This window comes from Microcoleus sp. Pol8_D6, from assembly GCF_036700965.1.
Lineage (GTDB): Bacteria > Cyanobacteriota > Cyanobacteriia > Cyanobacteriales > Microcoleaceae > Microcoleus.
This window is the reverse complement of record NZ_JAUBPW010000001.1, coordinates 1-57,671: the sequence shown is the minus strand read 5'-3', so window position 1 is coordinate 57,671 and position 57,671 is coordinate 1. Positions and strand designations below refer to the sequence as shown.

Sequence of the window (57,671 nt, the reverse complement as noted above, 5' to 3'; positions counted from 1 at the left end):
AATTAACTTGGTAGATTTGAGCCGGCTGTCGGGTTTTTTGACGGATGTCAGCAGCAGCACGGTGGTAGGGGGAATCACCGGCAGCGTCCGTTCAAATTGCGCTAACAGTTCTGGAGAACACTGCTGCGTTACAGTCGTATTTGCCAGCCAGACAAAACGGCTGCCGGTACCGAAGGGGGGCGTTAAGGCTCGATCGAGCCCTTCGACCACAGCTCCGACGGAATCGGCAATAATCTTGTCATAGTTAAAACTAGCCCAGTTGGGGTCGAGGACTGTTTGGCGCAAAGTTGTCACAGCCTGCGCGATCGCAAAGTCGTCTTCCCCCCAAAACAGGTAAATTTGCATGATTTAACGCTCAGTAGCCCAAAAAATCAAAGTTGCAGGTTCCGCAAGTCCAACATATCCTGAATAGGGCTGTTGGAAGCCCGCACCATAATATAAAATTTGGTGTGGGAGTTTGTCACCGCGAGGAAATCAAGATTGGATGATACTTATCAAGCTTACGTAAATCGGGTGGCGCGAATGACGCTGCTGGACTCCTACAAGTCCCAGGTGGAACACATTCAGGAATCTCCAAAATTTAAGCCCGATGAAGCAGGCCGGAGATCTCCTGTACCTTTTCCAGGTTATTCAGTGATTACGCCGCCTGCGGGGGAAGATGCAGAAAATGCTGCATTTTATAGTAATTTGCAGTCGAGCCAGCAACGGCTATTGCAGGAAATAGGGGAGGGTGCGCTCGTGGCACTGCCTCCTGATAGCTTCCATCTAACCGTAGCCGATTTAATTTGGAACAGCGCTTTTCGAGATGCCTCTGATAAAAATCCAGAATTTGAGGAGCAACTGCGCTCGCGCATGGCCGATGGTTTTGCCGCCTGCAAACCCTTGGCGGGCGGCGCTCCCATTCGCTGGATAGTGCTGGGGTTGATGGTGATGACTAGGGCTGTGGGTGTTTGTTTGGCACCGACGGACGAAAACTCTTACAAACAAATTCTGGAGTTTCGCCGATCGATCTATCAAAATCCCGATTTAATGGCTTTGGGAATTGAACAGCAATATCATTTTACGGCCCACATTACTCTGGCTTATTTTGGGGACACCGGGCCGAACCTTGACCGCGATCGCTTGTGCGCTTTGCTGTCAGAGTTGAACGAGCAATGGCTGGACACGCCGCAAGAACAGTCCGTACACCGAGTGGAACTGCGGAAGTTTGACGACATGACCACCTATCTCCGACAACCGGAATGGCCTGTTTTTGAGTTTTAACGAAGGAAGAGGGAAGAGGGAAGAAGGAAGAAGGAAGAGGGAAGAAGGAAGAGGGAAGAAGGAAGATTTTTTCCCATCTCCCACTCTCCCCATCTCCCACTCTCTCGCCCCCTCTCCCCCTCTCCCCTGTGACAACAGTCAGGATATTGCCTATTAAATGCTTTAATTATTTTTGTTTGACAGTAAAGTCAAGGAAAAAATTTATGAAAAACCAGGAAAAATCAGTAATTCTGGTTTTTTACTTTTTGCTTAAAAAGTGAGAGTACACGTTGTTGGTATAGGTTTAGATGGAGCTGCTGGGCTGAGCGAATCGGCGCGGCAGGTTGTAGAAATGGCTGCTCTGCTAATAGGGAGCGAGATCCATTTGAACTATTTTCCCCAGCACGACGGAGAGCGCTGGGCGTTGGAAGATTTGACCGAAGCAATTCTGGAAATTCGGCGCTGGTCGGCGACTGAACCCGAATTAGAACCCTGTGCGGGGACGGTGGAACCTCGTGATCAGCCGATCGTAATTTTAGTGGCGGGAGACCCCCTGTTCTACGGCTGGGGAAAGTTGTTAATTGCCCAATTGCCACCCGAAAAATTAACTTTTCACCCCCATGTCAGTTCTGTGCAGTTGGCTTTTAATCGCTTGAGAATCCCTTGGCAAGATGCTCATTGTGTAGCCTCTCAAGGACGCTATTTTGAGGAGCTGACGGCGAAGCTGAAGCTCGGTGTGGAGAAGATTGCGGTGCTGGCGGACGAAGCTCACACTCCTGCTGTACTGGCAAGTTTGGTGAAAGCTCTAGATTTGCCGACACGCTATAAGTTTTGGGTTTGCGAAAATTTGGGGGCGGCCGAGGAACGGGTAAGCTCCAAGTCTCTGGAAGCTTTGCTGAGAGAGTCTTTTGCACCGCTGAGCGTGGTTGTGATGCTGCGGGAACCTCCGCCGAGGGCAGAACCTTTGGATTTGGAAAAGTTGCCTTTGTTGGGAATACCGGATGCAGCTTTTATCGGTTGTGGCGACAAGCCTGGTTTGACGGTTGAACGGGAAGTGCGGGTGTTGGTGCTGGGACAATTGGCTTTGCAACCGGGACAAGTTGTCTGGGATGTGGGTGCTGGTAATGGTTCTGTGTCGATCGAAATTGCTCGTTTATTCCCGCAATCTGAGGTTTACGCGATCGAACAAACGGTTTCTGGTACTTCTGCGATCGAGTTCAACTATGGCCGTTTTGGGCTGCAAAATGTGTTTTCGATTAACGGAACCGCCCCGGAAATCTTGCACCGCTTGCGTCCTCCGCACCGGATTTTTATTGGCGGTAGTGGCGGAGGGTTGACTAAAATTTTGGGCGTTTGCGCGCTGCGGCTGCTCCCTGGAGGCTCGATCGTGTTGGCTTTGGATGCTTTTGAGGATATTGCTACTGTTTTGAGCTGGATGGGCGATCGGGTGCGCCGGGAACCGCACTGGAGTTACCGAATCGTGCAAGTGCAGTTATCGCGTTCTGTGGCTGAGGGAAATTCAACTCGTTTTGATGCGTTGCGCCCAGTTTCGATTGTGACGATCGATCGACACTTGAATTAATGTCGGAATTTTTACCGCTGATTTAAGCTGATTAGCGCGGATTAACGCTGATTTGAGTCAGTCCGAGTAAGGTTGCGGTTGCTAGTAGCAATAAAATGCCGGCTGCACCTGCTAGGGGTTTTGCTGCTATTCCTGTAATCCATTCTGGTACGCTAGAAGTAGGTTTAATTGCACCTTCTGTATCTACGGTAGTTATACCCCAAATCCAAGCTGCGTGAATGCCGATCGCCAATCCTAAACTCCCATTGTCGGCGATGCGGGCTAATGTTAAAACCATCCCCATCAGCCACAATCCGGGCAGTTGCGGTAGAGTTTCTTTGGCGGCCCAAATTAGGTGGGCGAGCGCGAAAATGAAACTGGCGATCGCCGCTGCTATTAGCACTGAGTAATCTTGCTGGAGGATTGTTTGCAAGCAGCCGCGAAAGATTAACTCTTCTGTGGCGCTAATCCACACTCCTAATAACAGAGTCAGCAGACTAGCAGGGTTAAAAATTAAAGCCCAAGGATTAAATTTTTTTTCGCCTGTTTCGCTGGATATTTCCCTGGTTTGTAGCTCGATCCAGCCTGCGCTTAATTGCAGACCGAATAAAATTACTAAGCTGATTATTCCTAATCCTAATCCCCGCATTAATGATATCAAAACTGCGGGTTGCCAATCCCAACCCCAGTTAACAAAAGATGTGTTTTCGATCCAACTTGTCGCCCATAAAATGAAGGGGACAATCACGTAGAGGGAAGCTAGTAAAGGTAGTTTTTTGTTTCCCAGGGGTTGGGGTGGATGCCATTTAAGGGCGATCGCCAGCACAATCGCTGCAGGAAGCCACACAACAATCCAAGTTGAGAAAAACAAGATTATTTTGACAATTGCTGGTATTGACGGCGACAGCAGTCGCAGGTTGTTTATGCTATTCCACATTTAAGGGGTGGCGATCGGTACGCCTCTAATCAGTTAAAAACTTGACATTACTGGACAAATGGCAATAAATGTAACCATCAAAATGGTGAATGGGTGTGGCAGGGTTTTCAACGAATACTCTGCAAGCATACCTTTTCCACAGTCAAATCAAAAGCACCCGATTTCCTGACGGTAACTTTCGACACTGGGAGTTGGATGGGTGTAAGTGTCCCCACAGAGCCAGCATCAAGCCAGTGAGTGCTCAGAACCTAAATGCAGAATATAATCGAGCATAATATATAAGTGAGCTGTTTGATGACACTAGATTTACACAGATTCTTTAAAGCATCCAATCCCAGCCGGACTCTCGATATCAGCCAACCTGAAGATCGACAGTATTACATCGATTTTTCAGCAGTGCGAGGGAGCAATCTGATCAAAGAACTGGGTCGTACTATAATCTTCTCCCAAGATGAGCCAACTTGTCAGTTATTCACCGGACATATCGGTTGCGGGAAATCCACTGAATTATCGCGACTAAAAGCAGAGTTAGAACAAAAAAGTTTCCACGTAGTTTATTTTGAGTCTTCTCAAGACTTCGATATGGGAGATGTGGATATCAGCGATATCTTACTGGCGATCGCCCGTCAAGTGAGCCAGAGTTTGGAGGCCGCTCAAATCCAACTCCAACCAACCCGTTTCCAGAATTTACTCCAAGGAGCTGCCAACCTTTTAAACTCAGAAATCACCGGAATCAAAGCTAAAGTTCCTGTCGTGGGCGATATAGGCATAAATGCAGAACCAGGAAAGTTTTCCCTAGCAGTAGGAATAGGAGAAATAACCACAAAAGCCAAGGATAGTAAAGATATTCGCTCTCTGTTAAGACAACACTTGGAGCCGCGAGTCAATAATATCTTAGAAGCCATTAATCAGGAACTAATTGAACCAGCCCAAAAGCAGCTAAAGCAGCAAGGCAAAGCCGGAATGGTCGTGATTGTTGACAATCTAGACCGGATTGATAGCAAGCCAAGGTCATCAGGAAGAACTCAACCTGAGTACCTTTTTGTAGACCGAGGAGAACAACTGAACAAACTCAAGTGCCACGTTGTCTACACCGTCCCCTTAGTTCTAGCTTTCTCCAATGACAAAGAAAATTTGACTAATCGCTTTGGCTCAGATCCTCAACTGTTGCCGATGGTGCGAGTGCATGAACGAGATGGCAGTCAATGCTCAGAAGGCATTGCTTTGCTCCGAAAAATGATTCTAGCAAGAGCTTTCCCTAATGTAGATTCAGAGCAACGCATCAGCTTAATCTCAGAAGTGTTTGACGCATCAGAAACGTTAGATTACCTCTGTCAAGTCAGCGGCGGTCATGTGCGGAACTTGTTAGTGCTGCTTAATAGCTGTATGAAAAAAGACGACCCGCCTTTTTCGCGCGATTTGGTAGAGCGAGTCATTAGCCAGCGACGCAGTGAACTGAGTAAAGCAATCACGCCCCACGAATGGGAATTGCTACGGCTGGTAGCGCAACAAAAAACTGTCAGAGGTGAGGAAGAATATCAAACTTTACTGCGGAGTTTGTTTGTCTTTGAGTATCGCGATGCAGATGAAAGTTGGTTTGATATCAACCCTATTTTAGCAGATGCAAAGGAGTTGCAATTATGAATGATTCGTCACCCGAATTAATACAGATTAATCAAGAGTCTTTGAAAACCCTGATCCGGGGAATTACTTGCTTTCAAGAAGAGTTTTCCTTAATTTTAGCGGTTTGCAACTACAGAACATTGCGGGAACAAATTGTGCAACAGTTGCGGGAACAATGTCCGGTTCAGATGCGGGAATTGGTGCTAGAAAAGTCCGTTCAAACTCTCTACACCCGGATTACAGAAGAACTGGGTACAGAACAACCTAATGCACTAATGATAGTTGGTCTGGAGTCAGTGCGCGAACTAGACCCGGTTTTGACGGCGACTAATCAGATTCGAGAGGAGTTTCGCAACTTTAATTTTCCTGTAGTGGTGTGGGTGACAGACGCGATCCTGTGCAAGCTGATTCGGTTGATTCCAGATTTCCACAGTTGGGCAACCACAGTGGACTTTCAAATGACCGTGGACGAGTTGATTCAATTCATTCGGCAAACTGTTGATGAGGTGTTTGCTAAGGTTTTAAATTCTCGCGAGAACGTATTTTTAGATAATGCTGCACTAGATATTGAAAATGGTTCTCCGCGTTGTGCTGAACTCAAGTCAGCTCGTGAAGAATTGCAAAGTCGAGAGATAATGTTAGATCCCGAGTTGGAAGCTGGTTTGGAATTTATCTTGGGTCGAGTTGCGGATAATTCCGATGTTACATCTCGCCACCATTACGAGCAGAGTTTGGCTTTGTGGCAGCAAACAGGCGATTGCGCTCGTTGTGGACTTTTACTATTTTATATTGGACTTTGGTGGCGTAATTATGCAGCACGACATCGCGTGGAGTATCAGCAAGCTGCTGAGCGCGCCAGAGACTATTTTCAGCAGTCAATAGAGGCTTTTGAACAAGCCGATCGCTCCGACTTAGCGGCTAAATTTATCAATTTCTTGGCAGAGGTGCTGCATCGGCTGAAGCATTGGCGCGAACTAGAGCTCGTGGCGCAAAAAGCCTTAGTTCTCCATCAAACCCATTACGACCAATTCCGACAAGCTCGAATTCATGGCTTTCTCGCTGAAGTGGCATTGTCTAAATCCTTGTGGATTGAGGCAAAACAGGCGGCCGGGCAGGCTCTGTTTCTACTAAATGATGCTACAGAGACTATATCAAATCCATCACCGGAACAAAGTGTTTTATTGGATTCAGAACTTTCTTTTCATCAGGGTTTGTATTTGTTTTCCCTAGCGAAAGCACAACAGCAACTCGGTCAGCTATCAGAGGCGATCGCCACTTTAGAAGCTGCAAGAAGTCAAACCAAACCTCAATACGACCCAGAGCTTTACATCCAGATTTTGACAAGTTTGCGAGAAAACTATTTCCAACAAGGACAATACCTCAATGCCTTTCGGATTAAACAAGAGCGACAGGCGATCGAAAGTCAGTTTGGTTTTCGAGCTTTTATCGGTGCAGGGAGGTTGCAGCCAAAACAACAGATTGCCAACCCAGCCTTACCCTCTTCTGAATCGCAAGACGAAGTTGCCCAGGAAATCGCCTCTTCGGGACGGTTGCACAGTGTCGAACGCTTGCTGGAACGAATCGAGCGAGATGACTGCAAACTGACGATCATCCACGGGGAATCAGGGGTTGGCAAAAGTTCAATTGAACAGGCTGGACTAATCCCTGCTTTAAAACAAAAGCCGATAAATGCCCGCAGTGTTCTGCCAGTTTTACAGCAGGTTTATGCAGATTGGGCTGATGAACTGGCTAAGTGTTTGAAAAAGGAACTGGTCAGTATTCAAAAAGGATTTTCTTTAACCCTTTTTAGTGTCGAAGAAAGAGAAGATCGCGAATCTGATTTTGGGCTTAACTCTCCTACCTTGAGTTTAACAGACTCTCTGCTTGCTCAATTACGGAAAAATGCGGATCATAATCTGTTAACCATTCTGATTTTTGACCAATTTGAAGAATTTTTCTTTATTTGTAAAGACAGCGTACAAAGAAAAAAGTTTTATGATTTTTTACGCGCTTGTTTGGAGATTCCTTACGTCAAAGTAATTCTTTCCCTTCGAGAAGATTACCTGCATTATTTATTAGAGTGTACGCGCTTCACTAGATTTGATGTAATTCATGATAATATTTTGGATAAAAATATTATTTTTTACTTAGGTAACTTTAAGCCCGATGAGGCAAAGTTAGTTATTCAAAGTTTAACTGAAAGAACTCAGTTTGAGTTAGAACCTGCTTTGATTGATGAACTTGTCAAAGATTTAGCAGGACAAGTTAACGAGGTGCGTCCAGTCGAACTGCAAATTGTGGGCGCACAATTACAATCTGAGAATATTACGACTTTAGCTCAATATCGACAAAAAGGGCCCAAAGCAGCACTGGTAGCGAGATTTTTAGAAGAAGTTATTAAAGACTGCGGTTCAGAAAATAAGCAGCTTGCTGAACTTGTTTTGTGGCTGCTAACAGATGAAAATAGCACTCGTCCCCTCAGAACTCGTGATGATTTAAAAAAAGGTTTAGAAGACTTACTAACAGAGATCAGTCACTTGGAGTTAGTTCTAGAAATTTTTGTTAAGTCTGGGTTGGTATTGCTGTTACCTAGTTTTCCCGACAATCGCTATCAATTGGTTCACGATTATCTAGCTGATTTCGTGCGCCGCCAAAAGAATAATGAACTGATTGAAGAATTGGAAAAAGAAAGAGCGCAAAGAAAGCGCAGTGAAGCTGAGTTAAATCGGGTGCTGAAACGCCAATTAAAACTGGCAATGGCTGGCGGGGCTATCATGGCAGTTCTCGCAGTTCTCGCAGGTGTATTTGGAGTTGAGGCGAAAATCGGTCAAACTAATGCTGAACTCAAGCAAATTAGTGCTAATTCCGAATCTTTATTGGCTTCAGATAAAGAGTTAGAGGCGCTGGTAGAAGGTTTAAAAGCTGGAAAGAAGCTCAAACACGGATGGAGAATAGAACCGAATACTAGGAATCAAGTGGTGTCGAGATTGCAGGAGGTTGTTTATAGCGTAAAAGAGCGCAACCGATTGGAGGGTCATACCGATACTATCACAGATATTAGTTTTAGCCCTGATGGCAAATTTATTGCTTCTAGTAGTAAAGATAAAACGGTGAAACTTTGGAACCGCGACGGTAGCGAGAAAAAACCTGCTTTACAAGGAAAATATAGGAATGAATTCACTAGCGTTGCCTTTAGCCCAGATAGTCAAATCATAGCTGCTGGAAACAAGGATAATAAAATCTACTTGTGGCGTCTTAATGGCACATTAATTACAACTTTAGAAGGACATCGCGACTGGGTGACAAATATTCGATTTAGTCCTGACGGTAAGACAATTGTTTCTGCTAGCCGGGACAATAGTGTAAGACTTTGGAAAATTGATGGCACTCCAATTAAAACGCTGCCAGGGCATAATTCTACTGTTAACATCGTGCGTTTTAGCCCGGACGGTCAAAGGATTGCTTCAGCTAGTGAGGATGGTACTATCAAACTGTGGAGTTTAGAGGGCAAGCCACTTCAATCTATAAATAGTCCTGGCGTTCTTGACTTGGGATTCAGTCCAGATAGCAAAACTCTGAGTGTAGCTAGTAGGGACAATACCCTGAAAATTTGGAAAATTGATGAGCGTATTTTACTGACAACATTTAATAGAGCAGATTTTTGGAGTCCTGTTTTGGCTTATTTCAGTTCTGATGGTAAGTGGCTGGCTGCTGTTAACAAATGGAATATAGCGACTCTTTTGAAAATAGAAGGTAGTAAAATTGAAGAGTTGACAGATTTAAGCCTTCCCACTTCGACAATTGGCAGCTTCAGTCCTAACGCTAAAACTATTGCCGTAGCTAGTAATGACAATGTAGTGAAACTGGTGAGTCTTGATTCTGAGACTGTTGAGAGCCATGAAAAGCGAATGAATAAAAGCAATATTGTAGGGGTTAGCCCTGACAATTTCCCTGTGTCTATTGATGATAACCAGTTGAATTTTTGGAACAGCGAGGGAACTGTAAAAAAATCCATAGAACTTGCCGATCGCATGGAAAACGCAAGTTTCAGTTTTGACGGTAAGGTAATTGCTTTAATGGGTACTCAGGCGACGGCAAAAGTCTGGAACAGTACAGAAACATTACTGAATACCTTAGAGCTGAATTCCTCATTTCCCGATGTCAGTCCTGATGGTAAGCTCATGGTTACTGTAGAGCGAAATAATACAGTCAAGTTGTGGAGATCGGATGGCAAGCTAATTAGAAGTCTGCAAGGTCAAAAAGCACGCATTACGAAGGTAATTTTTAGTCCAGACAGTCGGCTGATTGCTACTGCCAGCCAAGACAATATAGTAAAGCTGTGGAACCAAGATGGCAAGTTCATAGGCACTTTGCAAGGCCATACAAAGAAGATTTCAGAAGTTATTTTTAGTCCAGACAGTCAGCTTATTGCTACTGTCAGTTGGGATAACACAGTGAAGCTGTGGAATCGCGACGGTTTACTGATTCAAACAATTGAAAAGTCGAGTGGCAGATTAAATCGAAGGAATCCTTCCGATAACAGTCAAGTAAGATTCAGCCCCGACAGTCAGATGTTATTTGTCCCTAGCAATTACAATGACGTGCAACTTTGGGGTCGCAATGGAAAAGTGATTCAAACCCTCAAGGGACATAATGGGCTAGTTTATAGCGCGATTTTCAGCCCCAACAGTCAAATTATTGCTACCACGAGTTTCGATCGCAATGTGAAACTTTGGAGGCGGAATGGGGCTTTGATTACCACTTTACCGGAAGACTTCTATAACGTTAATGTCAGTTTTAGCCTTGACAATCAATTGCTTGTATCAGTTGATTCTAGTAGTGTCAAACTTTGGGGTAGTGACGGTAAAAAAATCGCGCCTCTCGCAGAGAATAGCGATGATTCCCCTAAAATTAGTTTCAGTCCTGACAGCACAATTATTATATTGAGATCTGAGGATAACGTCAAACTTTACAACAGAGAAGGTGGGGTAATTAAAACTATTAAAAATGACGGCGGTGACGTTCCTAAAATTAGTGTTAGTCAAGATGGAAGACGAATTGCCTCTGTTGAAAGGAATAATGTAGTAAACCTTTGGAGTAGTAATGGTAAGCTTATTCAATCCCTGACGGGACATCACAGTAAAATTACTTTAGTCAGTTTTAGCCCGGATAGTAAGATGCTTGCCACTGCGGACAAAGATAATACCGTAAAGCTTTGGCAGAGCGACGGTACACTCGTTCTAACTCTTAAGGGACACGGGAACCGGGTTGAAAGTGTGCACTTTGGAGCGGATGGCAAGACATTTGCTGTTTCCGGTGTAGAAGATGTGGTGCAACTCTGGAACAGCGATTACAAAAAGATAGTTGCCACATTAAAAGGACACGGCGATCGCATCAATAGTGTCAGTTTTAGTCCTACCAGTCAGCTAGTTGCCTCTGCCAGCGATGATAAAACAGTGAGACTGTGGGATTTTGATGGTAATGCACTGCATATTTTAGACAAGCATACAGATAAAGTGAATCGCGTCCGTTTTAGTCCAAACGGTAAGATACTTGCATCTGCCAGTGATGACAAAACCGTAAAACTTTGGAACTTAAAAGGTGGATTGATTAAAACTCTTGAAAAACATAAAAGTCGTGTTCGGGATGTAATTTTCAATCCGAATAGTTCAAAGATCGCCTCAGCTAGCGATGACAGCACTGTTATCCTCTGGGATTATCAAAGTGGCAAGCTTGAGCATCGCCTATCAGGACACAGTGCGTCTGTTAAAAGTCTTAGTTTCAGCCCAAACGGTGAGATGCTTGCCTCGGCTGATGATAGTGGTGCAGTTAAAATTTGGAGCCGTGATGGGATAATGCTAAAAAGCTTTAAACAGGATAGTTTTGCTGGTGATAACATCAGCTTCAACTCTGATGGGCAGCAGATTTTTGCCTGGATTCGGGACAAAGAGAATTACTATTACGGTAAACCCTTGCTTTGGAGTATGAATCTCGATGATCTTTTAGGTATCGGTTGTCAGAAAGCACGGGATTATCTGAATAATAACCCGAATTTACAGAACGATCGCTCTCTTTGCGACTAGCTCTGAAATGGATAGTCAATAATTTCGGTATACTGAATTAAGTGTGTCCTGTCACGCGCGCGTGAATAAGACCCTCAAACCGTCGAAAATTCGTTGCGGGCGATTGTTAAATCTTCTTCTTTTAACAGGTGATATCATGTGCGGTTGATGCGTCCTTATATGGGGGGCGGCTCGATCGAGCTGTGGGCTTTAAAATTAAGAATACTCGTGAATCCGCCCCTATACAACTTGACCTTATACAAGAATAAATCAAGATGTTTAAGTATATAACTAATGACTACCGATCAAGCTTGCGCTGAATTTGCCTCAGAGACTGGTACATTTCGGGCAAGCGGTTGTAGACGGCTGCGGCTTTGAGAAATAGTTTGTGGGGAATTGCTGGAACGCCCGTCACGATCGCACCTGCGGGCACGTCGCTGTGAATTCCGGCTTTAGCAGTGGCGATCGCCCCATCTCCGATTTTAGCTTGATTGGCAATTCCCACTTGACCTGCCAAAATTACATTGTTGCCAATTTTTACCCCGCCAGCCATGCCAACGTGAGCGGCAAACGCGCAATTTTTCCCTACTTGACAGCCGTGACCTACCTGTACTAAATTGTCGATTTTTGTATTCTGGCCGATGCGGGTTTCTCCGACAGCGGGCCTGTCGATCGTGCTGTTGCAGCCAACCTCAACGCCCTCTTCTAATACAGTGCAGCCAGACTGCTCCATTTTCACCCATCCTGTGGCTGTCGGCACGAACCCAAAACCTTCGCTGCCGATCGCCGCACCGCTGTGAATCACGCAATTTGCCCCGATGCGAGTACGTTCGTGAATGACACAATTAGCGTGTAAAACAGTGCCTTCACCTATTTCCGCATCTGGATAAATTACGACATTTGGATGAATGCAAACGTTGCTGCCAATTTTGACTTTTGCTTGAATAACGGCGTGGGGGCCGATATAGACATTTTCACCAATTTCTGCTGAGGGGTGAACGACGGCTGAGGGATGAATTTCGGATGCTGGGCGAAACGGTTGATAGAAAATGGCGATCGTTTCAGCAAACAGCAATCGCGGATCGGCTGCGGCAATCCAAGCAATGTTGCGATCGTCACATTGAGCTTGGAGACTTTTATCTAAGGGTAAAATTAAAGCCGAAGCATTTGTAGTGGCTGTATGAGCGGCAAATTTAGCACCTTCTATATAACTGATTGTGCCCGATGCAGCTTCATCAACAGGGGCCGCGCCTGTAATTTCTGGATCGGTAGCAACCGAGGCTGTGAGGGTGCGACTGGTGGCTAAGTTAAGTTTTTGTACTATTTCGCTAAACTTCATCTATAAAAATTTGTTGTTAGCACAGATGGATCATAGTTAAAATTACCAGCTTTCGAGCACGATCTGAGCAGTTGGCATTTAAAAAACAAAAACCCCGATTTCTTGAAAAAGTCGGGGTTGTAGCGCTAGATTATTTTTGGCAATTATTTTACAGAAACTGCATCTACGTCAACGGTGCTGCCTTGGGCTTCAGAATAATGGGCACCGGTGGCTTCGGATGCTGAGGCTGTCTCTGTTTGGCGGGATTTAAAGTAGTCGATCGCCATTTGCGAAACTTCGGAAATCAGCAAGACAGCAATTGCCACATCGTCAATTTGTCCGATGACGGGGAGAAAGTCTGGGGCAATGTCGATCGGGCTTACCAAATATGCCAGCGTTCCCAGAATAATCCACCAGCGGTATTTGGGGTTGCGGAGGGTGTCGCGGTACCAGTTGTAAACAGATTGTATAGAAAAGTTCATGGGGTTGTCCTCTACTTATATTTTTAATCTTGACAAATTCTCGCTCGAAATGCTTGTGGAGATATCCCCCCTAGGGTTGGCAAGAGACTTCTACCTGGGAGTATAGGGAATTGGGGAGGGAAAAGTTGTCAAGCTGTGTTGAAAGGGCGGGGACTCTTGGCAACGCCCCTACGGAAACCTGACAGAGGAAAGCCGATAGAATTAATATGTGTTTATCTGCTGTTTTAAATAATATTCATATCTCTCACTCACGAATTTTGAAAGATCCATTTTTGGTCGCCGATCGCAATTTCGCAGCCATTTGGCAGCCAAAAAGGCTCGTTAGCCGCCAGCCTCTGCCCCCCTACAAAAGTGCCGTTGGAACTACCGCTATCGACAAGCTGATACCGCTGTTTGCCAATTTCGTCGGTGGCCCGGCGGATTTGAGCGTGGTAGCGCGAACTTTGCGGATCTTGTAATACTAAAGTGTTGGTTGGTTCGCGTCCAATTGTAAAGGGATTGGCTGTTATGGCGATCGCCTCTCCAGAAAGTTTGTAGATTAAATATGGGGTTGTTTTGCGATCGCTGCTTGCGAGTACCGTTGGTGCAAGTTGGGGAGGATTTCTCCCAGGAGGGAGGCTGTTTTGAGCAAGTTGTTGTGTTAGTTGTTGTAAATCGCGATCGAACCCCGCTGCTGTGTCTGAAGCTGGAAGACTCGCAGGAGAATTACCTGAAATTAAGTTTAACTGCTGTACGGGAGATTGAGGAACAATCGGACGGCCTGCTTCGGCAATTCTCATTTGCAGGGCGGCGGCATTTTCTGCTTCTTGTCGGGCACTCATTCCCTCAACTTGGCGAATAACTCCGTTGGTTTCGGGAAAGCTGACATCGCCAATTCGCACATCTTCTAAGTTAAAGCCTAGAGTATAAAAATCTTGGACGCGATCGAGCAAATTTTGGCGCAGCAACAGCCGTCCTTGACTGATAAGCTGTTGTAGGGGTATTTGCCCGATCGCTAATCCCATACAATCCTTAACTGCACTTGCTAAAGCACCTATAGGATCGGACAATTCCAAAGCTACTCGTTTCGGATCTATAACTTGATAAATAACAGTCAGGGTGGCATCAATTAAAAATCGATCCTTAGACAAAAAATCTCCGTGCGACTGCACCTCCAAATTGCGGAGTTTGGTGTCTACGAGGACAATTTGAGACTGTTCCAGCAGGGGAAGGGCAAAGCTGAAATGCCGCCCGGATTTCAGGGTACGCACGGCGCGGCCGTTTTTGACCAACACACCCGTGTAACCCGCCCCTATAAAGTCCATGCTAAAGCCGGCCCAGCGTTCGGGTGTGACGGTTTGAATCAGGGGAGAAGCGTTGTTCATGGGAGGGAGTTGAGGGAGATTCGATTCTATTTTTAGGGTAACAAATTGCTGGGGGTGAGCGATCGGGCTGTGTGCCGGTTCCGCAACCTCTATTCTATACTTCTAGACACCCCGTGATTCAGCTCGGACTGGATCGAGTTTGCATCTAGTTGGTGGTGAGGGCGATGGAAATACTGTCCGTAGGGTGCGTCCGATCCTTCAAACCTTTTGAAATCGAAAGAATTAATGTCTGACGCACCCTACAATTTGCTGTAACTGTGACTATTTGTGGTAAAATTAAAGAAATTAAAAATTACCAATTAATAGCCTTTACCTAAAATGTCTAAGGAATCAATCATCACAGAACATATCGAAATCACGCCTGGGGTGCTTGGTGGTAAACCGTGCATTGCCGGTCATCGAATTGCTGTAGCACACATCGCCGAAATGTATCTCAAAATGGGGATTTCTATCGAAGAAATCGCGGGCAAGTATGATTTGCCACTGGCCTCGGTTCATGCAGCAATGACCTATTATTATGATCGTAGAGAAGAAATCGATCGTCGCACGGCTGAAAGTCGAGCTATTGTGGAAAAATTAAAGCGCAACAGTCCACCATCTCGGTTACAAGAAAAATTGAGGGCAATTAGAGGTGAGTGAGCAAATTCGTTTTCATTTAGACGAACATATTGACTCTAACATTATGCGCGGTTTGCGTCGTTACGGGATAGATGTGACGACAACAGTTGATGCGGGGTTTCGTACTAAAAGCGATGAGTCACACCTGGCATTTATTCGCGAACAGCAGCGCGTGATAGTAACTCACGATGACGATTTTTTAATTATGGCAAGCGATACCACAGATTATCCGGGGATTGTCTATTGTCCTCCTAATTCTCGTTCTGTGGGCGAGATTATCCGTAGTTTGATTTTAATTTATGAAGTCTATGCACCTGAAGAAATGATCGGAAGGATTGAATATATTTGACATGATTGTAAGGCGATCGCAATGCAGGGAAAATCAGGGCAATCGCACTTTAAGATTGAGGAGGGGAGAGGGGCGATCGCATCTCGATTTGCTCACTGCTTGTTAACCCCAGCCTAGCTCGTACTTCTACTGCTGAAAAGGTTTTTGTTTGTTGTCCGCGCTCGTTGAGAAATGCCATCAACTCTTAATTCTAGCGAGTTAGTTCAATTTCTTGATCAAAGTTATTAATTTCAGTGCGCTTCGCTTTAGTTTTCATTAACTTCTATGCCTTCCAAATTGTCAACTATTTTAGCAATCAGTGGACGATAAATGGTGTTATCTAAGTGTCCCTTGTACCACTCCTTATAATCTCCACTATTATATAAATGTTCTTCAATCAGTCGAGCCTCTTCCAGTAGTATCCACAAGTTATGAGTAGCTCGATTACAAAAACCTTCCATACCACCTATTTTCAGTCCATTTAATTGATACTGACGACAAGCTGGACAGAGACATTCCTCTAGTTTTTTTTCTTCTTCTTGACTGACTGGACGACCCCTCCAGTTACCTAAAGGAGCCACAATTCGCTCTCCGGTTCCAGGCAATTGTATCATCCCCCGTGCCGCCCGACTGCGCCAACCGCTTGAGTCTACTGAGTTAATCTTCAATAAAGCGGCTAAATGTATAGTTGCTGTGCCACCAATGCCAAAAACATGAAGTTTTGTATTTTTAAATTCTTCGCGTATATGTTGAATGCTAGATAGAATTTTCTGATAAGGTATTGCTTTAGGAGCGCGTAGTAAATTTGGTACAATGCCACCCAAAGCAATATAGGGTTTTGCTAAGAATTCCTTATGTGCTTTGATTTCATTTACATAGTCTTCAAGCAATTCGCTAATGTGAATAACAGGAATGTATGATGGATGGTCTTTATAAGCCAGATTCATTTCCATTGTGCGCTTAAAACATTGTTTCTGCTCCTTAAATGTCATTTTGGGAGTAGGAATAAAGTCTTGAGGAATTGGATACCAGTCTGGTTTAGCTTTTTCTACAAACTCTTCATACTCTTTTCTTGGCGTTTCACCATCACGTTTTATAAAGTAAAAAGCACCGTTATCAAGATAAATTTGAACCTGAGTAGGAATACCCAGAGATTCGTGCAGTCCCTTTTCCATTGCCTCACGCCTGCGTTTAGGCATTTTGTGAAAATCGGCGTAGGAAATCATTACCGCGTGTAGTTGGGGAAGGTAATACTCTGAGGTTCTATCCCATACACGCGGTTTGATTCCTTTTAAACTAATGCCGGCGACGATTTCCAAATAGTTTATCCCTTAGTCTGTTTGGAAGATTTTGATTTTTTAGAGTTTTCCTCGTTGGCTTCCTCCAAAGCAGCGAAAGCATCTTTTTCTTCTCGTTCGCCTTTGGAAGCAGGTGCTTTTATTTTTACCAGGACAGGAAAGCTAGTAAGTTGTCCAGATATAATTGCTTCACCATTTTCTAAATCGGGAAGCATCTTTACTTCTTCCTCACCTAAACTTTCGATCACCTTACGAACAAAGCTTTGGTCAGCAGGGTTAACCATACGCATGATGATGTATGAGTTACACATGGCGAGAGTGGTTTCATCGAGTCGGGAAGGGCGCTGACTAATTAAAATCAAACCTACACCGAATTTACGACCTTCTTGAGCAATCTGTCTGGTAACATTAATAGAGCGTTGTTGTGCTGGTGTATTGGCTTTTCCAGGGGAAAAGTTATGAGCTTCTTCAAGTAGTAGAAGCACGGGTAATTTCAGCTCATCTCTTACCCTTGCATCAAAAATATTGTCCGAGATAATACTGTAAATTGTTGCTTGAAATTCCTCTGTATAGCCAGCTAAAGACACCACACTTATTTGACCATATTTAACTAATTCTTTCCGGTCAGTTGGTAACGGTTCAGCACCAGTACGAGCTATTTTTTGATTTGTTTGTTCCATACGCCGTAAAGCCCCTGCTGCTGCATAAGTGCGCTTTTTAATTGCTTCTAGTGTGCGTATGTCATTTTTTGAATAGCTTGTGAATCCATTCCAACCCCAGTCTTCTAATTGTTGTCTATCATTTTCACCATCATTGTCACGCAATGCTGCTTCACCGGCTTCTGCCATCTGAGCAATTAACCACAAATTAGGTTGCACACCATATTGCTTTAACTCAGGTTTGTTAATGCGTTTAGCCAACCAATCGACTCGCTCAATCATCTCTTGTGATTTGTCTTTTATATAAAAAGACTTGGCTACCTGAAAGACATCGCTAAAACGTGTCAGCATGGTAGACGTTAGTTCATATCCAAGATTACTCACAATTTGAGCAACTGTGTCGCTGTCTTCTTCAAAAATAGGAAACTGTGCGTAGTAGCGATGCACTCTTGTCTCTAAACCTTGAACATCTGCTAACCCCGTGTAATCTCCATGAGGATCAAATATTACTATGGGATAATTTTTTGCAGCCAACTCCTCGATAACTCGCCGCGCTGTCCAACTTTTGCCAGCACCAGTCATGGCTAAAATTGCCAGGTGACGGGTGACAATGGCATGACCATCTACTGTGACATTTACTTCAGAACGGTTGGAAAGAGTAGCAATGTCTAATGCACGATTTTTATTGTCTTGTAATTCCCCAAGAACCACGCGAGCAATGTCTGGTGATTCAGGACGGTAAGCAGTTGAAGCAGGTTTAGGAGGATAACGAAGTTTGTTTAGCTTACCACCTCCCCTAGCATTTAAAGGTTCAGCGCCTAATACTTGACAAACTGCCGTCACCATTTCTTGGCTTAATGAAAGCACTGTATCAAATGGATTTGTCCTGGTAGCAGCTAACTCATGTCCTGCTTCACTTGGGAAAAAAGGATTTATCCGTTCAATCGTTTGAACCTTAGCCCAAATACGAATTTGTTCTACATTTAAATTATTTTCTGATTGACGTAATTGTGCATCTACAGCGATGATATCTTGTTCCCGGACAGCTTCAGGCGCTACAGCTAGTCGAAACTGGCGGCTTGTACTTTCGCCTACCAACGTGCCGACATAACGAGTAGGTGAAACAGAATTAGGATCGGGATTGTTTGATGGCGATGTGTTTTTTGGAGATGTTGCCATAAATTTTGTTCTCTTCTAAACATTAGGACGGAATAACCAATCCCGCTTTGTCATGTAAATTGACTGAACTATGATGCGTCGCATTTGAGCGTCAGTAATCTGTCCCTTTTGCAAACTAACACTCAAGTGATACTTGATTAGCTTGGTATAAGACTCAGTTAGCCAGTTGGGAATCTTAGCATATTTGTCAGCAATGTCTAATCCTACGGGAAAAGCATATCCAGGGAGCACGCGAGCATACAAATAAGCGCGTCGAGCAGCTTCTATCATCTGGTCTTTACCTAAATCAGCAAAAACTTCTACTCTAAAGGGTTCAGTAGTTTCAGAAACTTTTACATAGCACCCTTGAACTTTAGGAAATCCAATTTTATTATTAGATGATTTCAGGCAACTCCAATCTGCATCTGTTGTATATGCCTCATCTGGTAAGGAAATTTTACCTTTAGTTAGTCCAGCATATTTATTTTTGATTTCCCAAGGTTCTGAAAACTGACCAGGTTCAAGCAACATCGATAGTAGGAGAGCATCTGTATAGCCTAGTCTGTCTAATAAGACTTTCGGTGATTTGATATCTTTACGTCCATATAACTCATTAAAGTAGTTTGTGTTTTTGTTTTTTCTTAAACCTTGAAATATCCTGTCTAGGAGGATAGTCTCACTAAACTCCCGCAATTCACCTCGCTCAACGACACCAGTAATGATAGTTTTTGGCTTTCGTTTTTTAGCTTCTTTTATCAATTGACGGTATAAAAAAGCTATCCACGAAAGGGGTTCAAAAAGCCTTTTTTCTATCCACTCATCACAACGATCTGGAGCAAGTTTAGGATATATTTCTAGTTCTGCTTCATTGAGAAATTCTTCTTTTATCTGTTGAACTCCTTCAGGTTCTTGTGCGTACTGACTCAAAAAAAGGTCAATGTCTTTTTCCGTAAAAGGAGTATGTCCAGCATAGGCACTCATCATGTAAACTAGAGGGCCATGAAACATTAAGACTCGTAAATCTGGTGTCCGTTTTAAAGCTGATAGACCACCTAAAAGTTCGGCAGTAATTCGTACAATATCAGGGAAATCTTTGCGTTCTTTACTACCCCCTTCTAAATCGCCAAGAATAACGGGATAATAACCAAACTGTTCGCGTTCAGCTAAATTACGCTCCCCAGTTCGTACACGATAAGAACCTACTCGTAGAAGAATAGGAACTGGACTTGACATTTGAACTTGACCAAGACCCCCATCAATAAAAGTGACAACCTCACCCTGAACTTTCTCCCAATCTAGATCGTTGATGGCTTTAGCATTAAGAATTTGTTCTCTTTTTCCCAAATCTGCCAAGTGCATTGCTCGTCGCAAGTGTGTGACAAATTTTGCCGTATTTGCAAAATAGTTATCCCGCAGACTCTCGGCCACAAGAAGCGCATTTTCCTGTAGCTTAATCATCAAGTGAGGCTGAGTCTGTAAATCGGCTATCACTCCTTGCTCTGTTATGTAATCCTGACCGTCTTGCTGATTCATTCACTCCTCACTTCAATTCCTAACTGGATTAGCATTCGCCTAGCCGCAATTGAATGGAAATCGCTGACAGGCAATCCTGTCAACAGACTTACCAACCACTTTGGCGATACTCGTCGATCGCCAACTAACACATACCACGACTGGTAACAACCAGGGTTGCCCTTGCCTTCCACCAACGCTTGACGCGCTAAATCAAGCACTTCTCCTGGTGTCAAAACAACCTCAATCCCTTTAAGACTCGCTTTCCCTTGGGGGACAACAGCCTCTCCACTAGCTAGTTCCGGGGGCTTCCCGTACAGCCAATCATGCAAGGTTGCCAGCTTTTTACCCAAGGAGCCTGTAGCAATTCGCACAGCTAATCCTGATTTGATTAGCATATCGTATTTATCCAGTGCAAGGAAATAATCTCGACCCAGACAAATGCAAAGTTTGTGGTATGACTTTGCGCTGAGGATATCTTCAAATTTAGCAATGACCTCTGGTTGCAGTTGGCGCGAGCGCATTTTTGTCATTCGTTGGTCATAATTTGGAATCAGATAGTCACCCGCTATCAAGCCAAACTTAGCTGACAAAATATATATCTCTAATGGTGCTGATGGTTGTTTCCGCAGAAAACGACGCAGCAAACGGAATGTTGGGCCATCATAGCGCTCAATAGCAGGCAGCGAATCAGCATCCGAACGTTTACGCTGGGAGCAAGCCAAAATTAGCAGATGTCGCAAATTCAGAACTCACTATATATTATTCATGTTATTTACCACATTATTCTATTTCTTGCTTTACAACTAGCGTGATGAAGTAGAGGTAGCAGATGCGATCGCCCTTTCATTCCCAAAAGCGATCGCCCTAAAAAGAAATGTACTCAACAGCATTCATCCATTCATCGGATTCTGATGCTAAAGCCATGAGTTCCTATGCCACTTATAACAACCCCTTAGCACGCATTCTCACGAAAAATGGTGAAGGCGAAAGCAGAGATTTTTCCTGTTGTACCTGCTCCCATTCCGTCCGAATCTCCTGCTCAATTTCAGCTTGAAAGTCGAAGTAATAAGCCATTGCTGCATGAGCCTCCGACTGCATCAAATAAGGATGCTGGCGACACATTTCTTCCACTGACCAACCGTAAGCTAGATAATCCATCACAATCTGAGCAACCCGCACGCGGGGTATCCGCTGCAACCGTGCGGGTTGACCCGCTACTTTCTCGATATGAGGATAAATTAAAGCTGATGTCATTGCTTTTTGGATCTATCTCTACAGGAGATTAGCATAAATAGTATTATAACAGTCAGCAAAAATCAAAAGAATTAAACAAAGCGATCGCCCGGACACCAACTAATCTAACTGAAGGGCGATCGCCTAATCTGAGCTAACGCTTCTTCTCCTGGAATTGGCTCAACCATACCGCTTCGGATTTCGTCGCGACGCTGCTTAGCTTCCACAGTCCACAACTTTTGAACTGTTCCGTCTATATCAAATTCAAGACTCTCAACTAGCATCTCTGCTAACTGCGCTCTCAACGCATTTGGCAAAGATAAAGCTTCTTTCATCAGTCGCTCAATTGATAGCATAATGGTATCCCAACTAAAATCGCTAAATAGTTAAGTTGAAAAGGAAGCAAATTGTACAATCTGGTTTGATTATAGCCTAAGTGTATGATTAGGACTTACGCCTGGGGGTTCAGAAACCAGGTTTTTTTCCGAGATACTTCGTTGTTACCCGCAAATAAGGTAAAAAACCCGGTTTCTTTGGCGGAGTCCATAAGTTTTGTTATTGATGATTGTAGCCGATCGCCGTTACAATTATTACAGTGTTCGATTCTCAACAAACCCGATGACCATCAAACCGATTCGGTGGGTTGGTGCTGCCCGCGAAGAAATCCAATCTCTTCCTGAAGAAGCCCGAAAAGAGGCTGGTTTTGCACTTTGGACGATCCAGCAAGGCATACCACCATCAGACTTTAAACCCATGTCGATAGTAGGCAAAGGCGTTGAAGAAATTCGGATTCGGACAGAAGAAGCCTATCGGGTATTCTATATTGCTAGATTTGAAGAAGCTATTTACGTTCTCCATGCGTTCCAGAAAAAAACCCAGAAGACAGCCCAGAAAAATCTCGAAGTTGGACAGAAACGCTACCAACAACTTTTACAAAATCGTTTGAATTTAAGAGAGTCTGAACAATGAGCGAAAATACCATTACCCAAGCCGCTGATAATATCTTTCTAGACCTCGGATTTTCAGCCCAAGAAGCTGATAACTTACTAATCCGATCGCAACTGATGCTAGCCCTGCAAAATCAGATTAAACATCGCGGTTGGACAATCGACCAAACGGCTCAACATCTCAAACAGTCAAGCGACGAAATCAAAGCTTTGACTCAAGGTAAAATTGGACAGTTCTCCGTTGATACTCTGATTATAATGCTCAACCAAGTAGGCATGACTGTGAAAGTCGAAATTTGCCCCAAGGTAGCTTAGGGCGATCGCCCTTTCATTCCCAAAAACCGATCGCCCTTTCATTCACCTGATCAAAAAAGCCACACACTCAACATGAGAAGTCTGAGGAAAGAAATCCGCCGGCTGCACTCGCGCTAACTTATAATCTCCCTTTTCGCACAAAATCTTCAGGTCGCGAGCCAAAGTAGCAGGCTTGCAGCTAACATAAACAATACGATTTGGTTTGATTTCCTTGATAGCTTCCAAAACCGCGCGATCGCACCCTTTCCTCGGCGGGTCTAGCAGCACAATATCCGGTGTCAATCCCAAGGAAGGCAGCAAACTCTCTACAGTTCCCACCTGAAAATCTACATTTCTCACGTCATTTAACTCACCATTTAATCTTGCTTGTTCGATCGCCGCCGATTGCACTTCTAAACCAATGGCTATTTTTACTTGTTTTGCCAGGGGTAAAGTAAAAGTACCAATCCCACAGTAAGCGTCAACCAAAACCTCGTTTCCCTGCAAATTCAATTCGCCTACCATCACCTCTAACAACGCTTCAGCCGCCTCTGTATTAACCTGGAAAAAAGTATCAGCCCTTAGCTGAAATTTTAAACCAGCAAAGCTTTCTCGCAGATAAGAACGACCCGCAATGCAGCGAGTTTCTGCACCAAAAATCACATTAGTTTGAGCAGGATTTATATTCAAACAAACACCTGCCAGTTGAGGATATTGTTTCAGCCACTCTGATGCTTGCTCTTCGAGTCCCGGCAACTCTCCAGTGCGAACTATTAAAGTTAGCAGCATCTCGCCGGTGCGCCGTCCAATTCGCAAGGACAAGTGACGCAATTCTCCTGTATGTTTCTTTTCGTCGTAGACTTGCCAATCCCGCCAGTGGATGTCTTCTTTGACTTCTTTTAACAAAGGATTGAGGCGCGGGTCTTGCACCGGACACTGATTGAGATTGACTAATTTGTGCGTGCTTTTTTGATAGTAACCTGCTTGGACTTGACCTGTCGCAGATATGGCCACGGGATAAGTCGCTTTGTTACGGTATCCCAAAAATTGGGGAAATCCCTCGATTTTTCCCGTTAAAATTTCATCAACTTGCGGATTGCTAAATCCGCCAATCCGTTCTAAGGCTTGAATGATTTGATTTTGCTTGGCTGCAAGCTGATATTGATAATCTACGTGCTGCCACTGACAGCCGCCACACTTGTCGGCGACAATGCAGTTAGCTCGAATGCGGTGTTCTGAGGCTTCCAGAAGTGTGTCCAGCTTGCCTGTAGCATAGGTGGATTTGACTTGCACGAGGCGAACAAGGACTCGATCGCCCGTCACGGTATCGGGAACAAACACTACTAACTCACCAAAACGACCAACTCCGTCGCCGGTGTCTGTCAAGTCAGTAATCTCTATCTCAATCAGTTGACCTTGCTGGCACGGGTTTGCCAATTTCGTCGAGTTTGGGGTTGGGAATTTAGATTTGGTCACAAGTAGTCGTGGTAGGATTTAATATGGTAATGCAATATCGCTCTCTCTTTCCTGAGATAATTCGTAGCGAAGCGGGGCGTAAGCCATCGCACTCAAGCTCAATTGCAGGCGGTCTTCCTGCTGCTGAACGTCTTGCTGCTAAAGCCAAGCTTCAACCGGGGAGTCAAGCTTGTCGCGAGTTGCCTCGATCCCGTCGGTGCGATCGGCTGTTGGGGCGATGTAGCAAAAACTCGTTAAACAGTCAAAGTGTCTGCCGACATCCAAACTCTCACTCGCAGTTTTTGAGTTTTTCCCGCAGTACCTTGGAACACAAGGAAACTGGCTTGAATATCAAGCATAACGCTTGGGGAGATTTACCCTCTACTTCTAGGATTGATAAATGTTAGGAGCAAGGCGAGTCTGCGAACCAAGAATCCCGTCGCCAACAGATGGGAATGTTTATTAATGTTATCCTCAAATTTGAATAACAATGAGCGTAGTTAGCCAATTAATTCTCCAAGCCGACGACGAACTTCGCTATCCCAGTACGGGCGAACTTCAAAGCATCAAAGATTTTTTTAAAACCGGAGAACAGCGGGTGCGTATTGCTACGGCGCTGTCTGACAGTGAGAAAAAAATTGTTGAAGAAGCTAGCAAAAAACTCTGGAAAAAACGCCCTGACTTTATCTCTCCTGGAGGCAATGCCTACGGCCAGCGCGAACGGGCTTTGTGTCTGCGCGACTACGGCTGGTACTTGCGCCTGATTACTTACGGTATCTTGGCGGGTGACAAGGAGCCGATCGAAAGCATCGGTTTGATTGGCGTTCGGGAAATGTATAATTCTCTGGGCGTTCCTGTTCCTGGCATGGTCGAAGCTATCCGCTGTTTGAAGGAAGCTTCTTTGGCTTTGCTGAATCAGGAGGATGCTAAGGAAGCAGCTCCTTATTTTGATTATATCGCCCAGGCAATGTCTTAATTGCTTTGGTGATTGCTTTGATGAATGTGGCGGAGCATTCGCGGGTGATTTTTGGGGTGATTTTATCTCGCAATTGCTCGCAAATGTTTCGCTTCTGTTTTGGGAAAGGAAATCTGCCTAATTTCTGCTAGGAAGCAATGCTGTTTAAGCTTTCCCAGATGTTGAGTTCGTATTGTCTTTTAATGCACATTTGAATTAAAAAGTCAAGTGTTTTTGGGAGAGATTGTTTTTTGAATTTCCGGCTGTCGTAGTGAATGGATGTTTTGAGCTGCGAGAGTTCTCCAAGGGTGAGGCAGGTTTGGATATGATGGGCGATCGCATTTTGCCATTCTTCCAGCTTCCGGTAGCTGAGAAATTGTCCGCCTCTGTCCCGCCGATGCACGAAAACCACGAAAGCCCAAGATTCGACTCGCTTAATTTGATTTTGGCTGATTTTGAGCAGTTGGGCGATCGACCTGACGGTGATGCGGAGCTTTTTCGAGGGTTGGATGCGGCGAAACAGTGCTGTCATAGCTGAGTCACTCCTGAACTTGGGTGAGTTAGTTTGTGTTCGTCTTTGGATCTCACTATATCATATCATTCTACACGAATGCAGAGAAGTTGCAGTAATGTTTCTAAATGTGTAATGCTCAAACCCTGTGTGCTGCCTTGAGCAAGGCAAAAGTACAGCTAGCTTAAGAGTTAAATTGGATCTGTAAAATGCCGGGATTTCTTGACTTTAAGGCTGTCGTCGATCAGGAAAAACTGCGCCCTGTGCGATTTACGGATACGGGACGCGGCAGATTGGGCAAACTTCTGAAAGCAGCTAGAGAGATTCGGGGCTGGTCAATTATTGAAACAGAAATGGTCACAAAAGAATACGAGGCCGCTCTGTTTCGGACAGCCGGAGATCCTGTACCAAAAGATGTCGGTATTAGTAATGCTACTGTTAGTCGCTACGAACGCGGGAAGTTAGAAAGTTTGGATTGGCGATCGCTCTCTCTGTTATGCTTTGTCCTCAAGCCGATCGATCCGGTGACTGGGGAAGCCCTGGAACCGACAAATGCGCTTTATATCGCCTGCGAACATCCGCCGTATAATGACGCGAAGCTTTACGAGTAGTTGGTTGCTGATATTTAGTTAGATTGGGAGTTTTTAACCGCAGATGTCAATGGATGAATTCAGATGAACGCGGATGGGATTTTATCTGTGTTTATCTGCGGTGATTGATTACTCAGCGCCCTTTTGTTTAGCAATTAGAGCTTTAGCTTGCTGCCACAGAGATTCTAACTCTTCTGGGGCATAATCTGACAAAGGTCGATCGCACGCAGCCTCTACCTTCGCAAACCGCTGCACAAAGCGATCGTTCGTTCCCTGCAAAGCAGCCGACGGATCTAAATCGTACCAGCGAGCTAATTGAATCAACACAAACATAATATCTCCCAATTCTGACTGCTGCGCTGCCTTATCCTCGTGTTTGAGAGCGTGTTCAAATTCTGCTATTTCTTCGTGAAATTTATCCCAAACGCCGTCTACACTGTCCCAATCAAAACTCACTTCCGCAGCTTTTTGAGAGATTTTCATCCCGGCGGTTATCGGCGGTAAAGTGCTGGCATAACGGCTCATTTTTGAGGCTAAAGTTGGTGGCTTTTCCGAAGTTGTGCCTTTTTCTGCTGCTTTGATTTTTTCCCAGTTTTCGTTGACTTCATCCACGCTGTTGAGTTCGACATCGCCGAAGACGTGGGGATGTCGCCGAATTAGTTTTTCTGTAATTCCCGCAGCGATTTCGGCGAAGGTAAATTGATTGGATTCGCTGGCAATTTGAGCTTGCAGAATTACCTGTAACAGTAAGTCGCCCAATTCTTCGACGATCGCATCTTTATCTCCTTTGCGAATTGCGTCGGCGGTTTCATAAGCTTCTTCGATTATGTGAGGAATTAGAGTTTGGGGAGTTTGGGCTAAATCCCAAGGACATCCGCCGTCTGGCGATCGCAATTTAGCCACAACTTCTATAAGTTCTTCGAGTGCTGTGAGCGATCGACTGTGGGAATTAGACATCGGAATTTACCTTTTAGATTTGCTGGAAGCGCGACGGGTTGGTTGGCGTTTGCGCCTCTTAATTGTGCCAGGAGGGCGCAACCCGCTGAATCCTTTTTTTTTCAATCTTTTGTAAGCCGAGCCGCCCCAATCGCTCAGATAGTGGCTCATCGCGCCCAATTCTAGACCGATGTAAACGGCTAAAATTTCGATGTGGTGTTCCCAGATCGATCGCCCGTAACTCAAAACCACATCCTGCCAATTCCCGCCTAAGTTCCCGACTTTTTCGGCAATTGCTAATCCCACAATTCCGAGAACCGCGATCCAGATAGCGAGGTACAATATTCGCAAAGCAGTGCCGATCAGAGGGCCGTGGGACAAAAAAGAACGGTGGCGCAGGCTTTTTTGGTACGGGAGCCAAATCGCTTTGAACCATCCCCAGCGCTGATACTGGCAGGAGTAGATATCCAAGTCGGGGCCAAACATCAGCCCGCCGAATAAGAAGCTGCCGGAAACGAGCAAAGTCAGGTTGCTGCTCTGAGTCTGGCCAAAGGTGAGGGCTGCCACCAAGGGCAAACTCCACATGGTTATTTGATCGTGGGTGCGGCCAGAGGGCATTTAAAGTTTAGGATTTTTTTTACTTGATCTTTCTGAGTTACTGTGATATGATAAATCCTTGTGAGTGCAATTGGGTGATTAGCTCAGTGGTAGAGCGCCTGCTTTACACGCAGGATGCCGTAGGTTCAAATCCTACATTACCCATCCGATAACTCAATATCAACAGTTGCAGCCGTTTTTAGCAGTCAAGCCGAGAACGGCTGTTGCTATTTAAGGTTGACTGTTCAATTGGGTGACGACTAAATTTAACATTCTGTGGTGGATGTCTCAAAAGTTGGCACCCAATGCTAGAAAATTAATTTATTGATTTTCTTTTTTAGAACTGTGTATATGAAGCCTAAAATAACTAGCCCGATCGCGTGGCAGCAAGCTGAACTGCTCATGCAGCCAGCCATGATCCGAGTGCTCGACAACATCCGCAAACAATTAGAGGAGTCAGTTTGGACGGGCACTTATCAAGAAGTGCAGATTCCAATTCCGGGCTATCAACTAATTTTAGAGCTTCAAGGCGAGCAAAGATGCGTCGATATTTGGGAACTTTGCTATCGAGTCTGCTTTGTCAACTACCAGCCCGCCCACACTCAACTGCAAAGCCAGGAAGTCGTAATTGACACTAGCTTGATTGACGATGACACTGGCGATGTAGATTGGAATCGTCTTGATGCCAAAGCCAGTCAATTAATACAAGAAATATTCGCTAATTTGGGCAAATAGTCAGTTGTCAGTTGTCAGTTGACAGGAAAGCAGTAGTTAACAGTCAACAGTCATCAGTCATCAGTCAATAGTCAACAGTCAACACTCAACAAAATTTTATGCTGATTCAAGAATTGCACGACATTCAAGCAGCGGCTGGTGCTACTTTTGCAGAGTTAACAACCAAAGAAATTGTGCCAGTGAGTTTTGGTAACGACGCAGAAGCGATCGCAGCAACTAAAAAAAGTGTGGCTTTGTACGATCGCACTCACTGGGGACGCATTCAAATCTCAGATAGCGATCGACTGCGCTTCTTGCACAATCAAAGTACCAATAACTTCAATATACTCAAACCCGGTCAAGGTTGCGATACCGTTTTCGTCACATCCACCGCCCGGACGATCGACCTCGCCACCGCTTACGCTACAGAAGATGCCGTACTGCTGCTAGTATCAGCCAACCGCCGCCACCAACTGCTGGAATTGCTCGATCGCTATATTTTCCCAATGGATCGCGTCGAGTTAACAGATTTAACCCATACAACTGTTGCTTTCAGTTTCCTCGGCCCGGAAAGCACTCAACTACTAGAAAAAATCGGAGTTACCGAACTAGAAAATCAACCTTACGCTACTCACAAATTGATAAATTTTGCAGGTATGGAAGTCCGAGTTGCGGTTGGTAGCGGTTTAGCAACTCCCGGATACACGTTAATTGCGTCAGCAAGTGATGCAGCCCAGTTATGGCAGGAATTAGTTAAAGCTGGGGCTGTACCGATGGGCGATCGAGTTTGGGAACAACTGCGAATCGAACAAGGACGGCCCGCACCCGATTTTGAACTCACAGACGATTACAACCCCTTAGAAGCCCGCCTTTTACACACGATTACCTATGACAAAGGCTGCTACATCGGTCAAGAAACAATTGCCCGGTTGAACACCTACAAAGGAGTCAAACAGGAACTTTGGGGCGTGCAGTTGAGCGGTGCGGTTGAACCCGGAACAACAGTCACAATCGGAGAGGAAAAAGTCGGCAAACTCACCAGTTTTACGGAAACTGAATCCGGATTTTTTGGTCTTGCTTATATCCGCACAAAAGCCGGCGGCGAAGGACTGAAAGTGCAAGTCGGATCGGTGTCAGGGGAAGTAGTAAATGTACCTTTCTTGAGTTCGTAGTTGCGATCGGTAGGCTGTTGAGGCCACAGCGCCAAAAACTTTTTTGTTGAGGTTGGTGTGGGTTAACGTTAACCCAATAAATTGACACAAATTCCTATCTTTAGATAGATTTGCCACCAAACCACAGCAATTATTCTGTATAACAGTCGTTACAGAAAAAACAGAGTTTTTCAATGAAAAATTTTACATCGCGCTTAGTCAAAACTTGCCTGCGATTAGGAATAATCTTTGCTTTAGGAATAGCGCTGATTTTTAGCTCCGAATTGGAATTGTCAGGCAACAAAATGCAAGCGATCGCTACATCTTTAACCCCTGAAGCTAAATCTTACGAAGTTGCCCGTCCCGATCGCCAGCCAACAAGCGATACAGAGAAGGATGCCACGGGTGTACTTGACAATATCCGAGAAAAGCTGAATCTCGACCAACCCATTGCCCCCAGTACCAAAAAATTTATAGAATCGGTAAAAGATAACGGGGGCGAAGCAGTTACGCCGGGACAGGAAGCAGTAGAAAAAGCGGCAGAGCGAGGTAGGAGCGATCGAGCCAAGTAATTCAATCGCATCCAGTTTTCAAATATCATATTCTTAGTCCGTCTGCGCGGACTTTGTTTGTTCAGTAGCGATTTCCAAATCCGAATCATGGAAGGGATAATGAACCCCGATTCGATTGTTCACATCGGGACTTCAGGCTGGAGTTACGACCATTGGGAAGGTGTGCTTTATCCCCACCAGCTACCGCTTCGCTCTAGGCTCGATTACTATATCCAGCACTATCAAACCGTAGAAGTTAATAGCACCTACTACCGCTGGCCACCAAACACTACCTTTGCTAACTGGCGAGAGCGCCTCCCCCAAGGATTTTTGATGACCGTAAAAGCGCCCCGCGGTCTAACGCACTCCAAGCGTCTTTACTCGCCAGAAAAGTGGTTGGAACGGATGAGTGAGGGACTTCAATTCCTGGGCTCACGACTGGGTATTCTGCTAGTCCACCTTCCTCCCCAGTTCGGTTGCGATTTGGCCCGCCTAGCTTACTTTCTAGAACAGGTGCCCTCTTGGATCAAAGTAGCTGTGGAATTCCGACATCCAAGCTGGCACACAGAAGAGGTATTTTCGCTGCTAGAACGCGAAGGAGCGGCTTACTGCGTGATGAGCGGCGCCCACCTTCCGTGTATCCTGCGGGCAACGGGTTCATTCGTCTATGTGCGCCTCCACGGCCCCGACCCCAACAATCTCTATGGCGGCTCCTACTCGGATGATGATTTGCGTTGGTGGAGCGATCGCATCCACGAGTGGGAAAGCCAGGGGCGAAGCGTGTTCGTCTACTTCAACAATGATGGAGAGGGAAATGCAGTGAGGAACGCTTCAAAGCTAAAAACTTTTGTGGAGAACGGTATTCCCTGACAAGCGAAAGTTGAGAGCGTCCCCATTCTTTTGGGCGCATTCAACAACGCTCCGCAGTTCCCTGAAGCTGAATTAGAAATCGGAGGTGGCGTTCGTCTAGGTTGTTGTTTGACGATCGCACTCACCCCGAACCCGCACATCCAACTCAACATCACGCAGCACAAGGCGATCGCATTCAACTCAACATCACGATCGCACTTTTGCTTCCATTTCAAACAAATCCCGCAGGGTGCGCTTGACCGAAAGGAAACACGAAATACTCCGTCAGTTTTTCAATGCGATAATTAAACACTTTGTAGCGGTGTTTGAAGTACAGTTCCACATTCCCTCGCTGTTCCCACAATCCCAGCAAGTTGATCGCCACCTCTGAGTAATGGACTCTCACATCCCGCTGCACTTCGGCTATCCGTTCCTCAATTAGTCGAGTCGTAATTCCAATGTTAGAGAACAAGTGAAGAAACTTTAAAAATTTATAGACAGACTGAAACGGCCTTGCAATGCTGTATCAGCCATCCGCTACAGACAGGACTTTTCCACGCAAGCGTTGTTTTTTGGACGCTTGCTACACAAACGCCTAACTCTAACTTAACTGCTTCTAGCCAAGTATACACTTGATTGTGGTTATAAGTCCCTCTAAAGAATTATTTGTATATTCTCCTGAAGACAGATGATAGCAGCGACCTAGGCAAATAACATACGAAGTGTACAGAGTTATTAGGTAATCTAAAGGCATAATTTCAAAGCAGTCTATTTGCGCCTTGTAGGAAAGACATTCGACTTACCCACTTGTCCAAGCTAAACAAAGTGGCAGTATGTGGCGTATTCTTGTGCCTTACTTCAGGTTAATGACTACTTGATCTTTGATACTTAATTAATTAAGTGTACCTGATTTCTTCTGTCTCTGTTCTACCTGTGAGACCCTAACTACCCTGTTGTTTTAACTCCCTCTAAAAAATTGTTTGTAGATTCTCCTGAAGACGGAGGATAGCAGCGACCCAGGGAAATAACATCAAAGTCTACAGAGTTATTGGGGAATCTCAAGCCAGAATTAAAAGCACTCTATTTGCGCCTTCTTATAGGACATACATTCGGCTTACGCACTTGCCAAAGTAGAACAAAGTTGCAGTAAGTCGCCTACTCTTGTGCCTTACTTCAGGTTAATGACCAATTGAGCTTTGATTATTAATTAGGTTTACCTGATTTTTCTTTCTCTGCTCTATCTGTCACACCCTAATTACCATGTGGTAATACGCTTCTTTGTAGATGGCACAAAGGATACCAGAAATTTTCGCAGTTTGAGACATTTGTGTTGCTTGTAGGTCATCGGGTATACCCAGACTGACCAATTTTCATTTTAGCTTATCACACTTATTTAAGAAGTCTCATGGTTAACTTACTCAGACCGCCCAGTGTTTCTTCAAGTTCTCGCTTCGGTACTGTAACTGGTTTGTGGAGGCAACAGTCTTTTTACGACAGGAGGTCGCTTAAGACTGGTATCGTCCATTTCGGGCCAGGTCGTTTTTTTAGGGGGCATCTTGCCTACATAATACATAACTATCTTGCACAGAAGAATTCCCAAGAGCAGAGATGGGGGATTTGTGGGGTTAGCCTCAAGAGTCAACAGACCATTACTAGGTTGAAACCGCAGAGATTCCTTTACAGTTTGACCAAACACTCTAGTTGCGCTCAAAATCGTGAGGAAGCGGAAGTTATAGGTTCTATCAGGGAAATAGTTAATGGTAGAGACAAGTGCGAGTATGTGCTTGAAAAGATGGCGTCTCCCTCTGTGCATCTGGTGACTCTTACTATTACTCAAGGAGGCTACCATCTAGACAAGAATTTTAATCTTGACACAACGAATGAAGACATCGCGCACGATCTGCAAAATCCTTCCACTCCAACTACTGCAATTGGCTTTATCGTAGAGGCGCTACGCCGACGACGCGATCGCTCAATGACTCCGTTCACCACCCTTTCTTGCGACAACCTCCCAAGAAACGGGGATATCCTGCAAAAAGCAGTGCTAGCTTACGCTGAAGAGATCGATTGTCAGCTTGCAGAATACATCAAGGATAAGGTCACGTTCCCTAATTCGGTTGTAGACAGGATTGTGCCTCAAGAACAGGAATCCGACTATAACTACCCCAGCCGACTGTTGCAAGTTCGCGATCGCGCACCCATTGTAACCGAACCATTTTGGCAGTTTGTCGTGGAAGACAAATTCACAGGCGATCGCCCCAAGTGGGAAGATACAGGGGTGATTATGACTAGCGACATCACTCCCTTCCTGTATATGAAGTCGAGATTCTTGAATGCAGTACACTCCTTCATAGCCTGTTTAGCTGTAAGAGCAGGTATAGAGTATATGCACGAGGCGATCGCGCTACCGGAATTCCAGTTGTTTACTCGGCTTCTCATGGACGATATCGCAGCAGCAACACCAGTGCCTCGCCAGATGTGTGAACAATATATGGAGCAAGTTTTAGTCAGGCTCAGTAACGAAGATCTTCCCGATACTACGGAGAGAATCTCTTCAGAAACCTGTAGGAAAGTAGGCAAGTATATATTTCCGATACTTCAGGATGCGTATAGCCGAAAAGTCAGCATGAAGCGTATTATACTTCCTGTTGCGGCGTGGCTTCTTGCAGTCAGAGAAGAGGCGTGCGAGTCTGGTCAGCCCTATTATGCCAAGGATACCCAAAGCACAATTACAGCGATTCAAGAAGGCGCACTAATTAGCGGGATTCTGGGATTGGAGAATTGCGAACAGACACAGGTCGTAGATAATGAATGCCAACAAGCTTTGCGAGATCTCCAGAGCCACGGACTATTGACTACGCTTAAAAATTACAGTGAGGGAGGTCTTTTAAATGAAAGCGCTTCAGCATGATTTGGTGGTGCTTTTCGATCATGACGGAACTGTCGTTGATAGTGAAACCATAGCACTTAAGAGCGCATGGAGACTGACAAATGAAGTGGCTAGTGAGTTCCCTGGCGCTCAACACTATGAGCTTGAGGAGTTTGTTAAAAGCTTCGCCGGGAAACCCTACAGGGAAATACTCAAAAAGATCTACCCAGACTCATTAACCAGTCTTAATGAGCGCGATATTGACAGGCTAGTGGCTGAAGAAGAAAAGAGAGCGATCGAACGGCTTACTGTAGAGGCAAAAGCGACAGAAGGAACGCCCCAAGTGCTGTATTCCCTGCGCGACGACGGATTTGAATATGCGCTAGTAAGTAATAGCAGCTTACAGCGGCTGAGTGCTTGCCTTTGTGCTGCTGCCCTGACCGACTATTTCCCAAGCGAGCAGGTATTTAGCGCTCACGACTCTCTCCCGGTTCCGCGTCCCAAGCCACTTCCTGACATCTACCTATATGCAGTGAAATGTCTGGACGCAGAAGTTTCCGATTGCGTGGCAATTGAAGATTCTATCAGTGGGATAAGGGCTGCCGTTGCCGCTGGAATTGGGCAGATTATCGGTTATGTAGGGGGAACTCATATCAGCGAGGATGAACGAAGCAGCCGTGCAGATGCTCTTGAGTCGGCTGGTGCCCACCAAGTTATCGAGCGGATGGAGGATCTTATCGGTCTATTATCAGCAACCCCAGTCTAAATAAACAGGGCATGAGGCACTGAAATCTGATCGTTTTCCAACCCTCCGCACCTACAACTTCTTGAAGTACCGGGCGATTGGTAAATCAACCTGGTGCGATCGCTGTAAGGTTTTCCACAATGCCTCAATCTGTTCATAGGCAGTTTGCGGTGACAATTTAACTCCTGTTTCTCACCCGACGATAAAGCTGACTCGTTGAGAAAATTCCTGGAGATTAGCATTAAGAAACTCTCTCAAAATGGAAGGACAAATTTGAGAAGCATCGAATGATCAATTAATTGGCAATGGATAAACGCCAGCAACGACGATACCAAAGCAACGCGCAAGCCAACTTAATCATACCGAGATAGTTACAAGCTTTCTTGTCATAGCGCACTCAGATAGCTTTACACTTCGAGAGCCAACCCAGAGTGCGCTTTACAAGCCAACGCCTTGCAGGATAACGGTGCCCATCACCCGCCGCGACCATCTTTGATACTTGCAGATAACCTCTCGGCGGTCGGTGTGCAGGGGTGTTGTTAGGTCGCTAAAGCCTTGAGATAACAGAACTGGTTAGGTCTGTTAGTAAAAGATGTTGGGTTGACGTAAAGAAACCTAACCTACAAGAGCGATTACTGGTGTTATGTGCGGTCACTGCTTATATTCATTGATGTCGGTATCCGTAACATAAATCACCACTGGACTTGTATCTTTCCCGTCGGTTGTTACGATCGCATCTCTGCACCCTATTGTTTCTTTGATCTTGGCATCGGCATCAGCCAGGGTTGCGCTCTCGGACAGGAAGATTACTATAGGCTGAGCTTTTTCTCCCTGTTCATGTCGCCAGTCAAGGTAGTTCTTTAGTGTTGGCGGTGGCGAGACTGGATCACCCCCTTGATCCCTCTGCGGATTTGAACCTTCAGGCTGAGACTGCACTAAAAACGCTGATGCATTGATCCTGTAGACCATGTTGACATATTTTTTGTCGGCGTCAACCACAATGACTCTATATCGATTTCTAGACTCTAGCTCGTTAACAACATCTTGCAATGGCTTGTTCATATCATCCTGACTGAAGACAAGATCGTTTGCGAGAGCCTTCAAGGGGATCTTTGCCAACCTGTTGTCTGGCAGCGGGGGTGCCGAAACAAGGCCACTGTTAGCTTGCTGCAATACAGCAGCAGTAGTCCGATCCGTGGCCCTTGAAGCAGCCTCAAAAGCATTGCGCGAAAAATAAAATGCCAGAATAGTGCCTACCCAAGTTCCGTACAGAGGGAGGGTTGAATCCATTACTCGTCCTGAAACAACCCCTCTTTTTTCACCATTTTCCGCAGTGGCAATTACCACGACTGATATACTGAAGACAGCTATTATCGAAGCGAGAAGAACCCCCAAGGCAATCCTCTCCCTATTTCGGGAGTCAGATTGCTCTTTCAACATAATCCCCTCTCGAGTGGTTTGGCTTGGGGGCTGGCTCTGGGAAGTTAGATCAGGGGACAGAGGAGCAGGTGTTGCCGTGGCTGGAGGAAGGGGAGAAGTATTAGCCATGAATATCTAGTATTTAACCGATTATGTTGATATTGAATTAAAACTCAAAGCAGAAATCGCTCGCCTAACTATATAATTGACTGAAACTTTCCGCTTAAGATCCCATAGTGGGTAGATAGGCAGAATGATTCGGCATAACACCCCAAGTTTACTACTTAAGCAGATTCTTTCTGCAGAATACGCGGCTTAAGCTGAATATGCGGAATCTTTCCGCATATTTTCAGATTCCTTACGGAGTCGTGCAAACAGACGGAGATAATTCCAGCCAGTTGCGCGATATTGTTCCTATTCACATTAGCGGCGATATGAGCCATCTGTTTGACTTACAGGGTGAAGCAGTTTTAAAAAGCCGTCGTCACCACCTAGTATAAATAAAATGAACAGCAATACCAGTACAAGCTCAACAATCAAGCTGAATCAACAATCCCTATCTCGTTTACCGGGCAACGTGCGCGTACCCAAGTACGATCGCCATCCAATTACTAATGGAATTTTGCATATTGGAGTTGGTGGATTTCATCGATCGCACCAAGCGCTCTATCTCGATGATTATTTCCATCAGAATCCTGGTAGTGATTGGGGAATCTGTGGTGTTGGATTGCTTGAGAATGAATATGACAGGCGTATGCGGGATGCGCTTCTGTCCCAAGATTGTTTGTATACCTTAGTTGAGCGATCGCTAGAAGGAGATCGCGCTCGAATCATTGGTTCAATCACTCAATACCTGTTTGCACCAGACAATCGTCAAGCAGTTATTGAAGCATTAGCAGATCCCAAATGCCGAATTGTTACTCTAACAATCACAGAAAGCGGCTACTACTACATTGAAGGAAGTGGCAATTTCGATGTAAACCACCCGACGATGCAGCACGATTTGCAACATCCTGAGCAACCAATTGGGACATACGGTTTTTTGACAGCCGCACTCTCCAAGCGGCGTAAACAGGGGTTGGCACCGTTTACAGTCTTGTCCTGCGACAATATCCAAGGCAACGGCGACATGGTGCGGAAAATGCTAACGACTTTTGCCCAAATGCGCGATCCAGATTTAGGAAGTTGGATTGCTGAACACGTTGCGTTTCCCAACTGCATGGTCGATCGCATTACTCCGCTGACAACCCCAGCAGATATCAATATGCTGGGCCAACAGTTTGGTATTGATGATGCGTTTCCCTGCGTCGCGGAGCCTTTCATTCAGTGGGTAATCGAAGATACCTTTTGTGCAGGCAGACCGGATTGGGAATCCGTTGGCGTACAGATGACTAAGGATGTTCATCCCTATGAAATGATGAAAATTCGGCTTCTCAATGCCAGCCATATGCTGATTGGCTATCTCGGCTCTCTGGCAGGTTATACCTACGTTTATGAAGTCATGGCCGATCCCTTGTTTCAGCAAGCAGTCGCTAACCTGATGGATGAGGTGACACCAACACTCCAACCCGTTCTTGGGATTGATTTAGACGATTATAAAAAAACTTTAATTGAACGGTTTTCCAATCCCAAAATTCGCGATCAGCTTCCGCGCCTTTGCCTGAATGGATCGGCCAAAATTCCTAAGTTTGTTTTGGGCTCGATCCGCGATAAATTACAACTTGAAGGTGCGATCGATTACCTAAGTTTGACGATTGCTGCTTGGTGTCACTATCTCAATGGTTACGACGACCAGAACCGTCCTATCGTCATTGATGACCCTTTAGCTGATATCCTCACTCAACAGGCCCGCTCAGGTAAAACAGATCCCACTCCATTTCTCAGCATATTTGAGATTTTTGGAGATTTAGTACAGTCGCCACGTTTCGTCGAGAGTGTTGCTGACCAGTTGCGTAGTTTGCATGAGTTTGGTGCTAAAGGAACACTAGGCCGATAGTCGTAAGTACCATCTGCATCCGTATTGCCTCTGGCCAAAGCATCTATCTTAAGGTGGATTCTCCTGAGTGAGTAACTCAGGTTCAATAGAGAAGACCGTGTATGTATACGGATGAATCTTAATGAAGCGCGACGCCACAGGCAAGTTTCTTAGCAATTGGAACTCGGAGACGAAAGAACGAGTGAGCGTATCTCTCACTAATACAGCATGGCGATCGCTCGATAAAGAGGCTCACAGGCGAGGAATTTCTCGCTCTGAAGTCATTGAACGCTTTGCCCGCACTCTTGAAGGCGAACAGTTGTTCCCTGCCCAAGAAACTGAGGGCAAGGTAGCAACGATTCTGGAAAGCATTACGGATGCTTTTGTCGCCTTCGATCGCGACTGGCGCTACACCTACGTGAATGGGGCGGCGGCTCAAATCCTGCACAAAACACCAGAATATCTACTAGGAAAGCACGTTTGGAATGAGGTTTTTCCTGAGCTGGTTGGTGCAATTCCCTATCGAGAACTCCATCGGGCAATGACGGAACAGGTTCCTGTTTCCTGGGAAGAATTTGGGGAATCTGTCCAGCGTTGGATAGAGGCGAAGGCCTATCCCTCGACTGCAGGAGTAGCAGTTTATTTTCGCGATATTACAGAACGCAAGCAAGCAGAGGCAGAACGAGAACGGTTATTGCACGAGCTGGAAATCGAACGCGCCCGATTTGAAGCCGTTTTGCGACAGATGCCTGCGGGTGTAATAATTGCCGATGCGGCATCCGGTAAGTTAGTTCTAGCGAACGAACAAACCAAGCAAGTTGTTGGGTATGACTATGAACAGTCGCTTGAGATTGAGGAATATGCACCCATTGCTCCATTTGAAGCCTTTTTTGGCTCAGATGGTCAGCTCTATGCCCCTCATGAGTATCCCCTGGCGCGATCGCTAAAAACCGGTGAGGTCGTTACCAACGAAGAAATGGAAATTCATCGAGATGATGGTAGCCGCGTCTTCATTAACATCAACTCAGCACCAATTTTAGATAGTCAGGGAGAGATTGTTGCAGCCGTTGTTATTTTCCAAGATGTGACGGATTACAAACAGGTTGAACAGGCATTACGAGAGAGCGAAGAACGCCTGCGATTGGCATTAACGGCGGCTCAGATGGTGGTCTGGGATATGGATTTGCCGACCAATCAGGTAGTGTGTTCTGCTAATGCTCTAGACGTTTGGGGTTTTCATGAAGGGACGGGAGAAGAGTTTGTTGCGCTCATTCATCCAGACGATCGACAACAGGTGCTCCAAGCGACGGTAGGGGCAATGGCTGGAGAACAGCCCTACGCACCGGAGTATCGGGTAATTTGTCCAGACGGCGTTGTGCGCTGGCTCAACAGTCAGGGACAAGTCTATCGGGATGAGACGGGGCAAGGAGTTCGCATGATTGGCGTTTCGGTTGATATTACAGAACGCAAACAGATCGAAGCAGAACGCGATCGTCTTTTAAAACGAGAACAAACTGCCCGACTCGAAGCAGAAAGCGAACGTAAGCGGTTGTATGAAATCCTGATGCAGCTCCCTGCCATGATTGGCATTTTGAAAAGTCCCGATCTTGTTTATGAATTTGCCAATCCAAGCTATTTGCAAGGGACTGGACGCACTCCAAACATTATTGGTCAACCGATGCGGCAGGTTTTCCCAGAGGTAGAGGGGCAAATTTACTTTGACGTGCTTGAACAGGTTTATCGAACGGGAGAAACATTTATTCGGGAGGAGTCACCTACTTTCTTGGATCGCAATGGCGATGGAGTGTTGGAAGAGGCATTTTTTAACTGTATCTTTCCGGCTTGGCGAGATGCTGAGGGAACCATTCAGGGCGTCTTAATTTATAACATGGACGTGACAGCCCAGGTGCGGGCAAGGCAACAGATTGAGGCATTACTGGCAGAACTTCAGCACAAGGAGAGACAGCAGCAATTTCTGATTGAATTGAATGATGCGATTCGTGCCATTCAAGACTCGAAGGACATTATGTGGCGAGTGGTTAGCTCCGCAGGAGAGCACTTCAATGTCACTCGCTGTACCTACGGTGAAATTGATTCTACTCAGGAATATTTGATTGTCGATCGCGATTATTGCAATGGTGTAATCAGCATAGTGGGTAGACATCACCTAGATTCGTTTGGCCCTGAACTCATTGCTGAATTAAAGCAGGGCAAAACTATTGTCGTAGATGATGTCGATCGCGATCCTCGGACTGCCGGATCGGGGGCTGCTACCTTTGACGCAATTCAAACCAAATCTCTCCTGTGTGTTCCATTGGTGAAAGATGGGAAATTTGTCGCATTGTTGGTGTTGCACCATGTCTCTGGTCGCCACTGGACGGAGGAAAATGTGGTGCTGATGGAGCGAATTGCTGAAAAAACCTGGCTAGCCGTGGAGCGCTCGCGGGCAGAAGAAGAATTGCGAGAAAGTGAAGCTCACCTGCAACTCGCTCTGAAGGTTGGACGCATGGGAACGTGGGACTGGGATATGCAGACCAAAGCAAGGCATTGGTCAGAAGGGCACTTCATGGTACTCGGTCTGCAACCCAATGAGTGCGAACCCTGCTATGAGGTTTGGGCAAGTCGGGTTCATCCTGATGACTTAGCAGAAGCTGATGTGAAACTTCAGCTAGCTATAGCTGAAAAGAAAGAGTATCACCATGAACATCGCCTGCGTTGGCCCGATGGCTCCATTCACTGGGTTGAAGCGAGAGGACAGTTTACTTATGATTCTCAGGGAAATCCCAAGCACTCGATCGGCGTCGTCATCGATATCACACAACGCAAGCAAGCAGAAGAGGCCTTGCGTCAAGCTCTACAAAAGCTCAACTTCCATGTTGAAAACTCTCCAATGGCAGTCGTTGAATGGAATCGAGACTTTCAAGTCATTCGCTGGTCTGCTAGTGCAGAGCGCATTTTGGGCTGGAAAGCCGAAGAAATTCTGGGCAAATCTTTAACAGAGATACCTTTTGTCTTTGAGGAAGACCTGGAATCGGTGACAGAAGTCTGCCAACGGCTGGTCTATGGTGAAGAAGCCCATATTTTTTCATACAACCGCAATTACACCAAAGATCGCAACATTGTGCACTGCGAGTGGTATAACTCCAGTCTCAGGGACGAATCGGGACGGATGATTTCGGTGTTATCGCTGGTGCTGGATGTGACGGAGCGCAAGTATGCCGAACAAGAACGAGAACAACTGTTAGAGCGCGAACGTATTTCCCGTTCTCAGGCAGAAGCCGCACAGCGCCAACTGGCAAATATTTTTGACACGTCTCCGATTGGACTTGGCCTGTTAGATGAAAAGCAGCGATTTATTTCCATCAACGAAGCCTTGGCAGAAATTAATGGATTAACCCACGAGCAACACTTAGGACATTCCATTTCAGAACTTTTTGGTCAATTCGATCCCCACGTAGTTGAAGTCTTTCATCAGATATACACCACAGGAAATCCCTTCACTTCACCCAACTTTGCGGTGAATGTTCCCGGACGTAGCGATCGCCGTCCCGGTTACTACAACGTTTACTATCTTCCGACTGTTAACTCAAATGATCAGGTTGAAGGGGTTTTAGTTTATGTAGTCGATGTGACTGAGCGCGTCAGGTTAGAGCTTGCCCAACGCTTTCTCTCTGAGGCAAGTACGGTGCTGGCATCCTCACTCGATTATCAAACGACTCTAGAGCGAGTCGCACAGCTTACAGTGCCGGAATTAGCGGACTGGTGTACGGTTCACATGATAGAAGAGGATGGTTCGATCGAGCAGATTGCGGTTGCTCACATCGACCCTGCCAAACTGGAATGGGCATATCAGATGAGAGACAAGTATCCTATGAACCCGGATGACCCTCGCGGTGCTGCATTGACGCTGCGAACTGGGCAATCTGACTTGCTGCCGGAGATTCCCGATGAACTGCTGGTACAGGCAGCGCGTGATTCTAAGCATTTGGAAATACTGCGGCAGGTTGGATTCAAATCGGTAATGACGGTGCCACTACGAACTCAGGCACGAATTCTAGGGGCCATTTCCTTTATCTCAGCCGAATCTGGACGACGGTATACCTCAGCAGATTTGCAACTGGCAGAGGAATTGGCGCGTCGTGCTTCCTTGGCGATCGACAATGCTCAGTTATACCGGTTAGCTCAACGTGATCGTGCAAAAGCAGAAGCCGCTAACCGGATTAAAGATGAATTTTTAGCTGTATTGTCCCACGAGTTGCGATCGCCCCTCAATCCGATTCTGGGCTGGACAAAATTGCTACGAACAGGGCGACTAGATACCACAAAAACCCAGCAAGCGCTGGAAACGATCGAACGCAACGCCAAGCTGCAAGCCCAATTAATTGAGGACTTGTTGGATGTCTCGCGCATTCTGCAAGGAAAAATGACGTTAAACGTCGCTCCTGTGAATCTAGCGGCAATGATTGAGGCTGCACGGGAAACGGTACGACTAGCAGCCGAAGCCAAACACATTCCAATCCAGACCACATTTAATCCTATTTCAGGAACGGTTTCAGGCGATAGCAATCGCCTCCAACAAGTAGTCTGGAACCTCCTCTCCAATGCTGTGAAGTTCACCCCAACCGGAGGACGCATCGACGTGCAACTAGAGCAGGTTGGTATGTACGCTCAGATTCAAGTCAAAGATACTGGAAAAGGCATCAAACGAGAGTTCTTACCCCATGTGTTTGACTACTTCCGTCAAGAAGATGGCACTATAACCCGACAATTCGGCGGATTGGGATTGGGACTAGCGCTCGTCCGTCATTTTACCGAACTGCATGGAGGAACCGTTCAAGCAGACAGCTTAGGACAGAACTTAGGGGCTACATTTACCATCCGGCTACCGTTAAACATCGTAGAGCCGGAACCCTCTTCTGATGACAGGCATCCAGAAAGTGCGGCAGACTTAGCAGGTATTCAGGTCTTGGTTGTGGACGACGATGCAGATATGCGGGAGTTAGCAGCATTCACCCTGATGCAATCTGGCGCACAAGTTGCCACAGCAGCTTCGGGGGCACAGGCGTTGACCCTTCTGAATCAATCTCTCCCCGATCTACTCTTATGTGACATTGGGATGCCAGAGATGGATGGTTATGCCCTGATTCGGCAAATTAGAAAGTGGTCACCCCAACAGGGAGGCACGATTCCTGCGATCGCACTTACTGCCTATGCTGGAGAGATCAATCAGCAGCAAGCCTTAGCTGCCGGATTTCAGATCCATATCCCCAAGCCTGTTGAACCCGAGGAATTGGTAAAAGCGATCGCCCGTTTGCTAAGACACTGAATGATTTGAGGATTAGCTATCATGCTCCTTGGTATAGATTTAGGAACAGGCTCTGCTAAGGCATTGCTCCTAGCGATAGACGGAACCACTATAGGTGAAGCATCAACATCCTATCCTGTTCATGCACCCCAACCTGGATGGGCTGAGTCGGAGCCAGAAGATTGGTGGTTAGCTGTTGCCTCGGCTGTTAGGAAGGCAGTGGGAAATCACGCTGACCAAGTACAGGCGATCGCACTTTCAGGACAAATGCACGGTGTTGTCCTAGCTTCGAAGTCGGGTCAGCCCCTGCGCCCTGCTATCCTCTGGGCAGATACTCGCTCTAGTGCCACGCTTAACACTTATCATTCGCTCGATGCCGCTATTCTAGAGCGCTTGGGCAACCCGATTACCGCTGGAATGGCGGGTCCAACTTTGTTGTGGCTACGAGAACACGAGGCTACTGTCTACACCGAAGCGCGTTGGGCACTTCAGCCAAAAGATTGGCTGCGGTTACGGCTGACTGGAGAAGTTGCAACAGAACCATCTGATGCTAGCGGTACTTTGCTTTACGATGTTGTGTCGGATAACTGGGCTGGGGAAGCAATCGGGGCGCTGAATCTACGCTATAATTGCTTACCAAAAATTATCCCCTCAAGTGCGATCTCCGGCTACCTAACAACTATTGCTTTTGAGCATCTCGGCTTACCTGTTGGCTTACCCGTTATCGCTGGTGCTGCGGATACCGCCGCGGCGGCGCTTGGTAACGGACTACTAGAGCCTGGTTTGGTTCAACTAACGATCGGCACAGGCGCTCAAATCATTACACCTCGATCGCAACCAATTATCGATCGTCAGGGTCGCACACATCTCTATCGATCGGCCCTACCTAACCAGTGGTACAGCCTTGCTGCAATGCAAAATGCGGGGTTAGCGCTTGAGTGGGTGCGAGGTATCCTCGGCTTGAGTTGGCAAGAAGTCTATACTAAAGCGTTTTCTGTTCCCCCAGGATGTGAAGGATTGACATTTTTGCCGTACCTCACGGGTGAGCGAACTCCACACATTGACCCCTATGTACGCGGCGCATGGGTGGGGCTTGGACTTCATCACACACAGGCGCACCTGATGAGGGCAGCTTTAGAGGGAGTTGCTTTTGCCTTACGACAAGGTTTTGAGGCCCTTGAAGCAACAGGTTTTAAAGCGACAGAACTGCGTTTAGCAGGCGGTGGAACAGCAGAAATGCCATGGAAACAATTACTGACCGATGTATTGAGAATACCCCTCTATTCAACTACAGTTGCTGCGGCTTCTGGACGTGGTGCTGCTCTACTGGCGGGTATCGGAATTGGCGTATACGCAGATGCTAATGACACCATCAAACTGGCAACCACACCAATGCTTGTTGCCACTCCCCAATCAGTTAATCCAATCCTAGAAGAGGCTTGGTTTCGATATCAATCTCTTTATCCACGGCTTAAAAAAATGTGATATGAGTTATGTCTAAAGGAGGAGGTACTAGAACCTATCCACAAATTACTCTTAAGCTAATACTGTTTAAAATCAGTCAAATAAAATAACTAATTTTACTACAAGAAGAGGTAGATATTACATGAATATATTAGCCGGAATTAAGCTACCAAAATCAGCCGATACCTCGGATGTATATATACGGTGTAATAAATCTGCATCTATAAACTACCAGGAAGATGACAAAAAAGTTGTTTTATCTCAGGGTGGTGTTGTCTCCTCAAATTCTTACTTTAATTCGTTTTACGAGAGATATTATACTCAATATACAACTCTTAGGTCTATCTACTATGTGCTGAAACTTGAAGGCGATTTTAAAGTTTCTGTTTACCGAGAATTTGATGGACAAAAAAACAAAGAAATAATTTCTGAAGAGAGCTTTGAGAAATGTCAATTCTCTGACCCGGTAAAAATCTCACCAATAAATCTCCTTCAAGGCAAAAAAGCGGGGAGAATATATTTTGAAATAACTTGTTCTAGTGAGCATGGCGAATTTAAAGGGGCATGGATAGCAACTGATGAAAGTAAAACTAGAGAAGTATCATTGGGGATTGTAATTTGCACATTTAAAAAAGAGGACTTCATACAAAATACATTAAATGCAATTTTTCAAGATGAATTGCTAGAAACCAAGGCCTTTAAAGTATTCGTTGTTGATAATGGTAGAACTTTAGATGAAGCTGATTTCCGAAAGCCAAAACTGAGGCTAGTTCCTAATATAAATGCGGGTGGAAGCGGTGGCTTTACCAGAGGGTTGGTCGAAGCTTTAGAGGAAAAAAAATATTCTCATTTTTTGCTTATGGATGATGATATAGAGTTAGAAAGTGAATGTATTTATAAATTATTTCCTTTGTATGAATACGCCAATTCGGATTTTGCTGTAGCGGGTGGACTGCTAAATTTACAGAAAAAGCATATGTTGTATGAAGCAGGAGCATCGTACAACGCCTATTCTAAAACTAGAGGATTTGGGCCTGGGGCATTAATTGCTTTAAATTATAATATCGATTTACGAGATTCTAATTCTCTCAACAGGTTGCTCAAGGAAGAAGATGTAGACTATGGCGGATTTTGGTTTTTCTCTTTTTCTAAGGAACTTGTTGAACAAACTAAATTACCGCTGCCTTTATTTATCAAAATAGATGATGTAGAGTTTGGTTTAAGAATAAAAGAGTTGGGCAATAACATTGTAGCTTTTCCATCAATGGCGGTGTGGCATCAACCAGCGGCGGCAAAGAATGTAAATTGGGAAAATTATTATTATATCCGCAATGATTTAATAGCTTATTCCATCCATTATTCTCCAGAATATATGGCTGCAGTTGAGCATTTGACAAAAGTAATACTTCAGGCTTTAGCAAAATTTGATTATAATCATGTAGAGATGGTTGTAAAAGCTTTTGAAGACTATCTAAAAGGCCCAGATTTTATCAAAAACACTGACCCAGAAACCTTTCACATGAGCCTTGTAAAGCTTAGTAAAAGCTATAATAACCAAAATGAGGTAGATAAATTAGCTGGTACTAACCTTTTGACTAGGTGGTTTAAAGTTGCTGCTGAAGGTATTAATGAATGGTCATCCGTAAGTGAAAAATGGAAAAGTGCTTCCAAGGAGATGACATCTACTATATTTTGGCAGCAATACCTTGGGATCAAGAAATAAAATTGCCCGCTTCCAGTGGTTGATGGTTGACAGCTTAGGCCGCCAGCAACTCAACGATTCACAACGAAAGCGCCTTGGGATTAATTGTGGTAGTTGACACTCCGCCGTCACAGCGTAGGGCTGTTTCGGGGCAACTACGGGGGGTTTGCCCTAGGGAAAATCAGGCTTTTGTAGGGGCGGTGCCAAGACTGCCCGCCCTCACCCACAGATGATGTCATGGGCATTTCAGGCATCGGGGCAACCACGGGAGGTTTCCCCCTACAAGAAAATGAAACCGCCCTGCCACATTAGGGCATTCCCACTTTCTGATATGCAGTGAAAGCCAATTGACAGCAGATTGCCAGTTTAGAGACGGCAATAGCAGCATTTAGAAAACCAGTTTTTTAGATGTTGAGGATTAATTAAATAAGCGTGCCAAGTGCTACCCGGATTTGGTACTAGATGGAAGCAACTTGAGTTAAATGATGACACAATCTTCGCCCAAAACAGCTTGACTGACCTGTGGTTCCTGCTCTACTGGGTCGCTGTAATGAGTCTCAATGTGTTGGATGAAACTTTCCCGATAAGCTTTGAGATGCAAGTTAAGTGCTTCGACATCCTGCTCTCCTGTCGCGAAACTCCTCTCTCTTCTGAAGTGACCGGATTCCTTAACAAAAGCCATGTCAACTTGCCACAAAGCCTTATCAATGGGCCGATATGACAAATCAACTATATCGTAAGCTGCAAATCCTTGAGACTTCATAAAACTCATTACCTCATACATCTGACCAAACAAAGTAACTTCTACAATTACATATTCAGTCTGCTGCAAAATCTCAGTTGCTCCCGCTAAAACATTTAATTCCTGTCCGTCTACATCAACTTTAATTAAATACGGGCCTGGCAAATTTCTTTCCCTGCATATTCCATCCAGCGTAATTGCTGGTATTTTTCTCAAATAAGGATCGCTGCTGTCAGTAACGCAATTTTCAGACAGTGAAGAATGCACCATACCGGGACTGACGTTGAGGGTGAAAACTCCCGATTGTTTGCTCGCGGCTGCAATAATGTATTCTGCACTTTTGAGCTTGCGGCAAATTTTGGCTAGATAAGGTTCATTTTCGGCGATGGGCTCAATTAGCAAATGTCGCGCATCGGGGAAAGTTTCGTAAAGGTTAAAAGTTCCCAATGCCGCACCGACATCAATCACAGTTCTTGGTTGAAAACCTAACTTTTTAGCCAGCAGCAAGCTGCCTGACATCGAGTTTCTGAGAGGTTCTGTTTGTTGGTTCACAATTTTTTCCAGATTTTAATGTGGATATAATTAATATTATGTCTGGCACCAGAGTTATTGTATGTCCGAATAATCAAACGAAGCAATCGCAAACCTCGGCTATTGCTTCCCTTCGGATCGCAATGACAGAAATAGGTTTCAACTGAGATGTGGCACTATTCTCAATCAGTTTTTTAGGAACAGGCTTTCCGGCCTGTTCCACGAGTGAATTTTCTTGTGGAACAGGCCGGAAAGCTTGTTCTTGAGAATGGTGCAAGATGTAAGTTTCAACCCAACCTGCTATTATTTCGCGGATTTCTGCGCTTTGTTTTCCGGTTCTACAGATTGCAAAGCTTCGTCGAGAATTGCCCGTGCTTCTTCGGCTTTACTTCTAGCTTCTCGATAGCGGACATTAGCTTGAGCGAAGTTTTTGAGAACTTTGAAACCATCTTTCAAACGACCAATTTCCTCGGCAGTCACAGCCTCATCTGTAAACAAAATGTCGATCGCCGCCCGGATTTTGAGTGCTTCTTCGCGGGATTCCATGACTTTCAATTTGAGACTTGCCAAATTGCTCAAAATCTGGACGGCTTCAGTAATCGCATCCTCGCCGTCAGACGCAGCATCTTCGATATCTTTAACTTCAACAAACTGCTTGGGCCCAAATCCCTCCACGAGTTCCGTAGGCAGCTTGCCCTCATCCATGAGATCCATCAGCCGATCCATCGCTTCTTCCCGGGCTTTGGCTGAATCTTTCCCCTTGACAGTTAAAATAATTTCGGGGCTTTGAGGAAGTGTATAGCGAACCATATTTTGACAGCCTGTGCGCGAAAACAATTGAATGATATTTTATCTTTATTTGATCGCCAGTTGCAGCTATCGATCCGCTCCATTACCAACCGCTTGCCCAAACTTGGCACATATACACTCAAAAGGAACCCTCGACAATGAAAGATAAATTTCTTAACTTTCTCAACTTGATTTTAGTAGCTGATGTGTTTTTCGTCTTTGCCATTTTTGGGTGGTTTGTGATCGCAGTAGCAGGTCGATCGACCGGGGTGAATCTCGGTTTTGATTTGTGGTACAGTCTCTGGCAGCCCGTATTTAATCCCGCCCTCGGAATTCTTATGGGCGGTGCTATTCTCAGCGGTATAATTAACCAAGTTTCTAAACGCCTCAATCCCAAGTAAAATTGATGTTTTGTTGGAGACGGTGATTGGCGATGCTACTTAGTTGCCGATCGAACTTGTGGGATGCGTCAGAGATGAGGCACTCCATTCGGTCGATGAAGCTGGAAAATACATAAGTAGTCAAAAGCGAGTGAAAAGCTCCCTGAATGAGCGATCTCTTAGGAAAGCCATCACAAAAGTTATGATAGCTTTACATTCTGTTACAGAGTAAAGTTTATTTTCGCCTACATATTTACGTCGAAAATCAGGATTGGACGATCGGGATCTAAAAATATCAACTCATGTTCTGAAGAACAAAAGTCGGGCCTTAATTATGGGAGAACAAAAATGTATCGGTATCCTCACTAGCGGGGGTGACTGTGCAGGCTTAAACGCAGTTATTCGAGCCGTTGTCTACCGCGCAACGGGAACTTACAATTGGAAAGTCATGGGGATTCGTCAAGCCACCAACGGATTGATGAGTCGTCCCCCTCAAGCAATTCCGTTGGATATTGAGAAAGTAGACTCGTGGCTCACCATTGGCGGTACGATGCTAGGCACAACAAATAAGGGCAATCCTTTTGCTTTCCCGATGCCGGATGGGACTATACGCGATCGTGCTGAGGACATTATTGAAGGCTATCACCAATTAGGTTTGGATGCCTTAATTGGCATTGGTGGCGATGGCAGTCTTGCCATTCTCAGGAAGATTGCTCAACAAGGTAATTTGAATTTAGTTGCTATTCCTAAAACTATTGATAATGATGTTGGCATTACCGAGCGTTCCATCGGTTTTGATACTGCTGTCAATATTGCCACTGAAGCACTCGATCGCTTGCATTTTACTGCGGCCAGTCACAGTCGCGTCATGATTGTTGAAGTCATGGGACGCGACGCTGGACATATTGCAATTAGTGCCGGAATTTCAGGGGGAGCTGATATAATTCTGATTCCAGAAATCCCTTACACAATTTCCAAAATCTGTGCCCAAATCCAAGAACGCCAAGAGCGGGGAAAAAACTACTGTTTAATTATAGTAGCGGAGGCGGTTCGCACTGAAGAAGGCGAGTTAGTAATGCACACAAATCGCTTAGGTCAAAGTCGATTAGGCGGAATTGGTCAGTATTTAGCCGATACAATTTCTGACTGCAGCGGTGCAGAAACTCGCGTCACTGTTTTAGGACATATTCAACGCGGAGGAACTCCTTCATCGCTAGAAAGATTAATTGCTTCTGCTTTTGGCATCGCAGCAGTTGACTTAATTGCCGAAGAGAAATACGACTGCATGGTATCTTGGCAAAAGCGGGAAGTTGTGAGCGTTCCTCTGGAAGATGCGATCGCCAAATACAGACCTGTAGACTTCGATGGTACTCTGGTTAAAACGGCCCGCGGTTTGGGAATTTGTCTGGGAGATTAAACAATTACCCGTCCGATTTCTCAAAGGTTTAGTTGGGGACGCACTCAGAACCACGAAACAGGGTTAACCGAGACTGAGGGTTTTAAGCCAGTGTATTGTGGTTAAAAAAACCAAGGTGCTCACCAGCCGTGCTTCCAGGACTAATATTAACCTGGAAGTAGTGGCGTTTAAACTATGATTAGTGTACCTTGCAATCAGTTCCGAGCGAGTATCGACATCGAGTGCGATCACGCTCGGAACTACAAAATACCGCAACAAGTGGAAAGGTGAGAAATTGACACCATTTACTGCACAAATTAGAGTACGCCATTACGAAATGGACGCCCTCGGTCATGTCAATAATGCTGTCTACCAGCATTATTTAGAACACGCTGCGATCGAACATTTAGAACACTTGGGATTTACACTCGATCGCTACCGGGAACTGGGCGGCGTCTTTGTAATGCGGCGGATAGAGATTGACTATTTGCGATCTGCCGCTGCAGGCGATCGACTGGAGATATCAACTTGGATCGAACAAATGCGCGGCCCGCGAGCTGTTCGCCGCTACGAAATTCGCTTAGCTGGAAGTGACGAAATCTTGTTAAAAGCCGAGGCGCTTTGGGTTTGGGTTGAAGTTACCACCATGCGACCGCGAGCAATTCCCAAACAAATAATTGATATTTTTGAATCACAATCTCAAGCATTACCAACCTAGAGAAAAAATCAACTATTATATTTGTAAAATCATGTAAAAATCTATTGGTTTGTAGTGAGGACTTCAGTCCCCTATTCCCCCTTTGTAGAAGTGCAAAAAGTTGATTTTTGCCGGGGCCGCAAATCCCGATCGCAAAAAGTCGGCTCGCCCGCCTGCCAGTTTGGATGCCACAGAGGTACGATGGAATAGAGGGAGGGAGGCCAAGCCCGGTAAGGTTAAGCTTGGCGACAATACCCACAGGAAGGGAAAAATGACACTTAACTTGCGGCGACCGATTTTGATAGGCGGAATAGGACTTTCAGCAGCGCTGTGGCTGCTGGAAACTCTACAGCATTCGGGTTCAGAAATGGGCGAAACGGCACTCATCGGCTTGGCTGCTGCCGGTGCGGGGTATTGGTGGTGGAAGCAACAATCCCCCAAACTCGAACTCGCACTCCCGGAACCCCTGGCGAACCGGGAAGCAGCCGAAAAAGCGATCGCGGCTTCAGAAACCGCAATTAAATTGCTGGCTTCAGAAGCTCAAAACTCCGCCGATCCTGCTAATCTAACAGCAAAGCTCGATCGCCTCAGAAGCGAATTAGACAGAGAAGATTTGCGGATTACCGTCACGGGCGGCAAAGCTGTCGGTAAAACAGCCTTAATTCAAGTTTTAAATTCTAATTGGGCATCTCAACACCCGCAAAAGCTTAGTTTACAAGAAACAGCAGCGCTGTTTGCTAATACAAATGCCGATGCCCAAATCGGCGGTGATTTAGTGCTGTTTGTGACAGCGGGCGACATCACAGATTCCGAATTTAAAACATTATCTCAGCTAGCTTCTGCAGGTCAGCGCGTGCTGCTAGTCTGGAACAAACAAGACCAATATTTGCCAGAACAGCAGTCGCAGGTTTTGAACTCTTTGCAGCAGAAAATGCAAGGAATATTGGGTACAGAAGAGATAATTGCGATCGCAGCTTCTCCCAATTCTATTAAAGTGCGCCGACACCAAGCGGACGGCACAGTTCAAGAACGCATCGAAAAGCAAGTCTCTCAACTCGACCCGCTGACGGAAAGATTGACTAAAATATTAACTGAAGAACGGCAACAGTTGGTCTGGGCGAGTGCAGTGCGCGAGGCTGCAAGTATCAAGTTAGAGGCAAAAACCTTATTAAATGGAGTCAGGCGCGATCGGGCACTTCCCATTATCGAACAATATCAGTACATCGCCGCCGCCGCCGTCTTTACTAACCCGGTTCCCGCTTTAGACTTGCTAGCAACAACCGCCATCAGCACCCAACTCGTCATCGACCTCGGTGCCATCTACCAGCAACAGTTTTCCTTAGACCAAGCCAAGACAGTAGCGGGTACTTTAGCTAATCAAATGTTCAAATTGGGATTAGTAGAACTGTCTACCCAAACTATTACTGGACTGCTGAAAAGCAATGCCGTTACCTATGTAGCAGGAGGCGCGGTGCAGGGAATTAGTGCAGCATATTTTACCAGAATAGCAGGACTGAGTTTAATTGAATATTTCCAAAGTCAAGAACTGGAAAATGCTCCAAAAGGCATTTTCAATCTCGAACAGTTGACTAAAACTTTGCAAGCAGTATTTACGCAAAATCAGCAAGTTTCCTTCTTGCAATCTTTCGTCAACCAAGTGGCGAGTCGCCTTTCATCTCAGGTATCTGGGCCCGAAACCGTTAAGTCGGCGGCCAATTAAGTAAAATAAAGGAACAGGCCGAAAAGCCTGTTCCACAAGACAGTTTTTCTGTTGTGGAACAGGCCTCTTGCTTGTTCCCTAGCAGAAGCAGGCAACCAGTTAATATTTTCCTTCTTCCTTCTGCCTTCTGTTATATAATCAAATAAAGTTTGCACGATGATACAAACTCAACCCAAAATACTAAACTTTGAAGAATTTCTAGAAGACAAAGCCGAGAACAGATGCTACGAACTTCACGACGGGGTAATGGTTGAAATGCAGCCAACAGGAGAACACGAAGATATCACAGCATACCTTGTTCAAGAATTTACGCTGCTCTACACCCAACTGCAACTTCCATACCGCATTCCCTCGAAAGCGCTAGTTAAGCCCCCAGCTAAAGATACAGGATATATTCCTGATGTTTTGCTATTAAACCGTCAGGCTTTAGCGTCGGAACCCTTATGGTTGAAGTCAGCAACACTCACCCAAGGAACATCTATCCCGCTACTTGTTGAAGTTGTCAGTACCAACTGGCGCGACGATTATCTCAAAAAGTTAGCAGATTACGAATTGATGGGAATCCTCGAATATTGGATTGCGGATTATGCTGCATTGGGCGGAATACGTCATATTGGCGACCCCAAAGAACCCACGCTTTCGGTTTGTCAGCTCGTGGACGGAGAGTATAGGATTAGACAGTTCAGAGGGAGCGATCGTATTATTTCACCTACATTTCCCAATATGGAGCTGAACGTCGATCAAATTTTCCGAGGCGGAGCCTAGTGTTAGGGAAAAGAACAGGCAAGATGGCTGTTCCACAAAAATTTTTTGTTATTGTGGAACGGGCGGGATATCCCCTTCAATATTTTTTGGAAAACTCAAAACTAAAAAATTATAAATTTATGAAAAATTGTATTAAAATAAGAAATAGGATTTATAATTCGACGATCAATTATACCTGCTTAAAAAAGCCGATCGCCAATGGCTGACAATTCCCTTCAAGAAAATCGCTTATCTCTTGCCCGCGCCAGTTTGCGCGAAGCCCTGGCGCGCTATTCCCACCTGCGCCAAGGGAAAAAAAACTCGAATAATACAGAATTAGAAGCGGCGCTGCAATATCAGCTAGATATCTTAACTTCCACCTCAGAAAAACTAGACCACAACATAATCCGCATTGCTACTTTCGGCCTAGTCAGCCGCGGCAAGTCAGCCGTATTAAACGCGCTTTTAGGTCACAAAATTCTGCAAACAGGCCCTCTCAACGGCGTGACTCAGTGGCCGCGTTCCGTGCGCTGGAGTGTGCCTTTATCCTTTCTTGACAGCGAGGAATCCCCCCAACCCCCTGTTGGCAAGGGAGGGAAAGGAGGGGTGCAAGTAGAATTAATCGATACTCCCGGACTTGATGAAGTTGGCGGCGAAGTGCGCGGCGAAATGGCGAAACAAGTAACTCGCCAAGCTGACTTAATTTTGTTTGTCGTTGCAGGGGATATCACCCGAACTGAATATCAAGCACTGTGCGAATTGCAAACAGCTCAAAAACCAGTAATTTTAGTTTTTAATAAAATTGACCTTTATCCAGAATTAGACAGAAAAGCTATTTACCAAAGTTTGCAAGCGCTGGGAAATTCAGAAGAGTTAGCAGCGGCTGCGGTAACAGAGCAAACAGATAGCGAAAATTTGTCCGATCGCCCAAACAACTCCTCCGATAAATCTACCGCAAAATCACCGCCTAAAATTGCCAAATCATTAGAAATAGTCATGGTAGCGGCCGAACCCGCGCCGGTGCAAGTCCGAGTGGAATGGTCCGACGGAAGAGTAACTAACGAATGGGAGTCGCCACCCCCGCAGATAGACGAACTCAAACATAAAATTCTCACAATTCTTAACAGAGAAGGTAGATCACTCCTCGCTCTCAATGCGTTAGTTGAAGCTAGAGATGCCGAAGCCAATATTGCCCGTCACGTTCTCAAATTGCGGCAAACAGAAGCCGAAGATTTAATCTGGCAATTTGCAAAATATAAAGCTTTAGCTGTCGGTTTAAATCCAGTGGCATTCTTGGATGTAATGGGAGCAAGTGTCGCAGATTTAGCCTTAATTCGCTCTTTATCCAGACTTTACGGCTTACCCATGACTGGTTACGAAGCCGGGAAACTTTGGCAGACTATTTTCTCCAGTGCTGGCGGCGTACTTTTGGGAGAATTGGGTAGCAGTTTTCTGTTGGGATTTGGCAAAAGTGCGGCGGCTGCGGCCCCGCACATCGGCTTTTCTACTTTTGCCGGAGTCGCTGTAACTCAAGCTAGTTTAGCAGCTTATGGAACCTACGCTGTCGGTCGCGCCGCCCAAGTTTATTTAGAAAAAGGCTGCACCTGGGGTCCCCTGGGACAAGATACGGTAATTCAAGAAATTCTCGCTACCATCGAGCGTAATACAATTATCGATCGCTTGCAGCAAGAGTTTAAAATTGGCAATTAAAAATTGCCCTAGTAGTTGAGTAAGGTACCTCAGCAGATGGTTATTTGCGAATAATCGAAGAGCTAGGATCTGACGCACCCTACTGCTTTTATTCTTATACTATTATCAAAAAAAAATGCAACTGTAGCTAAGCTCCCAACCACGATGTTCATCAGTGATTCCCAATTATTTAATCGAAAATCGAAAATCGTATTACCGTCTCGCGATTCTCACACCTTCCCTAAAATGCGCGATCGTCGCAATTACCGCTATAGAAAAGTAAAATATTCTAATCAGCCAAAAACAAACCCGCATTGACCAAGAAACAATAGTCGGAGCAATACCAGTGAACTGTACAAATCTGGAATTAACTTTTTTTTCAAAACTGTCAAGGTCTTTCATCTCCGATTGTTTCGTAGGAATAACGGGAAACTGACCAGTATATACGTAATAACCGATAAAACCAGGCAATCCTACTTTTCTATTCAAAAATGAGTTAGTTAAGGTTTCAGTTTGCGGAGGCGATAATTTATCCGATTCTTCCACTTTTTCCAGCCAAGAATTATATCGAATGGCTGGCGTAATCATGAAAACTAAGGGAACTATAAGTATCAACACAGCAGCACTAATTTTGCGACCGTATTGAGGGTGTAGAAGCCTGGTCGCCACACCCACTCCCATACCGATAAAAGCAAATACCAATATATTTAACAGTTCAATAATTTCGATACCCCTCAACAAATCGCCGATAATCAGGATGGTATATAATAATTTGTCGGCTAGTAGCAGAGCTGCCCACTTGATGAGAATTGAAACGCCTATAATAGTAGCTAAAATCGCCACATACCCGATGGCACCTAGAACGTACAGGAAAATCGAACCGGCTTGTTTGAATGATTGCATGGAATTATTCACTCTTGTGAAAGTTGAGGAGTCTGATTGACAAAAATTTAAAAATTTTAGAGCAATCTGGAGTTCCAAATTTGACTTTTAAAATTGATTAGCTTGACCTCTTGAAATCAATCTAAAATCTACAATCTACAATCGATCGACAAGTTCCCGCGCCGCCGCTTTGGTGACTTGTGCGATCCGTTCCTTCACAACATCCTCTTCGATCGCCCTCGGCTCTGTTTCTTGTTCGCGATCGATCCCCAACCATAAAAGATACTCGATATTACCTGCCGGGCCAAGTAAAGGCGACCACGTTAAGCCAAGTTCCTGCCATCCTAAAGCTGTGGCTGCCTTCCACACTTGAAAAATCGCATCAGCTTGAGTTGCTGAGTCTCGCACTACGCCTTTTTTCCCGACTCTCTCGCGCCCTACCTCAAACTGCGGCTTTACCAGCAACACCGCTTCTCGCGGTGGTACCAACAATTCCCACAGCGCGGGTAAAATCTTATCCAGGGAAATAAACGACACATCTACTACCGCCAAATCTGCTCGCTCAGAGTCGCCGTAAAGCTCAGCAGCAGTCATGTACCGCAAATTGGTGCGTTCTTTCAAAATTACCCTCGGATCATTCCTCAAGCCCCAATCTGCTTGACCGTAGCCAACATCTATGCCGTAGACTAAAGCGGCGCCAGCTTGCAGCAGACAATCGGTAAAACCGCCTGTGGAAATGCCGCCGTCGAGACAAATTCTGCCTGCAACGGGAATCGCAAAAACTTCTAAAGCTTTGGCTAATTTGTCGCCGCCTCTAGAAACATAGCGCGATCGCTCTTTAATCTGAATTTTTGCTGAAATATCGACCTCAGTGCCCGGTTTGTCAACTACCTGTTGGTTGATAGAGACTTTCCCAGTCCGAATCAAGGCCTGAGCTTGCTGTCTGGAACTGCATAAATCTAGGCTGACCAATAATGTGTCTAGTCGCTGTTTAGCCAAGGTTTTTAATCTGTACGGATAGGGTGAAGAACAGTACCAGATTAGCACTTACGCACAAGCCCGACTGCTAATTTTTGCCGATTATTTTGGTTTTGAGATCATCACGGGGCGATCGCCCCCAGCTTACATGATGTGACTGAGATCGCTCTGAGTGTGTAGTTTTATCACAGATAAACATTCATAGAATCACACAATAATTTTTGTTACTAGCGGATGATTTATATGCAGCTAAAAGCGCTACAAATACCATCAGGGCGATCGACCATGAAAACAATTAACTTTCCTATCAGAAATCCTGGCAATTGTCAAGAAAATCCCCTCGCATTCGTCAGCGGTGACATCATCCACATTCTTTACCCCAATGGCGAAGTAGAAGCAACAACCGTCGCACAAGTGGATCTGGGTCAAACTAAAAATCCCCTGGACAAATGCCTCGTCTGGGGATGTGTTGACGATTTTTAGCGCCAGTTTCAAACAAGAATGCAATTGTAGGGAAGCTCTAAACCCTTAATTCATCAGTCATTCCCAATTATTTAAATTTTTAATCTATTATTTTTAATACCAATTCTCCAAAATTATGCTACAGTATTTAGTGCCGATAGAATATAATCCCATCCCGTGATAGATGCGATTGTTTCACTTGAAAATTCTTCAAGAAAAGTGCGAACTTTTTCT

The 57,671-nt window shown here is 45.3% G+C and carries 50 protein-coding genes, 1 tRNA gene and 1 pseudogene (1 of these 52 running past the window's edge); 30 read left to right on the top strand and 22 right to left on the bottom strand.

Going from position 1 to position 57,671, the window contains the following annotated elements:
• Window positions 1–345, bottom strand: partial view of a DNA polymerase III subunit delta gene (holA, locus tag QUA10_RS00260; protein ID WP_333080589.1) — the 5' portion only. 636 nt of this gene lie to the left of the window's left edge; the window shows 345 of its 981 coding nt (coding positions 1–345); it begins with the start codon at window positions 343–345; its stop codon lies off the left edge, out of view.
• 177 nt (window positions 346–522) lie between these two features.
• Here holA and QUA10_RS00255 point away from each other — a divergent pair, with 177 nt between their 5' ends.
• Together QUA10_RS00255 and cbiE are read left to right on the top strand one after the other, a co-directional pair.
• The gene (locus QUA10_RS00255) at window positions 523–1,263 is read left to right on the top strand and encodes a DUF1868 domain-containing protein (RefSeq protein ID WP_333080749.1); all 741 of its coding nucleotides are present in this window, start codon (window positions 523–525) and stop codon (window positions 1,261–1,263) included.
• Between the two features lie 256 nt (window positions 1,264–1,519).
• Window positions 1,520–2,824 carry a precorrin-6y C5,15-methyltransferase (decarboxylating) subunit CbiE gene (gene cbiE, locus QUA10_RS00250; RefSeq protein ID WP_333080588.1) on the top strand — a complete coding sequence of 435 codons (1,305 nt, stop codon included), beginning with the start codon at window positions 1,520–1,522 and terminating at the stop codon, window positions 2,822–2,824.
• Between the two features lie 31 nt (window positions 2,825–2,855).
• Here the strand turns inward: cbiE and QUA10_RS00245 are convergent, their stop codons facing one another.
• Window positions 2,856–3,740: a CPBP family intramembrane glutamic endopeptidase gene (locus QUA10_RS00245; protein WP_333080587.1), complete on the bottom strand. Its 885-nt coding sequence runs from the start codon at window positions 3,738–3,740 to the stop codon at window positions 2,856–2,858.
• A 294-nt stretch (window positions 3,741–4,034) separates the two neighbouring features.
• Here QUA10_RS00245 and QUA10_RS00240 point away from each other — a divergent pair, with 294 nt between their 5' ends.
• Together QUA10_RS00240 and QUA10_RS00235 are read left to right on the top strand one after the other, a co-directional pair.
• Window positions 4,035–5,384, top strand: coding sequence for a P-loop NTPase fold protein (locus tag QUA10_RS00240; RefSeq protein WP_333080585.1), 1,350 nt, complete (start codon window positions 4,035–4,037; stop codon window positions 5,382–5,384).
• Window positions 5,381–11,446 (top strand): WD40 domain-containing protein, encoded by a 6,066-nt coding sequence (locus QUA10_RS00235; protein ID WP_333080584.1) that lies wholly within the window; start codon window positions 5,381–5,383, stop codon window positions 11,444–11,446. The genes QUA10_RS00240 and QUA10_RS00235 overlap by 4 nt, the downstream gene beginning before the upstream one ends.
• 277 nt (window positions 11,447–11,723) lie before the next feature.
• Here QUA10_RS00235 and lpxD read toward each other — a convergent pair whose 3' ends face one another.
• From lpxD to QUA10_RS00220, 3 genes are all read right to left on the bottom strand, one after another.
• Window positions 11,724–12,764, bottom strand: coding sequence for a UDP-3-O-(3-hydroxymyristoyl)glucosamine N-acyltransferase (gene lpxD / locus QUA10_RS00230; RefSeq protein WP_333080582.1), 1,041 nt, complete (start codon window positions 12,762–12,764; stop codon window positions 11,724–11,726).
• A gap of 143 nt (window positions 12,765–12,907) precedes the next feature.
• The gene (locus QUA10_RS00225; RefSeq protein WP_333063952.1) at window positions 12,908–13,225 is read right to left on the bottom strand and encodes a YkvA family protein; all 318 of its coding nucleotides are present in this window, start codon (window positions 13,223–13,225) and stop codon (window positions 12,908–12,910) included.
• 248 nt (window positions 13,226–13,473) lie between these two features.
• A complete protein-coding gene (locus tag QUA10_RS00220; protein ID WP_333080581.1) occupies window positions 13,474–14,589 on the bottom strand; it encodes an SPFH domain-containing protein in 1,116 nt (371 codons plus the stop codon).
• A gap of 318 nt (window positions 14,590–14,907) precedes the next feature.
• Here QUA10_RS00220 and QUA10_RS00215 point away from each other — a divergent pair, with 318 nt between their 5' ends.
• The gene (locus QUA10_RS00215; protein ID WP_333080579.1) at window positions 14,908–15,228 is read left to right on the top strand and encodes a DUF433 domain-containing protein; all 321 of its coding nucleotides are present in this window, start codon (window positions 14,908–14,910) and stop codon (window positions 15,226–15,228) included.
• On the top strand, window positions 15,221–15,556 hold the full coding sequence (locus QUA10_RS00210) for a DUF5615 family PIN-like protein (protein WP_333080577.1): 336 nt from the start codon (window positions 15,221–15,223) through the stop codon (window positions 15,554–15,556). The genes QUA10_RS00215 and QUA10_RS00210 overlap by 8 nt, the downstream gene beginning before the upstream one ends.
• 245 nt (window positions 15,557–15,801) lie before the next feature.
• Here the strand turns inward: QUA10_RS00210 and QUA10_RS00205 are convergent, their stop codons facing one another.
• From QUA10_RS00205 to QUA10_RS00180, 6 genes are all read right to left on the bottom strand, one after another.
• On the bottom strand, window positions 15,802–16,854 hold the full coding sequence (locus QUA10_RS00205) for a hypothetical protein (protein WP_333080576.1): 1,053 nt from the start codon (window positions 16,852–16,854) through the stop codon (window positions 15,802–15,804).
• 5 nt (window positions 16,855–16,859) lie between these two features.
• The gene (locus tag QUA10_RS00200) at window positions 16,860–18,671 is read right to left on the bottom strand and encodes an ATP-binding protein (protein WP_333080575.1); all 1,812 of its coding nucleotides are present in this window, start codon (window positions 18,669–18,671) and stop codon (window positions 16,860–16,862) included.
• 15 nt (window positions 18,672–18,686) lie between these two features.
• Complete coding sequence (locus QUA10_RS00195; RefSeq protein ID WP_333080573.1) at window positions 18,687–20,183, bottom strand: DNA double-strand break repair nuclease NurA; 1,497 nt, start codon at window positions 20,181–20,183, stop codon at window positions 18,687–18,689.
• Window positions 20,180–20,905, bottom strand: a complete 726-nt coding sequence (locus tag QUA10_RS00190; protein WP_333080572.1) for a DUF6884 domain-containing protein — start codon at window positions 20,903–20,905, stop codon at window positions 20,180–20,182. The genes QUA10_RS00195 and QUA10_RS00190 overlap by 4 nt, the downstream gene beginning before the upstream one ends.
• 199 nt (window positions 20,906–21,104) lie before the next feature.
• Window positions 21,105–21,419: a DUF433 domain-containing protein gene (locus QUA10_RS00185; RefSeq protein WP_106331699.1), complete on the bottom strand. Its 315-nt coding sequence runs from the start codon at window positions 21,417–21,419 to the stop codon at window positions 21,105–21,107.
• Between the two features lie 104 nt (window positions 21,420–21,523).
• A complete protein-coding gene (locus QUA10_RS00180; RefSeq protein WP_333080571.1) occupies window positions 21,524–21,754 on the bottom strand; it encodes an addiction module protein in 231 nt (76 codons plus the stop codon).
• 262 nt (window positions 21,755–22,016) lie between these two features.
• Between QUA10_RS00180 and QUA10_RS00175 the strand changes: the two genes are divergently transcribed.
• Both QUA10_RS00175 and QUA10_RS00170 read left to right on the top strand, forming a co-directional pair.
• Window positions 22,017–22,367, top strand: coding sequence for a type II toxin-antitoxin system RelE/ParE family toxin (locus QUA10_RS00175; RefSeq protein WP_333080570.1), 351 nt, complete (start codon window positions 22,017–22,019; stop codon window positions 22,365–22,367).
• The gene (locus tag QUA10_RS00170) at window positions 22,364–22,660 is read left to right on the top strand and encodes an XRE family transcriptional regulator (protein ID WP_333080568.1); all 297 of its coding nucleotides are present in this window, start codon (window positions 22,364–22,366) and stop codon (window positions 22,658–22,660) included. Before QUA10_RS00175 ends, QUA10_RS00170 begins: the two co-directional genes overlap by 4 nt.
• Before the next feature lie 42 nt (window positions 22,661–22,702).
• On the opposite strand, the gene rlmD is transcribed toward QUA10_RS00170, so the two are convergent.
• Window positions 22,703–24,115: a 23S rRNA (uracil(1939)-C(5))-methyltransferase RlmD gene (gene rlmD / locus QUA10_RS00165; RefSeq protein ID WP_333080567.1), complete on the bottom strand. Its 1,413-nt coding sequence runs from the start codon at window positions 24,113–24,115 to the stop codon at window positions 22,703–22,705.
• Window positions 24,116–24,138: 23 nt separating this feature from the next.
• On the opposite strand from rlmD, the gene QUA10_RS00160 reads away from it, so the two are divergent.
• Both QUA10_RS00160 and QUA10_RS00155 read left to right on the top strand, forming a co-directional pair.
• Window positions 24,139–24,501: a hypothetical protein gene (locus QUA10_RS00160; protein WP_333080566.1), complete on the top strand. Its 363-nt coding sequence runs from the start codon at window positions 24,139–24,141 to the stop codon at window positions 24,499–24,501.
• 83 nt (window positions 24,502–24,584) lie between these two features.
• Window positions 24,585–25,070, top strand: coding sequence for an allophycocyanin subunit alpha-B (locus tag QUA10_RS00155; RefSeq protein ID WP_333063958.1), 486 nt, complete (start codon window positions 24,585–24,587; stop codon window positions 25,068–25,070).
• Window positions 25,071–25,197: 127 nt separating this feature from the next.
• Here QUA10_RS00155 and QUA10_RS00150 read toward each other — a convergent pair whose 3' ends face one another.
• Entirely contained in the window at window positions 25,198–25,581 is a 384-nt protein-coding gene (locus QUA10_RS00150) for a hypothetical protein (RefSeq protein WP_333080565.1), read from the bottom strand.
• Between the two features lie 188 nt (window positions 25,582–25,769).
• Between QUA10_RS00150 and QUA10_RS00145 the strand changes: the two genes are divergently transcribed.
• Window positions 25,770–26,171 (top strand): helix-turn-helix transcriptional regulator, encoded by a 402-nt coding sequence (locus QUA10_RS00145; protein ID WP_006634106.1) that lies wholly within the window; start codon window positions 25,770–25,772, stop codon window positions 26,169–26,171.
• Between the two features lie 108 nt (window positions 26,172–26,279).
• On the opposite strand, the gene mazG is transcribed toward QUA10_RS00145, so the two are convergent.
• Together mazG and QUA10_RS00135 are read right to left on the bottom strand one after the other, a co-directional pair.
• Entirely contained in the window at window positions 26,280–27,107 is an 828-nt protein-coding gene (gene mazG / locus QUA10_RS00140) for a nucleoside triphosphate pyrophosphohydrolase (RefSeq protein WP_333080562.1), read from the bottom strand.
• Window positions 27,108–27,113: 6 nt separating this feature from the next.
• On the bottom strand, window positions 27,114–27,704 hold the full coding sequence (locus QUA10_RS00135; protein ID WP_333080560.1) for a metal-binding protein: 591 nt from the start codon (window positions 27,702–27,704) through the stop codon (window positions 27,114–27,116).
• 72 nt (window positions 27,705–27,776) lie between these two features.
• Between QUA10_RS00135 and QUA10_RS00130 the strand changes: the two genes are divergently transcribed.
• From QUA10_RS00130 to QUA10_RS00110, 5 genes are all read left to right on the top strand, one after another.
• Window positions 27,777–27,848, top strand: a tRNA-Val gene (locus QUA10_RS00130).
• A 186-nt stretch (window positions 27,849–28,034) separates the two neighbouring features.
• Window positions 28,035–28,418, top strand: coding sequence for a hypothetical protein (locus tag QUA10_RS00125; RefSeq protein ID WP_333080559.1), 384 nt, complete (start codon window positions 28,035–28,037; stop codon window positions 28,416–28,418).
• 101 nt (window positions 28,419–28,519) lie between these two features.
• Window positions 28,520–29,569, top strand: coding sequence for a CAF17-like 4Fe-4S cluster assembly/insertion protein YgfZ (gene ygfZ / locus QUA10_RS00120; RefSeq protein ID WP_333080748.1), 1,050 nt, complete (start codon window positions 28,520–28,522; stop codon window positions 29,567–29,569).
• 173 nt (window positions 29,570–29,742) lie between these two features.
• A complete protein-coding gene (locus tag QUA10_RS00115; RefSeq protein WP_333080558.1) occupies window positions 29,743–30,120 on the top strand; it encodes a hypothetical protein in 378 nt (125 codons plus the stop codon).
• Window positions 30,121–30,219: 99 nt separating this feature from the next.
• On the top strand, window positions 30,220–30,969 hold the full coding sequence (locus QUA10_RS00110; RefSeq protein ID WP_333080556.1) for a DUF72 domain-containing protein: 750 nt from the start codon (window positions 30,220–30,222) through the stop codon (window positions 30,967–30,969).
• 211 nt (window positions 30,970–31,180) lie between these two features.
• Here the strand turns inward: QUA10_RS00110 and QUA10_RS00105 are convergent, their stop codons facing one another.
• A complete protein-coding gene (locus QUA10_RS00105) occupies window positions 31,181–31,420 on the bottom strand; it encodes a hypothetical protein (RefSeq protein ID WP_333080553.1) in 240 nt (79 codons plus the stop codon).
• Between the two features lie 933 nt (window positions 31,421–32,353).
• Here QUA10_RS00105 and QUA10_RS00100 point away from each other — a divergent pair.
• Together QUA10_RS00100 and QUA10_RS00095 are read left to right on the top strand one after the other, a co-directional pair.
• On the top strand, window positions 32,354–33,859 hold the full coding sequence (locus tag QUA10_RS00100) for a mannitol dehydrogenase family protein (protein ID WP_333080552.1): 1,506 nt from the start codon (window positions 32,354–32,356) through the stop codon (window positions 33,857–33,859).
• Window positions 33,840–34,583, top strand: coding sequence for an HAD family phosphatase (locus tag QUA10_RS00095; protein WP_333080550.1), 744 nt, complete (start codon window positions 33,840–33,842; stop codon window positions 34,581–34,583). Before QUA10_RS00100 ends, QUA10_RS00095 begins: the two co-directional genes overlap by 20 nt.
• Window positions 34,584–34,634: 51 nt before the next feature.
• On the opposite strand, the pseudogene QUA10_RS29040 reads toward QUA10_RS00095, so the two are convergent.
• Both QUA10_RS29040 and QUA10_RS00085 read right to left on the bottom strand, forming a co-directional pair.
• Window positions 34,635–34,742, bottom strand: a pseudogene (locus QUA10_RS29040) (DUF7219 family protein); the annotation flags it as partial.
• Window positions 34,743–35,213: 471 nt separating this feature from the next.
• Window positions 35,214–36,002 (bottom strand): hypothetical protein, encoded by a 789-nt coding sequence (locus tag QUA10_RS00085; RefSeq protein ID WP_333080548.1) that lies wholly within the window; start codon window positions 36,000–36,002, stop codon window positions 35,214–35,216.
• Between the two features lie 305 nt (window positions 36,003–36,307).
• On the opposite strand from QUA10_RS00085, the gene QUA10_RS00080 reads away from it, so the two are divergent.
• From QUA10_RS00080 to QUA10_RS00060, 5 genes are all read left to right on the top strand, one after another.
• Window positions 36,308–36,481, top strand: coding sequence for a hypothetical protein (locus QUA10_RS00080; protein WP_333050745.1), 174 nt, complete (start codon window positions 36,308–36,310; stop codon window positions 36,479–36,481).
• A gap of 5 nt (window positions 36,482–36,486) precedes the next feature.
• Window positions 36,487–37,977, top strand: coding sequence for a mannitol dehydrogenase family protein (locus QUA10_RS00075; protein WP_333080546.1), 1,491 nt, complete (start codon window positions 36,487–36,489; stop codon window positions 37,975–37,977).
• Between the two features lie 121 nt (window positions 37,978–38,098).
• Window positions 38,099–43,282 (top strand): PAS domain S-box protein, encoded by a 5,184-nt coding sequence (locus QUA10_RS00070; RefSeq protein ID WP_333080545.1) that lies wholly within the window; start codon window positions 38,099–38,101, stop codon window positions 43,280–43,282.
• Between the two features lie 21 nt (window positions 43,283–43,303).
• Window positions 43,304–44,746, top strand: coding sequence for a xylulokinase (xylB, locus tag QUA10_RS00065; protein WP_333080544.1), 1,443 nt, complete (start codon window positions 43,304–43,306; stop codon window positions 44,744–44,746).
• A gap of 121 nt (window positions 44,747–44,867) precedes the next feature.
• The gene (locus QUA10_RS00060; protein WP_333080543.1) at window positions 44,868–46,448 is read left to right on the top strand and encodes a glycosyltransferase; all 1,581 of its coding nucleotides are present in this window, start codon (window positions 44,868–44,870) and stop codon (window positions 46,446–46,448) included.
• A 457-nt stretch (window positions 46,449–46,905) separates the two neighbouring features.
• On the opposite strand, the gene QUA10_RS00055 is transcribed toward QUA10_RS00060, so the two are convergent.
• A complete protein-coding gene (locus QUA10_RS00055) occupies window positions 46,906–47,721 on the bottom strand; it encodes an FkbM family methyltransferase (protein WP_333080542.1) in 816 nt (271 codons plus the stop codon).
• Window positions 47,722–48,003: 282 nt separating this feature from the next.
• A complete protein-coding gene (locus tag QUA10_RS00050; protein ID WP_333048859.1) occupies window positions 48,004–48,510 on the bottom strand; it encodes a hypothetical protein in 507 nt (168 codons plus the stop codon).
• Between the two features lie 137 nt (window positions 48,511–48,647).
• Here QUA10_RS00050 and QUA10_RS00045 point away from each other — a divergent pair, with 137 nt between their 5' ends.
• The 6 genes from QUA10_RS00045 to QUA10_RS00020 all read left to right on the top strand — a co-directional run bounded on the left by QUA10_RS00045 (window position 48,648) and on the right by QUA10_RS00020 (window position 55,136).
• On the top strand, window positions 48,648–48,890 hold the full coding sequence (locus tag QUA10_RS00045) for a hypothetical protein (protein WP_333052315.1): 243 nt from the start codon (window positions 48,648–48,650) through the stop codon (window positions 48,888–48,890).
• A gap of 313 nt (window positions 48,891–49,203) precedes the next feature.
• On the top strand, window positions 49,204–50,286 hold the full coding sequence (locus QUA10_RS00040) for an ATP-dependent 6-phosphofructokinase (protein ID WP_333080541.1): 1,083 nt from the start codon (window positions 49,204–49,206) through the stop codon (window positions 50,284–50,286).
• 181 nt (window positions 50,287–50,467) lie between these two features.
• Entirely contained in the window at window positions 50,468–50,983 is a 516-nt protein-coding gene (locus QUA10_RS00035) for a thioesterase family protein (RefSeq protein ID WP_333080539.1), read from the top strand.
• Window positions 50,984–51,233: 250 nt separating this feature from the next.
• The gene (locus QUA10_RS00030; RefSeq protein ID WP_333080537.1) at window positions 51,234–52,682 is read left to right on the top strand and encodes a slr1306 family protein; all 1,449 of its coding nucleotides are present in this window, start codon (window positions 51,234–51,236) and stop codon (window positions 52,680–52,682) included.
• Window positions 52,683–52,838: 156 nt separating this feature from the next.
• Window positions 52,839–53,447, top strand: a complete 609-nt coding sequence (locus QUA10_RS00025; protein WP_333080535.1) for a Uma2 family endonuclease — start codon at window positions 52,839–52,841, stop codon at window positions 53,445–53,447.
• A 198-nt stretch (window positions 53,448–53,645) separates the two neighbouring features.
• Window positions 53,646–55,136: a DUF697 domain-containing protein gene (locus QUA10_RS00020; protein WP_333080534.1), complete on the top strand. Its 1,491-nt coding sequence runs from the start codon at window positions 53,646–53,648 to the stop codon at window positions 55,134–55,136.
• A 192-nt stretch (window positions 55,137–55,328) separates the two neighbouring features.
• Here QUA10_RS00020 and QUA10_RS00015 read toward each other — a convergent pair whose 3' ends face one another.
• Both QUA10_RS00015 and QUA10_RS00010 read right to left on the bottom strand, forming a co-directional pair.
• Entirely contained in the window at window positions 55,329–56,018 is a 690-nt protein-coding gene (locus tag QUA10_RS00015; protein WP_333080532.1) for a hypothetical protein, read from the bottom strand.
• 135 nt (window positions 56,019–56,153) lie between these two features.
• The gene (locus QUA10_RS00010) at window positions 56,154–56,996 is read right to left on the bottom strand and encodes a TlyA family RNA methyltransferase (RefSeq protein WP_333080531.1); all 843 of its coding nucleotides are present in this window, start codon (window positions 56,994–56,996) and stop codon (window positions 56,154–56,156) included.
• Window positions 56,997–57,218: 222 nt separating this feature from the next.
• Here QUA10_RS00010 and QUA10_RS00005 point away from each other — a divergent pair, with 222 nt between their 5' ends.
• Window positions 57,219–57,458, top strand: a complete 240-nt coding sequence (locus tag QUA10_RS00005; RefSeq protein WP_333080529.1) for a hypothetical protein — start codon at window positions 57,219–57,221, stop codon at window positions 57,456–57,458.
• The last annotated feature ends 213 nt before the right edge of the window (window positions 57,459–57,671 follow it).

Excerpts from the sequence above, each read along its gene's own strand:
- QUA10_RS00200 (WP_333080575.1), bottom strand. The coding sequence starts at position 18,671 with ATGGCAACATCTCCAAAAAACACATCGCCATCAAACAATCCCGATCCT.
- QUA10_RS00245 (WP_333080587.1), bottom strand. The coding sequence starts at position 3,740 with ATGTGGAATAGCATAAACAACCTGCGACTGCTGTCGCCGTCAATACCA.
- QUA10_RS00030 (WP_333080537.1), top strand. The coding sequence starts at position 51,234 with ATGACACTTAACTTGCGGCGACCGATTTTGATAGGCGGAATAGGACTT.
- QUA10_RS00020 (WP_333080534.1), top strand. The coding sequence starts at position 53,646 with ATGGCTGACAATTCCCTTCAAGAAAATCGCTTATCTCTTGCCCGCGCC.
- QUA10_RS00115 (WP_333080558.1), top strand. The coding sequence starts at position 29,743 with ATGAAAAATTTTACATCGCGCTTAGTCAAAACTTGCCTGCGATTAGGA.
- QUA10_RS00060 (WP_333080543.1), top strand. The coding sequence starts at position 44,868 with ATGAATATATTAGCCGGAATTAAGCTACCAAAATCAGCCGATACCTCG.
- QUA10_RS00085 (WP_333080548.1), bottom strand. The coding sequence starts at position 36,002 with ATGTTGAAAGAGCAATCTGACTCCCGAAATAGGGAGAGGATTGCCTTG.
- QUA10_RS00095 (WP_333080550.1), top strand. The coding sequence starts at position 33,840 with ATGAAAGCGCTTCAGCATGATTTGGTGGTGCTTTTCGATCATGACGGA.
- QUA10_RS00025 (WP_333080535.1), top strand. The coding sequence starts at position 52,839 with ATGATACAAACTCAACCCAAAATACTAAACTTTGAAGAATTTCTAGAA.
- QUA10_RS00185 (WP_106331699.1), bottom strand. The coding sequence starts at position 21,419 with ATGACATCAGCTTTAATTTATCCTCATATCGAGAAAGTAGCGGGTCAA.
- QUA10_RS00255 (WP_333080749.1), top strand. The coding sequence starts at position 523 with ATGACGCTGCTGGACTCCTACAAGTCCCAGGTGGAACACATTCAGGAA.
- QUA10_RS00225 (WP_333063952.1), bottom strand. The coding sequence starts at position 13,225 with ATGAACTTTTCTATACAATCTGTTTACAACTGGTACCGCGACACCCTC.
- QUA10_RS00155 (WP_333063958.1), top strand. The coding sequence starts at position 24,585 with ATGAGCGTAGTTAGCCAATTAATTCTCCAAGCCGACGACGAACTTCGC.
- QUA10_RS00005 (WP_333080529.1), top strand. The coding sequence starts at position 57,219 with ATGCAGCTAAAAGCGCTACAAATACCATCAGGGCGATCGACCATGAAA.
- QUA10_RS00145 (WP_006634106.1), top strand. The coding sequence starts at position 25,770 with ATGCCGGGATTTCTTGACTTTAAGGCTGTCGTCGATCAGGAAAAACTG.
- QUA10_RS00235 (WP_333080584.1), top strand. The coding sequence starts at position 5,381 with ATGAATGATTCGTCACCCGAATTAATACAGATTAATCAAGAGTCTTTG.
- QUA10_RS00040 (WP_333080541.1), top strand. The coding sequence starts at position 49,204 with ATGGGAGAACAAAAATGTATCGGTATCCTCACTAGCGGGGGTGACTGT.
- xylB (WP_333080544.1), top strand. The coding sequence starts at position 43,304 with ATGCTCCTTGGTATAGATTTAGGAACAGGCTCTGCTAAGGCATTGCTC.
- QUA10_RS00015 (WP_333080532.1), bottom strand. The coding sequence starts at position 56,018 with ATGCAATCATTCAAACAAGCCGGTTCGATTTTCCTGTACGTTCTAGGT.
- QUA10_RS00195 (WP_333080573.1), bottom strand. The coding sequence starts at position 20,183 with ATGAATCAGCAAGACGGTCAGGATTACATAACAGAGCAAGGAGTGATA.
- lpxD (WP_333080582.1), bottom strand. The coding sequence starts at position 12,764 with ATGAAGTTTAGCGAAATAGTACAAAAACTTAACTTAGCCACCAGTCGC.
- QUA10_RS00110 (WP_333080556.1), top strand. The coding sequence starts at position 30,220 with ATGAACCCCGATTCGATTGTTCACATCGGGACTTCAGGCTGGAGTTAC.
- QUA10_RS00050 (WP_333048859.1), bottom strand. The coding sequence starts at position 48,510 with ATGGTTCGCTATACACTTCCTCAAAGCCCCGAAATTATTTTAACTGTC.
- QUA10_RS00070 (WP_333080545.1), top strand. The coding sequence starts at position 38,099 with ATGAAGCGCGACGCCACAGGCAAGTTTCTTAGCAATTGGAACTCGGAG.
- QUA10_RS00125 (WP_333080559.1), top strand. The coding sequence starts at position 28,035 with ATGAAGCCTAAAATAACTAGCCCGATCGCGTGGCAGCAAGCTGAACTG.
- QUA10_RS00135 (WP_333080560.1), bottom strand. The coding sequence starts at position 27,704 with ATGCCCTCTGGCCGCACCCACGATCAAATAACCATGTGGAGTTTGCCC.
- QUA10_RS00160 (WP_333080566.1), top strand. The coding sequence starts at position 24,139 with ATGGTAATGCAATATCGCTCTCTCTTTCCTGAGATAATTCGTAGCGAA.
- mazG (WP_333080562.1), bottom strand. The coding sequence starts at position 27,107 with ATGTCTAATTCCCACAGTCGATCGCTCACAGCACTCGAAGAACTTATA.
- QUA10_RS00175 (WP_333080570.1), top strand. The coding sequence starts at position 22,017 with ATGACCATCAAACCGATTCGGTGGGTTGGTGCTGCCCGCGAAGAAATC.
- QUA10_RS00170 (WP_333080568.1), top strand. The coding sequence starts at position 22,364 with ATGAGCGAAAATACCATTACCCAAGCCGCTGATAATATCTTTCTAGAC.
- QUA10_RS00100 (WP_333080552.1), top strand. The coding sequence starts at position 32,354 with ATGGTTAACTTACTCAGACCGCCCAGTGTTTCTTCAAGTTCTCGCTTC.
- QUA10_RS00220 (WP_333080581.1), bottom strand. The coding sequence starts at position 14,589 with ATGAACAACGCTTCTCCCCTGATTCAAACCGTCACACCCGAACGCTGG.
- QUA10_RS00150 (WP_333080565.1), bottom strand. The coding sequence starts at position 25,581 with ATGACAGCACTGTTTCGCCGCATCCAACCCTCGAAAAAGCTCCGCATC.
- QUA10_RS00075 (WP_333080546.1), top strand. The coding sequence starts at position 36,487 with ATGAACAGCAATACCAGTACAAGCTCAACAATCAAGCTGAATCAACAA.
- QUA10_RS00045 (WP_333052315.1), top strand. The coding sequence starts at position 48,648 with ATGAAAGATAAATTTCTTAACTTTCTCAACTTGATTTTAGTAGCTGAT.
- QUA10_RS00215 (WP_333080579.1), top strand. The coding sequence starts at position 14,908 with ATGTCTAAGGAATCAATCATCACAGAACATATCGAAATCACGCCTGGG.
- QUA10_RS00080 (WP_333050745.1), top strand. The coding sequence starts at position 36,308 with ATGCGGAATCTTTCCGCATATTTTCAGATTCCTTACGGAGTCGTGCAA.
- QUA10_RS00240 (WP_333080585.1), top strand. The coding sequence starts at position 4,035 with ATGACACTAGATTTACACAGATTCTTTAAAGCATCCAATCCCAGCCGG.
- QUA10_RS00180 (WP_333080571.1), bottom strand. The coding sequence starts at position 21,754 with ATGCTATCAATTGAGCGACTGATGAAAGAAGCTTTATCTTTGCCAAAT.